The sequence below is a fragment of the Planctomycetota bacterium genome, assembly GCA_016125255.1.
In the GTDB taxonomy this organism is placed as follows: domain Bacteria; phylum Planctomycetota; class Phycisphaerae; order Phycisphaerales; family Zrk34; genus RI-421.
The window spans coordinates 1-57671 of the sequence record WGMD01000028.1 but is presented as its reverse complement, the minus strand read 5'-3'; the positions used below and the strand labels follow the sequence as shown (position 1 = coordinate 57671).

At 63.5% G+C, this 57671-nt stretch carries 42 protein-coding genes and 1 riboswitch (1 of these 43 running past the window's edge); of the genes, 26 read left to right on the top strand and 16 right to left on the bottom strand.

Annotated elements, in window-relative coordinates:
* From gltB to GC162_18030, 5 genes are all read left to right on the top strand, one after another.
* Positions 1-1459: the 3' end of a glutamate synthase large subunit gene (gene gltB, locus GC162_18050; GenBank protein ID MBI1370543.1), read on the top strand. The gene continues 3146 nt to the left of window position 1, outside the view; only the last 1459 of its 4605 coding nucleotides appear in the window; its start codon lies beyond the left edge, outside the window; it ends in the stop codon at positions 1457-1459.
* Positions 1460-1507: 48 nt separating this feature from the next.
* Positions 1508-2536, top strand: coding sequence for a sulfotransferase (locus tag GC162_18045; GenBank protein ID MBI1370542.1), 1029 nt, complete (start codon positions 1508-1510; stop codon positions 2534-2536).
* 39 nt (positions 2537-2575) lie between these two features.
* Positions 2576-4096, top strand: a complete 1521-nt coding sequence (gltD, locus tag GC162_18040) for a glutamate synthase small subunit (GenBank protein ID MBI1370541.1) — start codon at positions 2576-2578, stop codon at positions 4094-4096.
* Positions 4097-4157: 61 nt separating this feature from the next.
* Positions 4158-5669, top strand: coding sequence for an AAA family ATPase (locus GC162_18035; GenBank protein ID MBI1370540.1), 1512 nt, complete (start codon positions 4158-4160; stop codon positions 5667-5669).
* 84 nt (positions 5670-5753) lie between these two features.
* Positions 5754-6638 carry a hypothetical protein gene (locus tag GC162_18030; protein MBI1370539.1) on the top strand — a complete coding sequence of 295 codons (885 nt, stop codon included), beginning with the start codon at positions 5754-5756 and terminating at the stop codon, positions 6636-6638.
* Positions 6639-6674: 36 nt separating this feature from the next.
* On the opposite strand, the gene GC162_18025 is transcribed toward GC162_18030, so the two are convergent.
* Both GC162_18025 and GC162_18020 read right to left on the bottom strand, forming a co-directional pair.
* Positions 6675-7601 carry a hypothetical protein gene (locus GC162_18025; GenBank protein ID MBI1370538.1) on the bottom strand — a complete coding sequence of 309 codons (927 nt, stop codon included), beginning with the start codon at positions 7599-7601 and terminating at the stop codon, positions 6675-6677.
* On the bottom strand, positions 7598-8491 hold the full coding sequence (locus tag GC162_18020; GenBank protein MBI1370537.1) for a ThuA domain-containing protein: 894 nt from the start codon (positions 8489-8491) through the stop codon (positions 7598-7600). The genes GC162_18025 and GC162_18020 overlap by 4 nt, the downstream gene beginning before the upstream one ends.
* A gap of 86 nt (positions 8492-8577) precedes the next feature.
* Between GC162_18020 and lgt the strand changes: the two genes are divergently transcribed.
* Positions 8578-9588, top strand: a complete 1011-nt coding sequence (lgt, locus tag GC162_18015; protein MBI1370536.1) for a prolipoprotein diacylglyceryl transferase — start codon at positions 8578-8580, stop codon at positions 9586-9588.
* Between the two features lie 190 nt (positions 9589-9778).
* On the opposite strand, the gene GC162_18010 is transcribed toward lgt, so the two are convergent.
* Complete coding sequence (locus GC162_18010; GenBank protein MBI1370535.1) at positions 9779-10558, bottom strand: BtpA/SgcQ family protein; 780 nt, start codon at positions 10556-10558, stop codon at positions 9779-9781.
* A gap of 86 nt (positions 10559-10644) precedes the next feature.
* Between GC162_18010 and GC162_18005 the strand changes: the two genes are divergently transcribed.
* The gene (locus GC162_18005; protein ID MBI1370534.1) at positions 10645-11442 is read left to right on the top strand and encodes a methyltransferase domain-containing protein; all 798 of its coding nucleotides are present in this window, start codon (positions 10645-10647) and stop codon (positions 11440-11442) included.
* A 91-nt stretch (positions 11443-11533) separates the two neighbouring features.
* On the opposite strand, the gene GC162_18000 is transcribed toward GC162_18005, so the two are convergent.
* The gene (locus GC162_18000; protein MBI1370533.1) at positions 11534-13816 is read right to left on the bottom strand and encodes a sulfatase-like hydrolase/transferase; all 2283 of its coding nucleotides are present in this window, start codon (positions 13814-13816) and stop codon (positions 11534-11536) included.
* Between GC162_18000 and GC162_17995 the strand changes: the two genes are divergently transcribed.
* Complete coding sequence (locus GC162_17995) at positions 13749-15419, top strand: NAD+ synthase (protein ID MBI1370532.1); 1671 nt, start codon at positions 13749-13751, stop codon at positions 15417-15419. The genes GC162_18000 and GC162_17995 overlap by 68 nt on opposite strands.
* A 3-nt stretch (positions 15420-15422) precedes the next feature.
* Here GC162_17995 and GC162_17990 read toward each other — a convergent pair whose 3' ends face one another.
* Positions 15423-17465: an acetylxylan esterase gene (locus tag GC162_17990; GenBank protein ID MBI1370531.1), complete on the bottom strand. Its 2043-nt coding sequence runs from the start codon at positions 17463-17465 to the stop codon at positions 15423-15425.
* A gap of 77 nt (positions 17466-17542) precedes the next feature.
* Here GC162_17990 and GC162_17985 point away from each other — a divergent pair, with 77 nt between their 5' ends.
* The 7 genes from GC162_17985 to GC162_17955 all read left to right on the top strand — a co-directional run bounded on the left by GC162_17985 (position 17543) and on the right by GC162_17955 (position 28388).
* Positions 17543-18502 (top strand): hypothetical protein, encoded by a 960-nt coding sequence (locus tag GC162_17985; GenBank protein ID MBI1370530.1) that lies wholly within the window; start codon positions 17543-17545, stop codon positions 18500-18502.
* Positions 18503-18714: 212 nt separating this feature from the next.
* Positions 18715-19659 (top strand): hypothetical protein, encoded by a 945-nt coding sequence (locus GC162_17980; protein MBI1370529.1) that lies wholly within the window; start codon positions 18715-18717, stop codon positions 19657-19659.
* A gap of 137 nt (positions 19660-19796) precedes the next feature.
* Positions 19797-21833 (top strand): elongation factor G, encoded by a 2037-nt coding sequence (locus GC162_17975; protein MBI1370528.1) that lies wholly within the window; start codon positions 19797-19799, stop codon positions 21831-21833.
* Positions 21834-21966: 133 nt separating this feature from the next.
* The gene (locus tag GC162_17970; protein MBI1370527.1) at positions 21967-24072 is read left to right on the top strand and encodes a hypothetical protein; all 2106 of its coding nucleotides are present in this window, start codon (positions 21967-21969) and stop codon (positions 24070-24072) included.
* Positions 24073-24270: 198 nt separating this feature from the next.
* A complete protein-coding gene (locus GC162_17965; protein MBI1370526.1) occupies positions 24271-24585 on the top strand; it encodes a PEP-CTERM sorting domain-containing protein in 315 nt (104 codons plus the stop codon).
* Between the two features lie 142 nt (positions 24586-24727).
* Positions 24728-26629, top strand: coding sequence for a carbon starvation protein A (locus tag GC162_17960; GenBank protein ID MBI1370525.1), 1902 nt, complete (start codon positions 24728-24730; stop codon positions 26627-26629).
* Positions 26630-27158: 529 nt separating this feature from the next.
* Positions 27159-28388: a diphosphate--fructose-6-phosphate 1-phosphotransferase gene (locus GC162_17955; GenBank protein ID MBI1370524.1), complete on the top strand. Its 1230-nt coding sequence runs from the start codon at positions 27159-27161 to the stop codon at positions 28386-28388.
* A gap of 91 nt (positions 28389-28479) precedes the next feature.
* Here GC162_17955 and GC162_17950 read toward each other — a convergent pair whose 3' ends face one another.
* Entirely contained in the window at positions 28480-29316 is an 837-nt protein-coding gene (locus GC162_17950; GenBank protein MBI1370523.1) for an HAD-IIA family hydrolase, read from the bottom strand.
* Positions 29317-29725: 409 nt separating this feature from the next.
* Positions 29726-29843: riboswitch (TPP riboswitch) on the top strand.
* Positions 29844-30148: 305 nt separating this feature from the next.
* Between GC162_17950 and thiC the strand changes: the two genes are divergently transcribed.
* The 3 genes from thiC (at position 30149) to GC162_17935 (ending at position 33474) form a co-directional block, all read left to right on the top strand.
* Entirely contained in the window at positions 30149-31693 is a 1545-nt protein-coding gene (gene thiC / locus GC162_17945) for a phosphomethylpyrimidine synthase ThiC (protein MBI1370522.1), read from the top strand.
* Between the two features lie 87 nt (positions 31694-31780).
* Complete coding sequence (locus tag GC162_17940) at positions 31781-32494, top strand: hypothetical protein (GenBank protein MBI1370521.1); 714 nt, start codon at positions 31781-31783, stop codon at positions 32492-32494.
* A gap of 326 nt (positions 32495-32820) precedes the next feature.
* The gene (locus GC162_17935) at positions 32821-33474 is read left to right on the top strand and encodes a PEP-CTERM sorting domain-containing protein (protein ID MBI1370520.1); all 654 of its coding nucleotides are present in this window, start codon (positions 32821-32823) and stop codon (positions 33472-33474) included.
* Between the two features lie 138 nt (positions 33475-33612).
* Here the strand turns inward: GC162_17935 and dnaK are convergent, their stop codons facing one another.
* The 4 genes from dnaK to nadA form a co-directional block, all read right to left on the bottom strand.
* Positions 33613-35523, bottom strand: a complete 1911-nt coding sequence (gene dnaK, locus GC162_17930; protein ID MBI1370519.1) for a molecular chaperone DnaK — start codon at positions 35521-35523, stop codon at positions 33613-33615.
* A gap of 225 nt (positions 35524-35748) precedes the next feature.
* Positions 35749-40374 carry a hypothetical protein gene (locus GC162_17925; GenBank protein MBI1370518.1) on the bottom strand — a complete coding sequence of 1542 codons (4626 nt, stop codon included), beginning with the start codon at positions 40372-40374 and terminating at the stop codon, positions 35749-35751.
* Positions 40375-40478: 104 nt separating this feature from the next.
* The gene (locus tag GC162_17920) at positions 40479-40832 is read right to left on the bottom strand and encodes a hypothetical protein (GenBank protein MBI1370517.1); all 354 of its coding nucleotides are present in this window, start codon (positions 40830-40832) and stop codon (positions 40479-40481) included.
* A gap of 213 nt (positions 40833-41045) precedes the next feature.
* Positions 41046-42215, bottom strand: a complete 1170-nt coding sequence (nadA, locus tag GC162_17915) for a quinolinate synthase NadA (protein MBI1370516.1) — start codon at positions 42213-42215, stop codon at positions 41046-41048.
* A 113-nt stretch (positions 42216-42328) separates the two neighbouring features.
* Between nadA and GC162_17910 the strand changes: the two genes are divergently transcribed.
* From GC162_17910 to GC162_17900, 3 genes are all read left to right on the top strand, one after another.
* On the top strand, positions 42329-43267 hold the full coding sequence (locus tag GC162_17910) for an ROK family protein (GenBank protein ID MBI1370515.1): 939 nt from the start codon (positions 42329-42331) through the stop codon (positions 43265-43267).
* A 248-nt stretch (positions 43268-43515) separates the two neighbouring features.
* Positions 43516-44424 (top strand): sigma-70 family RNA polymerase sigma factor, encoded by a 909-nt coding sequence (locus GC162_17905; GenBank protein MBI1370514.1) that lies wholly within the window; start codon positions 43516-43518, stop codon positions 44422-44424.
* A 72-nt stretch (positions 44425-44496) separates the two neighbouring features.
* Positions 44497-45498 (top strand): DUF2219 family protein, encoded by a 1002-nt coding sequence (locus GC162_17900; GenBank protein MBI1370513.1) that lies wholly within the window; start codon positions 44497-44499, stop codon positions 45496-45498.
* Between the two features lie 136 nt (positions 45499-45634).
* Here the strand turns inward: GC162_17900 and GC162_17895 are convergent, their stop codons facing one another.
* Positions 45635-46033 (bottom strand): glyoxalase, encoded by a 399-nt coding sequence (locus tag GC162_17895; GenBank protein MBI1370512.1) that lies wholly within the window; start codon positions 46031-46033, stop codon positions 45635-45637.
* Positions 46034-46075: 42 nt separating this feature from the next.
* Between GC162_17895 and GC162_17890 the strand changes: the two genes are divergently transcribed.
* From GC162_17890 to GC162_17875, 4 genes are read left to right on the top strand one after another with little or no spacing between them, the layout of a single operon-like run.
* Positions 46076-47056 carry a DnaJ domain-containing protein gene (locus tag GC162_17890; GenBank protein MBI1370511.1) on the top strand — a complete coding sequence of 327 codons (981 nt, stop codon included), beginning with the start codon at positions 46076-46078 and terminating at the stop codon, positions 47054-47056.
* A gap of 60 nt (positions 47057-47116) precedes the next feature.
* Positions 47117-48379, top strand: coding sequence for an HAD-IIIA family hydrolase (locus tag GC162_17885; GenBank protein MBI1370510.1), 1263 nt, complete (start codon positions 47117-47119; stop codon positions 48377-48379).
* Positions 48380-48405: 26 nt separating this feature from the next.
* Complete coding sequence (gene waaF / locus GC162_17880; protein ID MBI1370509.1) at positions 48406-49488, top strand: lipopolysaccharide heptosyltransferase II; 1083 nt, start codon at positions 48406-48408, stop codon at positions 49486-49488.
* Positions 49469-50737 carry a glycosyltransferase gene (locus tag GC162_17875; protein ID MBI1370508.1) on the top strand — a complete coding sequence of 423 codons (1269 nt, stop codon included), beginning with the start codon at positions 49469-49471 and terminating at the stop codon, positions 50735-50737. The genes waaF and GC162_17875 overlap by 20 nt, the downstream gene beginning before the upstream one ends.
* Before the next feature lie 133 nt (positions 50738-50870).
* Here GC162_17875 and GC162_17870 read toward each other — a convergent pair whose 3' ends face one another.
* The 5 genes from GC162_17870 to GC162_17850 all read right to left on the bottom strand — a co-directional run bounded on the left by GC162_17870 (position 50871) and on the right by GC162_17850 (position 55510).
* Positions 50871-51071 carry a CDGSH iron-sulfur domain-containing protein gene (locus tag GC162_17870; protein MBI1370507.1) on the bottom strand — a complete coding sequence of 67 codons (201 nt, stop codon included), beginning with the start codon at positions 51069-51071 and terminating at the stop codon, positions 50871-50873.
* A 112-nt stretch (positions 51072-51183) separates the two neighbouring features.
* On the bottom strand, positions 51184-52362 hold the full coding sequence (locus GC162_17865; protein ID MBI1370506.1) for a transcription termination factor Rho: 1179 nt from the start codon (positions 52360-52362) through the stop codon (positions 51184-51186).
* Between the two features lie 260 nt (positions 52363-52622).
* On the bottom strand, positions 52623-53090 hold the full coding sequence (locus GC162_17860; GenBank protein ID MBI1370505.1) for a hypothetical protein: 468 nt from the start codon (positions 53088-53090) through the stop codon (positions 52623-52625).
* A gap of 113 nt (positions 53091-53203) precedes the next feature.
* Complete coding sequence (locus GC162_17855; GenBank protein MBI1370504.1) at positions 53204-54286, bottom strand: hypothetical protein; 1083 nt, start codon at positions 54284-54286, stop codon at positions 53204-53206.
* 138 nt (positions 54287-54424) lie between these two features.
* Positions 54425-55510 (bottom strand): 3-isopropylmalate dehydrogenase, encoded by a 1086-nt coding sequence (locus tag GC162_17850; GenBank protein MBI1370503.1) that lies wholly within the window; start codon positions 55508-55510, stop codon positions 54425-54427.
* A gap of 162 nt (positions 55511-55672) precedes the next feature.
* On the opposite strand from GC162_17850, the gene GC162_17845 reads away from it, so the two are divergent.
* Positions 55673-57451 carry an FHA domain-containing protein gene (locus GC162_17845; protein MBI1370502.1) on the top strand — a complete coding sequence of 593 codons (1779 nt, stop codon included), beginning with the start codon at positions 55673-55675 and terminating at the stop codon, positions 57449-57451.
* Positions 57452-57671: the final 220 nt, after the last annotated feature.

Below are 57671 nucleotides of genomic sequence, written 5' to 3'. Positions count from 1 at the left end.
CGCCAAGGCGCATGCCGATCACATTCTGATCAGCGGTCACGACGGCGGGACCGGCGCGTCGCCGATCACGAGCATCAAGCACGCGGGACTTCCCTGGGAGCTGGGCATCGCCGAGACGCATCAGACCCTGGTGATGAACGATCTGCGGAGCCGGGTGATTTTGCAGACGGACGGTCAGATCAAGACCGGGCGCGATGTGGTCATGGCCGCGCTGCTCGGGGCCGAGGAGATCGGCTTCGCGACGGCGCCGCTGGTGACGCTCGGGTGCATCATGATGCGCAAGTGTCATCTGAACACCTGCCCTGTGGGCATCGCGACGCAGGACCCGGCGCTGCGGGCGAAGTTCGCCGGCAAGCCCGAGCATGTGGTCAACTACCTGTTCATGGTGGCGGAGGAAGCGCGGTCGATCATGGCCGAGCTGGGCTTCCGCAAGTACAACGACATGGTCGGCCGCAGCGATTGTCTGGAGACCGCCGCGGCGATCCGGCACTGGAAGGCGGAGGGGCTGGACCTTCGGCCGATTCTCGAGCCGGCGAAGAAGCCGCACGAGAACGTCGGCGTGTTCAACACGCAGAAGCAGGACCATGGCCTGGAACTGGCCCTGGACAACAAGCTCATCGAACTGGCCCAGCCGGCCATCGAGAGCCGCGAGAAGGTCCGCATCGAGTTACCGATCGTCAACATCAACCGGACGGTCGGCACGATGCTCAGCCATGAGCTTTCCAAGGCGTGGATGAGCGATCCCTTGCCGGACGACACGGTGCATATCAAGCTGACCGGGTCGGCGGGACAGTCGCTGGGGGCGTGGCTGGCCAAAGGCGTCACCATCGAGCTGGAAGGCGATGCCAACGACTACGTGGGCAAGGGTCTGTCCGGCGGGCGCATCGTGATCTATCCCCCGAAGGAATCGAGCTTTGTGGCGGAGGACAACATCCTGATCGGCAACGTCGTGCTCTATGGCGCGACGGGGGGTCAGGCCTATTTCCGGGGTCGGGCGGCGGAGCGCTTCTGCGTCCGAAATTCGGGGGCGTGGACGGTCGTCGAAGGCGTCGGCGATCACGGATGCGAATATATGACCGGCGGCCGCGTTGTTATTCTTGGTGAGACCGGTCGCAACTTCGCGGCGGGGATGTCCGGCGGCGCAGCGTATGTGCTCGCCGCCGATAAAGACGCCTTCCGCGTCAATTGCAACCTTGAAATGGTCGAACTAGAAAGTGTTGAGGACCCGGAAGATGTGGCGGAGCTGCACAAGCTCATCAAGACGCATCAGAAGGTCACGGGGTCGGCGGTGGCGCAGCGCGTGCTGGACCACTGGCCGACCGTGCTTGAACAGTTCGTGAAGGTGATGCCCACGGACTACAAGCGCGTGCTGGAGGAACGTCGCGCCAAGGCGGCGCAGTCGGAAATCGAAGTCCGCGTTCACAAGACGGTCGAGCCGGTCGCTGATCCCGCCCACTGACGGATCGGCGCCGCATCGGGCGCCGCATTCATCAACAGGGTCATTGTCATGCACAACGAAATCAAATCAGCGCCTTCGCCCGCCGCTCCCGCTCCCGCCCCCGCTGCGCCCGCAGCCGACGCGGCGAGCGAGGCCGACGTCGCGCATCAGCTTGATCAGCCGATCTTCCTCTGCGGCTGCGTCCGTTCCGGCACGACCATGCTCCGCCTCATCCTTCAGCATCATCCCCGGATCGTCGGCGGGCACGAGTTCCCCTACGTGCGGCTCTGCGCCGAGGGCGAGAACTTCATCGACACCGAATCCTTCCGCCAGAAGCTCGTCGCTTTCCGCCCGCATCAGCAGTTCGGCCTGACGGTCAACCCCGACCTCGATACGCCCGGCCTGATACGCGACTTCGTGCGGCAGATGGGCGCTGAAGCCCCGCAAAATCATCTGCTCGTCGTTCTGCACCATCGCTTTGACCTGATGCTCCGCCTTTTCCCCAACGCCCGGTTCATCCACATCATTCGCGATCCGCGCGATGTGGCGCGAAGCTGCATCCCCATGGGCTGGGTCGGCAATGTCTACTATGGGGCCGACGTCTGGCTCACCGCCGAGAAGGAATGGGAAGCCATCGCTCCCAAGCTGCGGCCGGACCAGGTCATCGAAATCCGCTTCCGCGACCTGCTCGCCAACGTCAACGAATTGCTCACGCAAATCTGTAATTTCGTCGGCGTCGGTTTCGACGAGCGCATGTTCGATTACGTCAAGAACACCACTTACGACGCTCCCGATCCGAACCTCGTCGATCAGTGGCGTCGCAAGCTCAGCCCGGCGGAATTGTCATGGGTCGAAGCGCGCTGCGGCGACATGATGGTCGCCCGCGGATACAAGCTCTTCGGCACCGGCGCACCGCTGCCTCTGCCCACGCGCGCTTACCTGGCCCTGCAGAACCGACTCTACCGCGTCCTGTTCAACTACAAACGCTTCGGCCTCGGGCTCTACCTGCAATATCAGATCTCCCGAAGATTCGGGGGAAGCTGGTACACGTCGGTGCGCAATCGCATGAACGCGATCGAACGACAACATCTCAAGTGACGACGAACCATTCGCCCCCAGCTACGGACGAACTAACTCATGGGAAAGCCCACCGGATTCAAGGAATTTACACGCAAGAGCGTCCCCTATCGGGAGCCGCTCGTGCGATTGACCGACTTCGCGGAAATCTACACCGCGCCCGAGGACAAACATCTCAAGGAGCAGGGCGCCCGCTGCATGGACTGCGGCGTGCCCTTCTGCCAGTCCGACACCGGCTGCCCCATCGATAATCTGATTCCCGAGTGGAACGATCTGGTCTACCGCAATCGCTGGCGCGAAGCGCTGGATCGGCTGCACAAGACCAACAACTTCCCCGAGTTCACCGGCCGCGCCTGCCCCGCGCCGTGCGAAGGCGCGTGCGTATTGGGCATCACCGACCCGGCCGTGACGATCAAGAACATCGAGAACGCCATCGTCGACAAGGGCTGGGCCAAGAAGTGGATCAAGCCGCTGCCTCCGACAAGCGAGACGGGCAAGAAGGTCGCTGTGATCGGGTCCGGCCCCGCGGGTCTTTCCGCCGCGCAGCAGCTTCGCCGCGCCGGGCATGACGTGACGGTCTACGAGCGCGCCGACCGCATCGGCGGGCTGCTCATGTACGGCATTCCGAACATGAAGCTCGACAAGGGCGTCGTCGAGCGCCGCCTCAAGCAGATGAAAAAGGAAGGCGTCAAGTTCAAGACCAAGGCCGACGTCGGCAAAAACGTCGACCCGAAGAAGCTGGTCGAAGAACATGACGCGGTCTTGCTCGCCACCGGCGCCACCAAGCCGCGCGATCTGCCGATCCCCGGGCGCGACCTCAAGGGCGTGCATTTCGCCATGGAGTTCCTGACCGCGCATACCAAGAGCTTCCTCGACTCGAACCTCGACGACGGCAACTACATCTCGGCCAAGGACAAGCACGTCATCGTCATCGGCGGCGGCGACACCGGCACCGACTGCATCGGCACATCGCTGCGGCACGGCTGCGCGAGCATGACGAACTTCGAATTGTTGCCCAAACCCCCCGAGGGCCGCGCCGCCGACAATCCCTGGCCGCACTGGCCCAAGATTTTCCGCGTCGATTACGGGCACGCCGAGTCGGAGGCGAAGTTCGGCTCCGATCCGCGCACGTACTCGATTCTCTCCAAGCGCTTCATCGACGACGGTCACGGCAACCTCGCCGGCATCGAAACCGTGCAGGTCGAATGGGTCAAGGACAACGGCCGGTTCCAGATGCGCGAAGTGCCCGGCTCCGAAAAGACATGGAAGGCCGACCTGGTGCTGCTGGCGATGGGCTTCCTCGGCCCCGAGCACTACCTGCTCGAAGCGCTCGGTGACGATTACAAGATCGCGACCGATCCGCGCAGCAACTATCAGGCGGAGCACGGCCGATTCATCACCAGCCACCCCAAGGTCTTCACCGCCGGCGACTGCCGCCGCGGACAGAGTCTGGTCGTCTGGGCCATCAACGAAGGCCGCGGCGCCGCCCGCGCCATCGACCTGGCCCTCATGGGCAAAACCACGCTCCACGCCCCCGGCCTCAACCTCCCCCAGGAAGCCGTCCACGCCACCGCCGGCTGATTGGCGGTGTTCGATCGGTGCGCCATTGCGTTTGGGGAGCATTGTCCGTAACTTTGCTGGCATGACAGCAGACGACCGGCCGATTCTGTTTCCGACGATGAGGTTGGAGCCCGACCTCGTTCAGGATCTGCGCCGACTGAACCCATGGTGGGAAGGCAAGCCGATGCAGGTCTTGCCGCGGACGCGCCGGCATCTTGTGCAATCCATACATCAGCGGCTTGAGAAAAAATTGGCGCCGATCGTCGTTGTCCGCGGGCCTCGGCAGATCGGCAAGACAACGGCGCAACTGCACGTGATCAGCGATCTGCTTGCTCGCGGCGTATCGCCTCGACGGATTTTTCGTGTACAGTGCGACGAGTTGCCGCATCTGAGTCGTCTCAAAGAGCCGATCTTGCGTATGGTTGATTGGTTCGAGCAGGCGGTTTTACAACAGACGCTCAATGAAGCGGCGCATGCGAAGCGGCCGACATATCTTATTTTTGATGAAGTGCAGAACCTGTCGGATTGGGGGCCGCAACTCAAATCGTTGGTGGATGCTTCGACAACGCAGGTGTTGGTGACGGGAAGTTCGGCACTGAGAATCGAGATGGGACGCGACAGTCTCGCAGGCCGAATATCGACAATCGAAGCAGGTGTTCTTTCATTGACTGAAATCGCGATGTTCCATTCGTTGGATATCGGTCCGCCATTCTTGAAGGACAATGGCGTAGAACCGCTCACACGAAAGGAATTTTGGGTTACGTTGCGTCAGCACGGGATTGATCATGCCGGGAACCGTGACGCCGCATTCGGCTTTTTTTCCGAGCGCGGCGGATATCCGCTTGCTCATGAACGCGCCGATATTGCATGGCCGCATGTCGCTGACCAATTAAACGAGAATGTGATTCGCCGGGTTATCCAGCACGATTTGCGTGTAGGCGAAAAGGGCCGTAAACGGGACGCGGCGTTGCTTGAGGAGTTGTTTCGGCTCGCCTGCCGGTACGTCGGTCAAAGTCCCGGCGCGACGCTTTTGGCACGTGAGGCGCAGCGGACGCTACAGGCAAACGTCGGCATCCAACGTGTCAATTCATATTTGCGATTTCTTGATAATACTCTGCTGCTGCGTGTGATCAAACCGCTGGAGATTCGCCTCAAACGAAGCAAGGGCAATGCAAAAATTTGTTTGGCGGATCACGCACTTCGGGCCAGTTGGCTTCAGGAAATCGTGCCGCTCGATACGAAACGGCTCGCACGCGAACCCCACTTGACGGACTTGGCGGGGCGGATTGCGGAAAGCGTTGTGGGCGCCACATTGTCAACTATCAACAGTCTCGACATTGCTCACTTGCCGCAACGGTCCGACCAGGGTGAGATAGACTTTATCCTCACCGTTGGAACAACGCGTATACCGCTCGAAGTGAAGTATCAGCGTCGAATTCAGGGTATGGCGGATACGGAGGGTATCCGTACGTTCCTCGAACGTGCAGTCAATAATGCTCCATTCGGAATTCTTGTGACGCAATCGGACGATGTTTCGGTTGATGATCCACGTATCATTTGCATGCCCCTATCAACGCTGATGCTCCTCCGATAGTCGGTGATCATCCAAGGGCACAAGGGTTCTCAGTGGCCTTGGCATCGTACTGACGCCGACGATCAAACCAGATAAGATGCCCCGATGCACGTGTTCACCCTGCTTCTGGAGCGCGCGTACGTCGCGCATGCCTTCCTTGCCGCGATCGCCATCGGGCTCGTCTGCTCGCTGCTTTCGGTCATCGTCGTGCTCAAGCGCATGGCCTTCATCGGGCAGGGCATCAGCCACGCCGGCTTCGGCGGCGTCGGCACCGCGGCGCTCCTGGGCTACACCGCCAGCGCCTACCACTATCAGCATGACGCCATCGTCTTAGTCTTCTGCCTCGCCACGGCGCTGCTCATCGGCTCGCTGACGCGCGGCAAGAAAATCGAATCCGACACCGCCATCGGCATCCTGCTCACGGCGACGATGGCCTGGGGCGTCTTGGCGCAGAATCTCCGCGTCGAGTTTCAGACGTGGCCGGCGTATCGCGAGTGGGTCGGCGTCGCCGGGTACACTCCGCCTTGGGAATCGATCATGTTCGGCAATCTCATGAACGTCGGCTCCGAAGGCATGTGGATCGCCCTAATCCTCGCCGCCGCCGTGATCGTCATCTGCGCCGCGTTCTACAAGGAACTGATGTTCTACGCCTTCGACGAATCGGTCGCGCGGGTCTACGGCGTGCCCACCGCCGCGATGCACTACCTGCTCATGGTCCTCCTCTCGCTCGTCGTCGTCGTGAGCATCCGACTCGTCGGCCTGATCCTCGTCAGCGCCCTGATGATCATCCCCGGAGCCGTCGCACTCATGCTCTCGCGCCGCATGGGCAAGGTGCTCGTCCTCGCCGCCCTCATCGGCGTCGTCGGAGCCGTCGCCGGACTCTGGCTCTCTCTGGCCGTCGGAACCTTGAGCCCCGGCGCCTGCATCGTCTTCGTCCTGTGCGTCCTGTTCGGCCTGACCTACCTGGGCACGAAGCTGCAACATGCGTGATTGTGCAACCCTCCCTCGCAGGGCAGGCGTCGGCGGTCAGTGTTCGACGAAAACAACCTGTAAATGCCGGGGTTTTGCGGGGAGGTCGACGCTGGCGAGGTCGGCGTGACTGATCGAGTTGACGACCTTGATTTTCGAGCCGTCGAGGAGGAAGTCGTATTTGCCGTCGAGCGAGGCGGCGACCTGCGGGGCGGCGGCGAGCGAAGCGGGGGCGTCGCCACTGATGGGTTTCCATGTGCCGACGACGAACCCGTGCGTCTTGCCGTCGTTGGTCGTGACCCAAAGTTCCTGCTGACCCGGCGAAAGCAGGGGCATGACCTTGGCGGTCCACATCTCGTAGCCCAGATCGCTCATGTGCAGACCGTCGGAGACGAACAGTTCGGGGCGCGGCTTGCCATCGGTGCCGAGCATGCACAGGTCGGTGTCGATGAACATCTCGCGGTCGTCGGTGCGCGTCTGCGTTTCGATCATCGCATTGACCTGGCGAATCTTGTCGATGAGGCCCCATCGTTTGACGCTGGCTTTGACGCCGAAGTAGACGAGGCGTGCATTCGGGAGTTTGTCATGCACGATGGCGGCGAACTTCTTGTAATCGTCGAACACGCGCTCGGGCGTCTTGCCGTGCCCGATGTCGTTGTCGCCGGCGTAGAACACCACGATGCGCGGCTCATACGGCAGCACGATCCGGTCGGCGTAGTAGATCGAATCCTCGATCTCCGACCCGCCGAACCCGCGGTTGAGCACGTGCATGTTCGGGAACCAGCGCTCCGTGTCCCACTTGCGGATGCTCGACGACCCGATGAACAGAATCCCGCCCTTTTGCGGGGGATTCGCCTTGTCCATCGCCTCGAAATGCTCGATGTCCTTCTCCCACTGCGGCGGGGCGGCGAGAGCGGATTGAAAAGCCAGACAGACGAACAGCAGAGCGAGGGCGGGTTGTCGCATGATGTTCTCCGAGTTCATTCGACGGGGCTGAGTTTGTCGGCGGTGGGGAAGTTGTCGGGGATGGGGATGGTCACTTCACCGGTGGCGGCCCATTCCGTGCCGCGCGCGACGGTGACGAAGAAGCCGACGTCTTTCATGGAGTAGTCGGCGTGACCCATCGGCGTGTGGAACACCCGGCCCTTGCCGTAGTCGAGCACCATGATCATCGGCTCATCGCGCCCGGTGCCGCCCTCTTTGGGGTCGGAAAAAGCGGTGGCGAGGATGGTCATGTGCTCGGCGGGGCCGCGCAGGGAGTCGTACAGTTCGTCCTGTGCATGGAGCCATTGGGCGGGCATGCCGCGCGTGATGGGGTGATCGGCGACGCGAAGCTGAATGACGAAGGGGTGTTGATGGCCGTGATGCCCGCCGGGACCCGGCTTGTCATCGCGGACGATCTTGTCGTCCTTGTAGTAGACATACGGACCGGCCTTCTCATTGCGCCCGCCCCATCCGCCGAGCCCGATCATCTCGTTGTACTCGGGCCAGTTGGAGAAGGAGTTGTTGGCCGCATGCACGACGACCAAGCCCCCGCCGTTCTGGACGTAGCTCACGAACGCATCTTCGACCGGCTTGGGCCAGCGCTCGCCATTGTAGTTGCTCACCACCGCAGCGTAGTCGGAGAAGTTCGGGTGCCAGTCGGCCCACGCCTCGGGCTTCGATCCTTTGGGCGGCGTCGTGGAAACGTCGACCGTGAATCGCCCGCTCGACTCGAGCGCTTTGACGAGGATCGGCGTCGTGGTCTGCCATTTGTGATTGTTCTGCCCGTCGATGAGCAGGACGCGGAGTTTGTCGGCTGCGTGCAGCGGAGCGGCGAAGCACAGAGCCAGCAGCACGAGTAGGGCGAAACAGCGACGCGGGATGCAAAGCATGTTGAACCTCCGGTTGCGGCGGGCGGATGATTGTACCACGTGCATCGCGGCGGCGGGGTTCGTTTCAAAATGTTAAACTTGCGCGGATGATCCTCGCCGCGTATCTGCAACGGTTGGACCCCTACGCCGTGGGCCCGTACTTCGGGTTCCTGGGCGTGCGGTGGTACGGCCTGTCGTACGTGGCGGGGTTCTGCGTGGCGTGGCTGCTGATTCGCGCGATGGGCCAACGCCGCATCACGCCGCTCAAACCCCAGCGCGCCGGCGATTTCATCCTCGCCATCGCCATCGGCACCGTCGTCGGCGGACGACTCGGCTACTGCCTCTTCTACCGCCCCGACCTGTTCATCACCTTCATGGACAATCCCCCGTTCTGGGGCGTGCTCGCCATCAACGAAGGCGGCATGGCGAGTCACGGCGGGATGATCGGCATCGTGATGGGCTGCGCGTATTTCGCATGGAAGGAAAAGCTGCCGCTCCTGCATCTGATGGACCTGACCGCGCTGACGGGGACGATCGGCGTGTTCTTCGGGCGGGTCGCCAACTTCGTCAACGGCGAATTGTTCGGCCGCGCATGCGACGCGAATCTGCCGTGGGCCGTGAAGTTTCCGCAGGAGATCGTCGACTGGGCCGACCCGGCGAACTCGAAGCACCAAGTGCTCGCGTCCGATGCGTATCGGCAGATCGAGATGACGGTCGGCTCGACCGACCCGCATGCGATCATCGACGCGTCGCGCCATTCCGACACCGTCGCCCAGATGCTCCGCCCCTTGCTCACCCCGCGGCATCCCTCGCAGATTTACGAAGCGCTGATGGAGGGACTGCTCATGTTCGTGATCCTCGCCATCGTCTGGTACAAGCCGCGAAAGCCCGGCGTCGTCAGCGGATGGTTCATCGTGTCGTATGCGATCGTCCGCATCCTCGGCGAACACTTCCGCACGCCCGACGCCTTCATCGGCTTCGAAGCCCTCGGCCTGACGCGCGGACAATGGCTCAGCATGCTCATGCTCGTCATCGGCCTGACGCTTTTGGTGATCTGGTCCCGCCGAAACGCCGCACGCCTCGGCGGATGGGGCGTCGAACACCCCGCCGAATCATAAAGCCGCGCGCTTTGACTCCTCCCCCTTGAGGGGGAGGCCGGGAGGGGGTGAATCGCATCAGTTCAATGACGCGTCCGCATCGATAGGGAGCCGCACCGGACTGATACGATTCACCCTCCCCTAACCCCTCCCTTCAAGGGAGGGGGATCAGACACCCCGCCTGAAGCCGCTTGCGGCTTGGCACTCTATCTCACCCCGCCGCGTGCATCAGCGCTTTGACCTTTTGCACATCGACCACGCCGTCGGTTTTGAGCGACGTGCCGACGATCACGCCGTCGGCCACGCTCAGGTAGTCGCCGATCGTGTCGATGGTGATCCCGCTGCCGACGTAGACGGGCGCTTCGCCGGCGAGCATCTTGATGCGCGTGAGTTTATCGAGCGGCGTCGTCTTGCCGGTGCCGGCGCCGCTGGCGATCAGCGCGTCCGCCCCGCCGCGCTCAAGGGTGTCCGCCACTTCGCTTTCGAGTCCGACCGGCCCGAGCGGCGCGGAATGTTTCACATCGACGTCCGCCATGATGCGAATATGCTCCGCCCCAAGGTTCGCCCGCAGGCGCAGCAGGTCGTGCGCGATGCCTTGAATGACGCCCTGATCGGCCAGCCGGGCGCCGGTGAGAATGTTGACGCGGATGTACGCCGCCCCGACGGCCTGCGCGATGGCCACCGCCGCACAGCCGTCGTTGCGCAGCACGTTGATGCCCAGCGGCAGGTCGAAGCGCTTGGTGATCTCGGCGGCGAGCGCGGTGATGTGCGCGATCGTCGCGGCGGGGACCGCGCCGGGGTAGAACGGCGTGTCGCCGAAGTTTTCGATCATCAGCCCGTCGACCCCGCCGGCCAGTAGCGCATCGGCATCGATTAGCAGCGCCTCGCGCACCGCCGTCAAATCGCCCCCATAGCGCGGCGAGCCGGGCAGAGGATGCAGATGCAACATACCGATGACGCGCGGGAGCGGTGTGACGCGGGGATGATTCATAAGCGTCAGTTTCGCATAACCCGCCGCCGGTTTCCACGGGCGCGGCAAACCGCTATTCTGTGGCTCTACCTCGATTGGGGAACACCATGGCGCGCATGAGCGTGATGACGCATGACACGGTTTGCCGGCTCGTCAACGAGCGCGTGCCCAAGGGCGGGCGCGTGCTGGAAGTGAGCTGCGGGTCCGGCTGGAATCTCGACACGCTCCGCAAAGACGGCTACGAAGTCCGAGGCACGAATTTCTCCGTGCATGACATGCACGCGGACGATCTGCCCATCGATCTGGGCGTCGATGTCACCAAGGCCCTGCCGTATGACGACGCGTCGTTCGACGCGCTGCTGCTCTGCGATGTGATCGAGCACATCTACGACCATCCCGCGGCGCTCAAGGAAATCGCCCGCGTGCTCAAGGTCGGCGGCTGGCTCATCATGCCCACGCCCAACGTCATGCGCATCAACTCGCGCCTGCACTACCTGCTGACGGGCTTTTTGAAAATCAAGCGGTCGTTCATCGGCTTCGACGTCCCGCTCGATCAGGCCTTCGCTTTTCACAATAATCCTCCGCAGCTTCCGCAGACGATCTACTACATGCATGCCGTCGGGTTGCGGTGCGAGCTGGAGGCGATCGAGTACAAGCCCAAGTCGATTCTGTGGTGGCTGCTGCTGGCGCCGCTGATTTATCCGTGCACGTGGTACAAGCTGCACAAAGGCGAGAAGTTCCTCAAAGGCACCGACGCGGCCGAGACGATCTTCCGTTTGCAGACATCCTTCAAAGCGCTGTGCGGCGAAGCGCTGGTCATCATGGGTCAGAAATTCGACATGACACCGAGCGGCGAAATGAAGACGAAACTGCCCGAATGGCACGCGAAGATTGAGACGGAATAGTTGGCCGCCGAGACGCCGAGGACACAGAGAAGAAAACACAGGCTTATTCTCTCAGCGTTCTCGGCGTCTCTGCGGTTCAATCCTGCTTGAATCACTGCTCGCCCATACTGACAAACACGCCGTCGGGGATGGACAGCGTTTTGCCATCGGGGCCGGTCCATTCAAGATGGAGCATCGGCTTGGCGTCGCCCTTGTGGGCGTAGTAGAGGCGGAAGGGGTGCGCACCTTTTTCGAGCACGATCGAGCCGTCGGCGGATTTGCCGGCTTCGAAGGAGAAGTCGTTGTCGATGACGGCGCAGTCGTGAAGGCGCAGGAAGCTGGGGCTGTCGGTGGTGAGTGTGAACTTGTAGCGGCCGGTCGTCGGGACGGTGAGGTAGCCGCTGAACATGACGCCGGGCGTCTTGGTCAGGTCGATCGCGGACAGGTCCGGCGCGGGCGATTGGCCGGTCGCGGTCGGGGTCAAGGCCTCGAACTTCGGCAGCCAGGGCCAGTCGCCGGCGAAGGCATTCCATTTGACGCCGAGCATTGACTGCCGCAGCTCGACCGCCGGGACGGGTGTGTCATCGTAGGGGCGCCTGGCGTTGTCGCGCGGCATGCGCTGACTGACGGCGGCGGCCTTCATGCGCTTCTGAAGATCGCTCATGCCCGGCTCGCTCGCCAGGTTCGTCTTCTCCTGCGGGTCTTTGACGACGTTGTAGATTTCAAAGTCATCGTCCGCCGCCTTGATGTTGTAGCGCACGCCGAGCATGTCGTCGAAGCGGACGACCTGCATTTGTCCGCGCATGCGTCCCCGGTGCGCGGGGACGAAGTCATCGAATTTGGGCGTCTTGGCGTTGTTCTCGTATTCGATGTAGATGCTCGAAGGCGTCTGTTTGCCCCTGCCGGTGAGGGTCGGCAGAAGCGACACGCCGTCGCTGCGCGCCGGGCCGACCTGTCCCCCGGCGTCGGCGAAAGTCATGAGCCAGTCCCACGATCCGCAGGGCGTATGGTCGATGGCCCCCGCGGTGATGCGTCCGGGCCAGCGCGCCATGGTCGGCATGCGCACGCCGCCTTCCCAGCAGTCGCGCTTGATCCCGTCGAACGGGCCGTACGAATGGAAGAACTCGGGCGTGTACCCGTAGGGGTATCCGTTCTTGTCCTTGCCGCTCAGATACGACTCGATCGACGGGCCGTTGTCGGAAGTGAAGATGACCAGCGTGTTGTCATCAATGTGCAGATCGACGAGCAGCCGCATCAGGTCGCCCACGGCGTCGTCGATGCGGCGCACATCGTTGGCGTACCGGCGATACACATCGGGCCAGGGGCGCGCCGGCGTGGCGGGATCGTGATCGTCGTCCCATGTCGCGTCGGCGTAGTCGGGGTGCATGTACCCATCGACCTGACCCGCCGCCGTGTTGATCATGTGCCCCGCTTCGCCCAGCCATTGCAACCCCCCGTGCAGCCCGCCGCCTTCGGGGAATGCGCACGGCGGGTTCTGCAACTTGGCGTGCGGCGTGTCGAAGGCCAGATAGATGAAGAACGGTTGTTCCGCGTGATCATGCGTCTGATCGATGATCCACTTCTTGGCGCGGGCGGCGAACAGGTCGGTCGTGTAGCAGAGCTTCAGGTCCGCCGAGACATTCTTGTAGTTCTCCCAGACCTGCCGATCGTCTTCGTGCGGGTAGTGCCAATGGCCGTCCACATGGCGCATGTACCCGTAGTAGTAGTCGAAGCCGCGCTTGAGGGGATGGGCGGGCCAGAGATGGGCATCGTCATTGGGCTTGGCGCCGGGCGGGCCTTGCAGGCCCCATTTGCCGAACGCGGCGGTGGCGTAGCCGAGGCGCTGCATGGTGGACCCGAGCGTGTAGTTGCGGGCCAGCTCGTCATCGAACTGATTGTTGCGCACCATCGCATGCCCCTGCGTCACGCCGGTCAGCAGCGATGAGCGCGAGGGCGCACAGACCGGGGCGGCGGTGTAGTTGTCCCGAAGCTGCATGCCCTGCGCCGCGAACGAATCCAGGTGCGGGGTCATGTGCCACGGCTCGGCGGGACTGGCCTTCTCGCGGCGCAGATTCTGAAAAAACGCCCCGACGTCGCCATAGCCCAGATCGTCGACGAGGATGAAAATGATGTTCGGCCGGCGGGCGGGCTCAGCGGCGCGGACCCGCGGACTCAGGACGATGAACATTGCAAGCGACAAAAGAATCAGTTTTCGCATGACGCCTCCGGGACTCGGTGAGTCGACAGTGTAACGCGCCAAGTCAGAACGGAGCGGAGCGCCGGTCGATTGCAGCGATCGGCTCGTTGATTCGACTACAATATCGCCCATGCGGATCGCCCTTGCACAGATCAACCCGACCGTCGGAGCCGTCGCCGCCAACACGGCGAAGATCATCGACGCCGTCGCGCGCGGCCGGGAAGCCGGGGCGGAACTGGTCGTGCTGCCGGAATTGGCGGTGGCGGGCTATCCGCCGAAGGATTTACTGCTCAAGCCGGCGATGCTCGATCAGTGTCAGTCCGCCATCACGAAGATCGCCGCGGCGTGCGAAGGCGTGACCGCGATCGTCGGATACCCGGCCGTGTCGGATCGGCCGACGGGGCGGACGCTCTACAACGCCGCCGCCGTGTGCCGCGACGGGAAGCTTGTGCATCGGCATGTCAAAAGTCTGTTGCCGACGTATGACGTGTTCGACGAGACGCGCTACTTCGAGCCGGGACCGGCGGTGGACTTGACGGAGCACGACGGCGTGAAGCTGGGCATCAGCGTGTGCGAGGATCTGTGGAACTCGGCCGAGATGTTCAGCCGGCAGCTTTATCACGACAACCCCATCGACCAGCTCGCCGCGGCGGGAGCGCAGCTTTTCATCAACTGCTCCGCCTCGCCCTTCGTCACGCGCAAGCACGACTTCCGCCTCCAGCTTTTCAAGAACGTCGCGGCTCGCCATCATCTGCCGCTCGTCTACGTCAACCAGGTCGGCGGGAACGACGAGCTGGTGTTCGATGGCAATAGCTGCGTCGTTGATGCGAACGGCAACGTGATCGCCCATGCGAAGGATTTTGAGGAGGACCTGCTGGTCGTCGATCTGGTTGTGACGGGTGCTAAGCCGCAAGCGGCTTCACGCATCGAGAAGCCGCGCAGCGGGATGGCGGCGGTGTATGCGGCGTTGGTGCTGGGGCTGCGCGATTACTGCCGCAAGTGCGGGTTCAAGTCGCTGGTTGTCGGGCTCAGCGGCGGGATCGACTCGGCGGTGACGGCGGCGCTGGCGGCGGCGGCGGTTGGCGCGGCGAACGTCACGGGCGTCGCCATGCCAAGCCGCTACTCATCGAGCGGCAGTCTGAGCGACGCGGCTTCGCTGGCGGCGAACCTCCACATCCAATTCGCCACGATCCCCATCGAGCCGGCGCATCAGGCGATGGAGCAGATGCTCACGCCCGCCCTCGGCGAACTCAACGACATCACCGCGCAGAATCTCCAGGCCCGCGTGCGCGGACAGATCCTCATGGCCTTCTCCAATCAGCAGGGCTCCATGCTCGTCACCACCGGCAACAAGAGCGAAATCGCCGTCGGATACTGCACGCTCTACGGTGATATGGCCGGCGGACTGGCCGTGCTCAGCGATGTGCCCAAGACGATGGTGTACGAACTGGCCAGGCACATCAACGCGGTCGAGCTTCCCGGCGTGATCCCGATCGATTCGATCACCAAACCGCCCAGCGCCGAGCTGCGGCCGAACCAGACGGACCAGGACACGCTCCCGCCCTACGACGTGCTCGACGACATCATCGAGCGTTATGTCGAGCGACACGATTCCGTCCCGCGCATCGTCGCCGACACGAAGTATGACCTGTCGACCGTGTCCCGCGTCGCGCTGCTCATCGACCGCAATGAGTACAAGCGCAAACAGGCCGCGCCGGGTTTGAAAATCACCGGCCGGGCGTTCGGGTTCGGGCGTCGCATGCCCATCGCCCAGCGCTTCGACCCGTCCGCCGAGACATGAAGTTCACTTGCCCCGCTCGCGCGCCCCGCTGAGCCGGATCAGCGCGGGCACATCGCCGTAGCGCACCGCGCCGGGCGTCATCATCGCATCGTCGAGCTTCGTGATGGACTCGAATCGGAAGTCCATCGGGTCGACCTCCGCATCGTGAATCGCATCGCCGCTGGCGAGCTTCGCCGCCGCGCCGACCGGGCCGGCGACTTTGCCGATGGCCAGAACGTCAAGCCGGGCCGCGCCGTGAGTGTCATCGCGCATGATGTAATGCGCCGCGGTCAATACATCATGCACGCGCTGGCAGAAGAGCGGGTCGTTGTAGCCGAAGGTGTAACAGGCGGCGTGCTGCCACGGGTGATCGCCTTTGCCGTATTTGACCATGCGCTGCGTCGTCGGCGGATTGCCGTCGTCCGTGAATTCGCCCTGCATGTACAGGTCGATCCCGCACACGGCCGAACCGGCCTTGAGCGCGGCGTCAATCGCCGGGTCGCGGTCGTCCGCAAGCACCGCCGCCTTGCCGGTGTCGTTCAGTACAAGCAGCACATGATGATTCCAATTCGCCTTGGGGTGGATAAAAACCGCGGGCACCGCTTCGTGATGCGCGGCGTTCGTGAGCATCCCGAGCATCACCAGATGATCGCCGCGATCGAGTTTATGCGTCAGATCCCATGTCACCTCGCCGACCTCGTCGAATTCGCGGTTGAGAATGAGGCGCCATGCCGCGCGGCGCATGTCGTCGTCCATCGCTTCGTGCGTCGCTTTCGCCCATGCATGGGTCAATGCACGCTCGTGCGCTTCGCCGACCTGGTCGCCGCCCGGCTTCGGATGCGCTTCGTCCCAGACGGTCATCTGCTCCTTCGTCAGCGGCGTGTAGTCGCGTTCGATGACCGGCTCGGGCAGGCCCAGCCCAAAGTGCCTGTTGATGAAGTTCGACATCGCCACCCGGCTCACCGCGTTGTAATTGTGCTTGAATTCCGTGTGAATCGCGGCGGCGACGTTGTCTTTGACGCCGAGCATTTCGTAGAGCTTTTGCAGGTCGGGCAGGCCTTTTGTCGCCAGATCCTTCGTCCAGTCGTCCGCCGCGGTAAGGCCCAGCGGGCGCGGCGCCGTCAGCGCGATCAGGTCGATGTTGCCATCGCCGATGCGCAGGTAATCGGCGTTCTCGCAGGTGCACCCGCCCTGCATCGCCGTGCTGGGCATCACGGCGGCGAAAGCCAGGTCGATGCGGTCGTCGATGGCGCAGAGCATCATCGTCTGCGTGCCCCCGCCGCTGGCGCCCGTCACGGCGAGCCGATCCGTATCGACATCGTCGAAACTTGAAAGCACATCAAGAGCGCGGATCGAGTTCCATGTTTGCAGGCCGAACATGCTCACCAGTTCCAACTCGGCGCGCGGACTGAAAAATCCCCAGTCGTCCGTGCCGCTCATGTTCTCGCGCACGCCCGGCCGGTGCTCGAACTGCATGCTGTCGGCGTAACCGAGCATGTCGTAGTGCAGCACGACGCAACCCATGCGGGCAAGCTGCACGCAGCGCGCCTGAAGCGGCGATCGCCCGCCGTCTTCGAAGCGCTCCGCCCCGATGGCGATCTGATCGCGCACGCCTTTTTCGCCCGCATCGGTGAATCGCCCATCGGGCCAGTGTCCGTGCGGGCACAGCACGCCGGGCAACTTTTTGCCCGCCGGCGGATGCAGCGGGCGATACAGATTGCCGGTCACATAATGCCCGGGCATCGATTCGAAGATGACCTTCTCGACGGTGTAGTCATCGCGCTCGATGCGCCCGAAGACTTGCAGGTTGAGCGGCGTCCGCGGCGGCTCGGGCACGAGCCCGGCGGCGAGCTTCACCCGCAGCCGCAGCGCCGCCGCACGCTGGGCCCATGCTTCTTTGTCCGCAACCGGATGAAACGGAAAGTAGCCATCGAGCGTCGTCATCGGCCCGAGCCGCCCGTCGTCGGGCTTCTGCCCCGCCGGCAGCGCCCGCATGGGGTCGGCGGCGAAGAGGGCGGCGGAAAGGATGAGAAACAGCACGCCGGGAAGGAGAAGGGTGCGTTGCATGATGGAAGTGTACCGCAAAGCCGGCGTCGATTTGAGTCAGCGGGCGATTGAACCTAAACTTTTGGTCCGCCGCGTTTATGAGGAAAGGTACGCCTGTCATGATCCCCAACGACCCACCCCGCCAGTTGCCCACCGGCTTTGTGTATTTTCAGCCGTACCGGGTGCAGGGCTATTCGATCGCGGGCGAGGAGTCGTGGGTGCAGATTCCGGAACTGGACGTGTGTTTCGACATCGGCCGGGCGCCCCGGCTGGCGCTGACGAGCAACTTCGTCGCGCTGACGCACGGGCACATGGATCACGCCGCCGGGCTGGCGTATTACTTCTCGCAGCGGCACTTTCAGGGCATGGGCACCGGCACCGTGCTGTGTCATCCCTCGCTCGTCAAGCCGATTGAACGGCTGATGCAGTCGTGGATCGACATCGAGGCGCAGCGCACGCCGCATGTCGTCATCGGCATGGACCCCAACGGGCCCGGCGCCGAGTTCGAGGTCAAGCCGCACATTTACCTGCGCTGCTTCGCTACCGAGCACACCGTCCCGTCGCTGGGCTACGTCATCGTGGAAAAACGCAGCAAGCTGCGCGAGGAGTTTGCCGGCCTGCCGCAGCAGAAGCTCGTCGAACTCAAGGAGCAGGGCACGGAGATCACCTACATCCGCGAAGTCCCGCTCGTCGCCTACATGGGCGACACCGGGCCGGGCAAATTCTTCGACCGCCCCGACGTCGCCAACGCGCAGATTCTCATCACCGAATGCACGTTCATGGACGACGATCACGAATCGCGCGCCCGCATCGGCAAGCATCTGCACATCGCCGACATCGCCAACGTGCTCAAGCGCGTGAGCTGCCCGAACGTGGTGCTCACGCACCTGTCGCGGCGGACGCATCTGGGGCAGGCGCGGCAGCAGATCGATGCGATGCTCTCGGAGTCGGACCGGGCGCGTGTGCATATTCTGATGGATACCCGCGCCAACCGCGAGCGCTACCGCAAGCAGGTCGAGCAGGCCACGGAACGGCAGGGCGCGGCCGCACAGCAGTAGATCGCCCGCTGGTGGCGGGAATGACCAATGACCAAATCCCAATGACCAAGGATGGAACGGCCTGCGGCCTTTCATTATGACATTGGACCTTTGAACATTTCTTTGGTCATTGGTGCTTGGTCATTGGTCATTTCCCCGGCCGCTTCTCCACTCGCGCGATGATTTGCTATACTGCCGGGGCCTTTCCGCAACAAATCGAGTGGGGTGCGGTCATGCTCAGATTTCGATGTGCCAACTGCGATGCGCTGCTCGGGCTCGACGATCAACTGGCGGGCCACAAGGTGCGTTGCCCCAAGTGCAAGGTCGCCATCACCGTGCCGCCGCCGGGCGGTGAGCCGGCCCGACCGGCGTCGCCGACGGCGATGCAGGCGGAGGCGCGCGTGTATCGACCCGATGCGCCGCAGCAGCCGATCACCGAAGCGCCGGTGTTCGAGTTGGCGCACGAGCCGGCGATGCACAGCCCCGCGCCCGATCACGCCGCCGGTTCGCACCTTCACGCGCACGCGCATTCCAAGCTCATGCGCAAAAAGCGCAAGAACAGCGGGTCGATGATCGCGGTGATCGCGCTGCTGATGGTTGTCGCGTTCGGGTTCGGATACCTGGCCGGCCGGGGCTATGAGAAACATGCGATGATCGAGGCGGATCGGCTTTTGCCTGAAGGCGTGTCGTTCGATTCGCTGACAGGCAAGTCGACGCGCACGCCCCCCGCCGCCGCGCCGAGTTACACCGCCGCATCCTCCGCCGCGCCGGGGAGCGCGCCGCTTGCAGCACCGCCCGCCGCCGCACCGGTCGCCACGAACTTCGCCGCCGACAACGAGCGCCGTCGCAAAATCATCGGCGTGGGCTTCGGGCAGATGAGCGATGACAACGGCATGACCAGTCTCCAGTTCTGGCTCTCCAACGGCACGCAGAAGCCCGTCGCCCGCCTCACCGGCCGCGTGCGCGTGTTCGATCAACTCAAGGAGCATCTGGGCGATCTGGAACTGGCGTACAACGACACGCTCGCCGTCGACGGCAACGGCGTGGCGACGCAGACCTATCAGCTCACCGGCCCGATTCTCGAAGCGCTCACCGACAAGCCCAAGGATCTCCGCTACGAATACGAGATCGATACGATCACGTATGCCGACGGCTCGTCCGAGTCGTATTCGAAGTAGGGTTCGGGGGTCGGGGATCAGCACAAGGCGGGGGGACTTAAGTCCCCCCGCCTCTTTTGCGCGAATGGACCATCTCGTATAATCGCATTCGAGGTCACAGGTCTTTTCCAATTCATTTCATCCTGCGGAGATGTGTCATGCCGACGTATACGACCGAGGATATTCGCAACATCGCTATCGTGGGTCAGGCCGGGGCGGGCAAGACGACGCTGGTGGAGGCGCTATTGGCCAGGGCCGGGGCGATCGGCGCGGCCGGGAGCGTCGAAAAGGGCTCGACCGTCTGCGATTTTGAGGATGAGGAAAAGAAGCACAAGCATTCGCTCAACGCGGCACTCGTCAGTCTCGATCATCATCAGCATCACGTGAACCTCATCGACACGCCCGGCATGGGCGACTTCGCCGGTCACGCGCTGGCGGCTTTCCCGGCGGTGGAGACGGTCGTCGTCGTCATCGACGCGCACGCCGGGATCGACATGACGGCGCGGCGCATGATGGAGCGCGCGGCCGACCGAAACCTCTGCCGCGCGATCGTCATCAACAAGATCGATCACGACAATATCGACCTGCCGCTATTGGTGGAGCAGATTCGCGAAGCGTTCGGCCCGGAGTGCCTGCCGATCAATCTGCCGGCCGGCGGAGCGACGAGCGTCTGTGATGTGTTCGACCACGAAAGCGGCGAAGCGGACTTCTCAAACGTCGGCGAGGCGCACAAGGCCATCGTCGAACAAGTCGTCGAAGTCGATGAAGAAACCGCGATGGCGTACCTGGAAGGGAAAGACGTCTCGCATGACAAACTGCATGCGGTGTTCGAGAAGGCGCTGCGGGAAGGACATCTGGTGCCGATCTGCTTCGCCAGCGCGACGCGGGACATCGGCCTCGCTGAACTGCTTGAGGTGTTCGCCGACTTGATGCCCAACCCTCTGGAGGGCAATCCCCGACCGTTTGAACATGGGGAGGGCGAGCATGTGGAGCCGCTCAAGTACGATGCGGACCCGAAAAAGCATGTCATCGCGCACGTGTTCAAGGTGACCAGCGACCCGTTCGTCGGCAAGCTGAGCATCTTCCGCATCCACCAGGGCACAATCACCAAGGACAGCCAGCTCTACATCGGCAACGCCAAAAAGCCCTTCAAAGTCGGCCATTTATTCAAATTGCAGGGCAAGGAGCACAAGGAGATCGACCAGGGGATTCCCGGCGACATCTGCGCGGTGGCGAAGGTCGAGGAGATTCACTTCAACGATGTGCTGCACGACTCGATCGCGCACGGGCACGTGCATCTCAAGCCCTTTGAGTTCCCCAAGCCGATGGCGGGTTTCGCCATCGAAGCGATGAGCCGGGGCGACGAGCAGAAGATCGCCAAGGCGCTGCACGCGATGGAGGCGGAGGACCCGTGCTTCGCGGTGGAGCGCGGCGGCGAGACGGTGATTCGCGGATTGGGCGAGCTGCATCTGCGGATTCTTCTGGAGAAGATGAAGAACCGGTATCACGTGGAGGTCAAGACGCATCCGCCGAAGGTCGCGTACCGCGAGACGATCGGCGGGAAAGCGGAAGGGCACCATCGTCATAAGAAACAGACCGGCGGGGCGGGTCAGTTCGGCGAGGTGTACCTGCGCGTCGAGCCATTGGGCAACGGCGAGCCGTTCGAGTTCGTCAATGATGTGTTCGGCGGGGCGATCCCGCATCAGTTCATCCCGGCGATCGAGAAGGGCGTCATGCAGATGATGGGTCAGGGGTGCGTCGCGGGGTATCCGATGCAGGGCGTGCGCGTGAGCGTGTACGACGGGAAGTATCACGCGGTGGACTCGAAGGAAGTGGCGTTCGTGACGGCGGCTCGGAAGGCGTTCGCGGACGCGGTGAGCAAGGCCAAGCCGCAGGTGCTCGAGCCGATCGTGAAGCTCGACATCACGGTGCCGGAGGGGAACATGGGCGATATCGCCGGGGATTTGTCGTCGAAGCGCGGTCGGATCATGGGGACGGACAGCGTGGGCGGGGGCATGCTGTGCATCAAGGCGCAGGCGCCCTTGGCGGAATTGACGCAGTACCAGAACCAGCTCAAATCGGTGACCGGCGGGCAGGGCTCGTTCAGCATGGAGTTCAGTCACTACGAACCCGTTCCGCCGCAGGTCCAGCAGCATCTGGAGAGCCAGTTCAAGCCCGCCGCGGAGGAGGATTGAGCGGGCGGCGTCGGCGAGACTGGGTTATTGCGCGAAAAACAAGGCGATAGCACGAATTTTCTCGGAGAATTTTGAGATTTTCGGTTGGCGCGGCCGGTTGTGCGCGTCATACTGCTTATGTTGTTTGTAACGAATGAGGCGGATTGACAGACCGTATCTGGATGAGGTTGCGATGAGAAAACCGAATATCTTTGGCGGAATGGTTGTCGTTTCGTGCTGCGCCCTGGCCCAAGGCGCGATCAGCTATGAGGATGTGACGCGCGTCGATCAGGGGGCGGTCGCGTATTACAACTTCAACGAAACTTCGGGGACCTCGGCGGCCGACGCGGTCGGGTCCAACAATGCGACGCACGGCTCGGGCGTCACGGTCAACCAGTCGGCCGCCCCGCGACCGCTTGACTTCGGCGGGTTCGGATCGGGCAACGTGTCGGCGCTTTACAACGCGGGCAGTTCGACAAGCTCGACGACGATTCCGACGGCGGTGGGCATGAACACCACGGCCGGCTCGGTGTCGATGTGGATCCGCACCACGCCCGGACAGGCCGACTCCGACAACGGCGGACTGTTCTACGGTCGCGGCGGCGGATCGACCGGCGGCGACGGGTTCGGCGGCGAGAACGAACTGCACCTTCAGCTCAATACCAACGGCTCGCTGGGCTTTTTCGCCACGGGTAACTCCTCCAATTTCAACAACGGCTCCGATGCGGGCGTGCGCGACGGGCAATGGCATCTCGTCGGCGCGACGTGGGCAGCCGGGGGACAGGTCAAGCTCTATGTCGACGGCCAGCAGATCGCTTCCAATGCTGACACCGGCTCCTCGACCTACAACCTCGATAACAACATCCAACTTGGCCGGCTCGGCACGAGCGGCAACTTCAACAACCGACAGTTCGGCGGCAACATGGACGAGGTGGCGCTGTTCGACACCGAACTGAACGCCATGCAGATGCGCGATCAGTACAACGCGGCGGTGAACCACTACACCGGCGCGGACTTCGTGTATCAGCCCGACGCCAATGGCGCGATCGTCGGCGAGGCGGAAATCTTCTCCACACGCACCAACAGCGGGGCCAACGGCTGGGTCATCGTGCCGACCGAATCGAGCGGCGCCGGCCCGGCGGCGACGAATGTCCGCAACAGCGCCTACATCCAGTCCCTGCCCGACAACGGCTCGCCCGGCACGCCCAACGGCGCCCCGTCCATCCAGTACAAAATGCAAATCAACACGCCCGGCACATATCAGCTTTATCTGCGATGGGACGGTAACAACACCGACAGCGGAACGCAGGGCGCGTCCGACTCGGTCTTCGTCGGCATCGAGGAGCTGACCGGGGCCGGCACCGACTGGTATGAACTCAACCACGGCATCGACGCGGACTTCAACACGACCGCGTGGGACGGCACCGGGCAGGCGGAGGTCAACACGGCCTCTCCGGCGCACAACCCCGTGACGTTCACGGTCGGCGCCGCCGGCGTGTACACGCTGAAGATCTCGCAGCGCGAGGACGGTTCGACCGTCGACGCGTTCGTGCTCCAGCCGGTCGCATCGGCCGCGCCGACGGGCATCGGCCCGAACATGTCGACGTTCGGGCTCGAAGTTGAAGCGGAGAATTACACGCGTCGCGGCGCGAGTGTGCTCGGCGGCGTGCAATGGAAGGTCATCGACGGCGCGGCCGGTACCGGCAACGTCGGCAACGGCGAAGACCAAGGCGAGCCGAGCGGCGCGAAGTTCGCCAATGCGCAGGGCGATCTGTACATGCAGACTGTGCCGGGCAACTCCGGCGAGACCTTCTTCACGGCCCAAGGCGTCCTTGACGGGCCGTTCCTCGATTACGAGGTGACGGTGCCGGTGACGGGGGTGTATCAGTTGTTCGCACGGGCGGACGGATACGACGGCGGGAGCGATTCGCTCTATGCCCGCGTTCTAGAGATCAACGACGGCACCGGCGGGCAGGCCGACTGGTACCGCTACTCATTCCCCGCCGACTCGGATTTCGACACGACGCCCTGGCTGGGCACAGCGGGCTTCGAGAAGACCGATTCGGGCGGCGGGGATGTCAATGCGGTCTGGCGTTTGATCGGCGGGCAGACGTACACGATCCGATTCTCGCCGCGCGAAGACGGTGTGGCGCTCGATGCATTCCGCCTCACGCTGTTGGTCCCCGAGCCGGCGTCGATGGTCATGATGCTCGGGCTTTCGATGCTCGGCGTCATCAGCCGTCCGCGCCATCGGGATTGACCCCGGCGGAGGGGCCGCCGGCGTCCGACCCGCGTTTTTGGGCTGAAAATGGCCCACTCGATGCGGGCGGATCGGAAAAAATCTGACATTTGTGTTGCATTTAACGGTGGTAGGGGTCATACTGGTGGCAGGAACTGGAACGATTGAGATGGCTGGAATGAGAACCGCCAAAGAAAAAAATGAGTTGCGAGGAACGAGATGCGAATTCACCATGCGCTTGGAGGAATCGTTGTCGCATTGACCTGCTCGATGGTGCAGGCCGGAGTGCCGTCATCGGACGCGCCCGCCGCACCGCAGCAGACCGCTGCGACGCAGACCGTCGCCCCGGCTGTCGATGCGCACCTGCTGCTCGTCGACGGCAAACTGCCCGGGCTTGAGGCCCCGGCGGTGGACCCGGTCGATGCGTTGGACACGACCGCGCATTTGACTGCGGTGCCGGAGCCGGCGTCGATGGTCATGATGCTCGGGCTCTCGATGCTCGGCGTCCTGAGCCGGCCGCGCCACGGCGAATAAGCCCGCACGATTGACCGCAAACACTGCTAAGCCGCACGTAGCCGAGCCCCCGGCTGCATGCGGCTTTTTTCATGCGCGCCGCGCTCATGCGGTATAATGACTTTTCAATTTTCGCCGCAATCCTTTGGAGGCGCCCGCCAAGATGTCCACACTCCTGATCGCACTCGCCGCCGGTGTGCTCTACATCGTCGCGTACCACACCTACGGCCGATGGCTCGCACGCAAAATCTTCCGACTTGATCCCCAAGCCACCGTCCCCAGCGTCGAACTCAACGACGACGAAGACTACGTCCCCACCAATAAGTCCATCGTCTTCGGCCATCATTTCACCAGCATCGCCGGCACCGGCCCGATCGTCGGCCCGGCGCTGGCGATCATCTGGGGGTGGGTCCCCGCCGTGCTGTGGATCGTGCTCGGCTCCATCTTCATGGGCGCGGTCCATGACCTGGGCACGCTCGTCGTCTCCCTCCGCAACCGAGGGCAGACCGTCGGCGAAATCGCCGGACGCGTGCTCAACCCCCGCGTGCGTTTCCTGTTCCTGCTCATCCTGCTGTTCGCGCTATGGGTCGTCCTGGCGATCTTCGGGCTGGTCATCGCCAACGTGTTTGTGAAATTCCCCGAGTCGATCATGCCCGTGTTCTTGCAGATTCCCATCGCCGTCTGGATCGGCGTCAAGGTGCATCGCAAGGGCAAGAGCGTCACGATCCCGTCGCTGATCGCGCTGGCGCTGATGTACCTGACCGTGTGGTTCGGGGCGGGATGCCCGGGGATCGCATGGACCGGCGGCGGGTTCGGGGCGGCGATTCAGACGATCAACACGACGATGGCCGCCTGGCCCGTCTGGGTCTGGGTCGCCATTCTGCTGGCGTACTGTTATGTGGCGAGCGTCATTCCCGTCTGGATCCTCCTTCAGCCGCGCGATTACATCAACAGTCTTCAGCTCATCAGCTCGCTGGGCCTGGTCGTGATCGGCTTGTTCGCGGTCGGGTTCTTCGGCTCGCACGGGCAGCCCGTCCACATCGCCGCCCCCGCGTTCGCGCCGCATCCGCTGGAGGCGCCCTCGTTCGTGCCGTTCCTGTTCGTGACCATCGCCTGCGGGGCCATCAGCGGATTTCACTGCCTCGTGTCCTCCGGGACGTCGAGCAAGCAGATCAAGAACGAAACCGACGCCCAGTTCGTCGGCTACGGATCCATGCTCACCGAGGGCTTCCTCGCCACGCTCGTCATCTGCGCCGTCGCCGCCGGCATCGGCATCGGATGGCAGGACCAGTTCCCGAATCTGACGGGCACAGCGTTATGGAACGCGGTCTATCACGATTGGCAGTCGGCGACGACCAATGCGCTGGGCGCGTTCATCGTCGGGGCCGCCAATTTCCTCGACGCCGCCCATATCAACCATACTTTCGGCACCGCGCTGATCGGCGTGCTCGTCGCCTCGTTCGCCGGCACGACGCTCGACACCGCGACCCGCCTTCAGCGCTATGTCGTGCAGGAACTCGCCGCCACATTCGCGCCGAAGGTTTCGCCCACGGCGATGGCGGCGGAAGGATACGACACGGAATTCGAGCACGGCACGGTGGGCAAGAGCATTTCGATGAACCCGCTGGTCTGGCTCACGAACAAACACGGCGCGACGTTCTTCGCCGTTTCGACGGCATTCGTGTTGGCGCTGTTTCCCAAGCCGGGCGATCCTTGGACATGGAAGACAATCGGCAAGGGCGGCCTGATTCTCTGGCCGCTGTTCGGCGCGACGAATCAATTGCTCGCGGGGCTGGCGTTTTTGGTGGTGTGCTTCTGGCTCTGGCGTCGCAAGATGCCGGTGTGGTTCGCGGCGATCCCGATGGTGTTCATGCTGATCATGCCGGCGTGGGCGATGAGTCACGACATTCTCAGGTGGTATCACAAAGGCAGCTACGTGCTGATGGGGATCGCGGCGATCGTGTTGCTGCTGGAGATATGGATGATTGTTGAAGCGCTGTTGCTCTGGCCGCGGGCGCGCGGCGTATTGGAACAGGCGCTGCCGCCGTTGCCGCAGCGCGCTTGATGCGGCGCTTAACAACCGCGCGCCGCGCGCGCTTCACTCCGAATTCCGCGCTCCCCACTCCGCATAAAAACAAAAGCCCCCGTTGCGAGCTCCGAAGTCGCAACGGGGGGCGCCACGGCAAAAAATCGTGGAGGTATTCGGTGTGACAGGCCGTATCCTAGTCCTCTATCGGCATGTGTGTCAATCGCATCTTGAAGGGCTGGAGATATTTCCATAAATATCTGTGCTGCCTGTATTTGAATTATGTATCGGGGGTCTTGTAAAGGCCATTGGCGGGAAGATTTCTCTAACATCCAGTCAAGGGGATATTTGCGATTTGGACAAGGGGGTTTGATGGGGCATTTGGGTTGTTTTGCATGGCCCGGCGGCGCGGCCTCCGCGCCCGGTCACCTTGCCGGGCGGGCCCAAATCGGTATGATCGGCCGTCCCCGAAAGCGTGATCGGTCACGTTTTCGAACATCAAAATCGCATTCTCAGCCCCGAAAACCCGGCTCGGACCGGTCAACGGGGCCTATTTGGGAGTATCGCCATGTCGGACATCCTCAAGGGCAACGCCGTGATCGGGCAGTCGGGCGGGCCCACGGCCGTGATCAACCAGTCCATGGTCGGCTGCGTCGAAGGTCTTAAAGCAGCAGGGTTTAGCGGTAAAATCCTCGGGGCCCATCATGCCGTCCGAGGCATGCTCAACGAAGACTTCATCCCCCTGCACACCATCCCGCAGGACCGCCTCAACCGCATCGCCGACACCCCCTCCGCCGGGCTGGGATCGAGCCGCGACAAGCCCGACGCCGAGCACTGCAAGAACGTGCTCAAGGCCCTGGCCAAGCATGACATCCGTTACTTTTTCTATATCGGGGGTAACGACTCGTCCGACACCTGCCGGCTCGTCAACGAAGCCGCCAAGGCCGACGGATACGAGATGCGGGCGTTTCACATTCCCAAGACCATCGACAACGACCTGCAGTGCAACGACCACACCCCCGGCTTCGGCTCCGCCGCCAACTTCGTCGCCTCGGCCTTCATCGGCGACAACCTCGACAACCGCGCCCTGCCGGGCATCAAGATCAACATCATCATGGGTCGCCACGCCGGCTTCCTCACCGCCGCCAGCGTGCTCGCCCGGCAGAATCCCGAGGACGGGCCCCATCTGATCTACTGCCCCGAGTCGGCTTTCGACGAAGAAAAGTTCGTCGCCGACGTGGACCGCGTCTTCAAGAAGCATGGCCGCTGCCTCATCGCCGTGTCCGAAGGCATCTCCGACGCCAAGCACACGCCCATCGCCGCCAAACTCGCCGAGCAGCAGGGCGCGGCCATCGACCGCGACTCGCACGGCAACGTGCAGCTCTCCGGCTCCGGCGCGCTGGGCGACTTCCTCGCCACGCATCTCAAAAACCACCTCGGCAAAAAACTCCGCGTCCGGGCCGATACCTTCGGCTACGTCCAGCGCTGCTTCGCCGGGTCCATCAGCAAGGTGGATCAGATCGAAGCCCGCGCCGTCGGGCGCAAGGCGGCGGAAGTCGCCCTCGCCGGTCAGCTTGATGAGGGCTCGATCACGATCAACCGCACCAGCGACAACCCCTACACCGTCGAATACGGCGTGACCGCGGTGACGAACATCGCCGCCAAGACGCGCCATATGAAGGACGAATGGATCATCGACGGCAACAACGTCGCCGACGACTTCGTCCGCTACGTCCGCCCGCTCGTGGGCACGCTCCCGACCGTCGAACTCATCCGCATGCCCGGCCGCAACGACTGATCGACGCCGCACATGACGCTGCACCCAATGAAAGCTCAGGGATGGCCATCCCTGAGCTTTCTTGTTGGGCGCGACGGTCGCGACCGCCGGGTCACGCGGCCGAGTGTTCGATCGGCTGCGGAGGAGCGGAGAAGCGATCGATCGGCGTGGCGCGGAGGCGTTCGACGAGCCGATCGTGATGCACATCGGCGATGGACTCGACGATCTGATCGGGGTGATAGGCGAAGCGGGGCAGGTCGTTGCGTCGCGTGCCGCCCGAGAGCGTCAGGATGGTGTAATAGCCGAGCTGCACGCCGCCGAGGATGTCGGTTTCCATCGTGTCGCCGATCATGACGGTCTGCTCGGCGGTGAGTCCCAGGAGTTTGCGGGCGCCGCGCATCATGATGGGGCTGGGCTTGCCGACGCTGAAGGCCTTGAGGCCGGACGCGGCTTCGAGCATGGCGACGATCGCGCCGCAGCCGGGGCGTGTGCCGTTGGCGGTGGGGCAGTTGGGATCGAGATTGGTGGCGACGAGTTTCGCGCCGGCGAGGATCAGATTCAGCGCGGTTTCGACCTGCTCGGCGTTGAAGGTGCGCCCTTCGCCGATGACGACGTAGTCGGGCTCGCGATCGGTGATGGAGAATCCGTGCCGATGCAGCGCGGTCAGCAGCCCGCCTTCGCCGATGACGAACGCGGTGCCGCCGGGCTTCTGCGAAGCGAGGTAGCGCGCGGTCGCCATCGCGCACGTATACACATGCTGCTCACCGACGTGGATGCCGAGCTGTCGCAGGAGCGTGACGACATCGCGGCGCGTGCGCTGGGAATTATTGGTGAGGAACGAGAAGGGGATGTCGCGGCGGAGCAGTTCGTGGATGAACGTATCGGCGCCCTGGATGAGCTGCCGACCGCGATAGATGACGCCGTCCATATCAATGAGATAGCCAAGCATGATGCGAGACTCCAATCGGGAATGAGGTTCAATGAAGCGTGGTCACGGATGTCAGGCGGGAAACATCATTGGTCGTCGCGGACAAGGCGGGCGAATCGGCGTATGAGGATCGAACACATCGAACAGACACCATTGCGGTGCGGGGCGGGTCCGGGTGAGAAAGCAAGCGTCGTGCCAAACGCGATGTCGCATCGCCAAGCGGGTTGAACGACGCTCGCGCTGCATGCTTGCGCGGCAGCGTTCACGCGACATCGGCGCGACTGCCGCCGCACTGGGCAAATTCAAAAAAGCGCAAAATTCACCGGGATTTTCGTCAAATCCCATGCACCTTTGCCATCTGTCGAAAACCCCGCGGACAAAATCGCGCTTGACCGGATCGCGCGGCGCTCTATGCTTGCACTATCAAAATAATGTTCGCCAGGGGTGTCCGGCGCAATCGGGCGTCGGGCTGAGACAGTCCCTTGGAACCTGATCAGCCCCCGGAATCTTTCCGGGCAAGCTGCGTAGGAAGGCGAACCCCATGATCCGCCCCTCTGATCCGTTCAATCGTCCCGTCACGTTCTCCAACCCCGGCACCGGCCGCGCCACCACGCCCGGCTCCTTCGCACGCAAACCCGACGTCGGCGGACCCCTCATGTTCAGCTCCCCCGACGCCCCCGGCATGCCCGCCCCGTCGAATAAGACCGCATGGGACTTCCTGCCCGATGGTTGGACCACCGCCGCCGCCGGCACGCCTCGCTTCAGCGAGGCGTGCGAATCCGCGCGCACTGTCCAATTCACCGACGCGCGCGGCCAAACGCGCCGTGTGACTTATCCCAAAGACTTCAAACCCATCACCCAACTCGAACACGCCCGCCTCGGCATCATCACGCCCGAGATGCGCCGCGTCGCCGAGCGCGAGCCGCACCTCTCCGCCGAGCAGGTCCGCGATGAAGTCGCCGCCGGCCGCATGGTCATCCCGGCGAACATTCATCACCTGACCTACCAACTCGACCCCATGTGCATCGGCCGCGCCAGCAAAACCAAGGTCAACGCCAACATGGGCGCGTCGCCCGTGTCGAGCTCGACCGACGAGGAAGTCGAGAAGCTCAAGTGGGCTGAGCGGTGGGGGGCGGACACCGTCATGGACCTCTCCACCGGCGGCGACCTTGATGCCTGTCGCGAAGCGCTGATCCGCAACTCGACGACGCCGATCGGCACCGTGCCCATCTATTCGATGATCATCGGCCGCAAAATCGAAGACCTCGACGAAGCGGCGATCCTCGCCACCGTCGAGCATCAGGCCCGGCAGGGCGTCGACTATTTCACCATCCACGCCGGCGTGCTGATGGAACACCTGCGCTACGCCAAGGACCGCCTGATCGGCCTCGTCTCCCGCGGCGGGTCGCTGCTGGCCAAATGGATGCTCATCCACAACAAGCAGAACCCCATGTACACCGCATGGGAGAAAATCTGCGACATCATGCGCGAACATGATGTGACGTTTTCCATCGGCGACGGCTGCCGCCCCGGCGGACTCGCCGACGCCACCGATGACCTTCAGCTTCTGGAACTCAAAACCATCGGTGAACTGACCGAACGCGCCTGGCGCCGCGGCGTGCAGGTCATGGTCGAAGGCCCCGGCCACGTCCCCCTCGATCAGATCGAGTACAACATGAAATACCAGCGCACCGTCTGCCACGGCGCGCCTTTTTACGTGCTCGGCCCGCTCGTCACCGATATCTTCCCCGGTTACGACCACATCACCTCCTGCATCGGCGCGACCAACGCCGCCTACCACGGCGCCGCCATGCTCTGCTACGTCACGCCAAAGGAACACCTGGGCCTGCCCAAAAAAGACGACGTCAAGCAGGGCTGCATCGCCTACAAGATCGCCGCCCACGCCGCCGACATCGCCCTGGGTATTCCGGGCTCGCGCGATCGCGATGACGAACTGACCAAGGCCCGCGCCGCCCTCAACTGGGAAAAACACTTCGAGATCTCCTTCGACCCCGACACCGCGCGGGCGTATCACGATGAGGACCTCGACGTCGACACCGACTTCTGCGCGATGTGTGGCCACGATTGGTGCTCCGTCCGCATCTCTAAGGAAATCACCGAATGGGCCAGCGGCAAAGCCGAGGGCTTTGAGCGATCCGGGGGCGGCAAGCCGGTCAAGAGTGATGCGCTGACCGACGATCAGCGCGCCATCCTCGAAAGGCGCGGCGTCCTCTCCCCCGAACAGATTCACAAACTCGCTCACAAGGGCAAGAAAGCCGCGTGTCACAGCGATGAAGTCGCCGACGCCGACGAAGCCAAGCGCATCCAGCACGAAAAACTCGTCACCCTCGACACCCGCCCCGCGCACGGCCTGTCGAAACGTGATTCGGTGATCTGACCGTTTAGCGACGCCGCTCGCGGCGGGTTCAACTCGGAGTGACGCATGCCGACCGATTGGGATGATTACGCACCGGACAGTCGCCCGATGACCGCCGCCGACTGGTTCGCCGTCTTCGACACGAGCGCCATCTTCCAGGACGTTTGTCATTACCAGTTGAGCAGACAAAGCACGATCCACGAATATGAGGATGTCTCCGCGGACGACTTTCCCGATTGCGATCGATCGCGCGAGTCCTACCAGCGCATGTATCACGCGCGCATCCCCGCGGATGCCTGGCGGCAACTCCATCGCAAACCGCGCAAGACCACGATCGGTGAAGTCTGCGACTTTCTGGCCGCCTGCGGCGGCGTCATGCCAGAGCCGCGCCCGCTGTTCATCATGGGTCGCGGCTGCATGCCGGCGGGCGTTTTCCTCACATTGCGAAGCTTGCTGCGTGAGCACGGCGCGGATGTAAGCGACCTGCGCCCGTCGACGCCGATCAATCAATTCGCCATGGCCCAATGGAGGCCCTTCATCGAGATGCTCTGGCATTTCCGGCCCGAGTTGACCCGGCGCGTTAAAAAGATCGAAGTGCCCGGCGGATTGATTTTTGCGTGGATGTTCCTCGCGGGTCTGGCCACACTGATCATCAGCTATGTGGGCATCTGGTTCGGTCTTTCCGCTTACGGATTTGCGGTCGCGGGGGGTTTGTTGATCAGTGGCCTGATCGGCATGAGCGCCATGTCTACCCGGCCGCCGCGCGACATCCAGTTCGAGGGCGCCGCGACCTTCGCGGATCTTTGCCGCCTGATTGCGTAATGAGCGGTACGCCCATCGGACGAACCGTCTGGGGCGGATTCAATCAGTGTGCAGCCGTGCATCCCAACGAGCCGCGCGCGTCCGCAAGCGGTCGAGCCCGCTTCCAATGGCATTCCTTGACCGCTCCCTCACGGTCGCGGCTCGTTGGAGATGCTATTTGTGAAGCTGCTCCAGCAGTTTTTGCCGAAGATTCGTGCAATTTTTCTTGACCCTTCCGGGGCGGGCGGATAATTTGGTGGATTGGCGGGTCGACCATCGGGGTGGTCCCGCCGGGGACGACGGGCAGGTATTTGGCCCGATGATTTTTGAAAACGGGAGAAACACTGATGAAGCTTTTGAATATGCGAGCGGGTTTGATCGTGTTGGCGGCGTTCGTGCTGTCGATGAGTGCGGATCGTGCACGGGCGGTGAGTCCGGTGATCGGCGACATCAACGGGTCGTTCGCACCGGGCAATTTCTTTTTCGATCAGTCCATCGACAACATCGGCTGGCTGGTGATGTCGGACCACGATGTGACGATCGACGGGATCTTCAGCCGATTTCGCTCGATTTCCAGTCCGCCGGTGGTGACGCGGGATGTGACGCTCTCCCTGGTGCGCGTGACCGGGCCGGGCACGGGCGTGATCGAGCGGACCGGGATGTTCTCGGCGGGTCAGGCCGGGGGCGATCTGGGGATCACCTTCGCGCCGTATCAGGTGTTGGCGGGGCAGCAGTATTTTCTGGGGCTTGAGGGTGTGGCGGGTCTGGGGCTCAACATCGTCGACTTCGATGTGAGTCTGCCGGGCGGCGTGATGAATCCCGATGTCGAATTCGAGAACGGCTGGTTCACCGGGCCGGACTTCTCGACCTTCCACAGCGTCGACGACTCGCCGGGCTTCGCGGCTCCGATTTTCATTTTCACGGGTCCCGTGCCCGAGCCGGCCACGCTGAGCGTGTTGCTGCTGGGTAGCGTGGCGATCTTCCGCCGCCGGCGCGCCTGAGCTATCAATCTTGTCGTTGGATTTTCTACCCCCGGCTGCCGGCCGGGGATTTTTTATTGCGCGGTGCGATCCAATGGAACGAAAATAACCCACGGCGCGACGCCGCGGGCTTCGGGGGATTGGATGGGGGGAAGGTGATTATTCCTTCACTTCGAACTCGGCGTCGATGACGTCGTCGCCGCCGGATTTTTTGCCGGCGCCGGCGGGTTCGCCGCCGGGGGCGGCGCCTTCACCGGATTTGCTCGCGGCTTCGTAGGCGGCTTTGCCGAGTTCCATGGCGGCGTTGTTGAGGGTTTCGACGGCCTTGTCGAGCGCGGCCTTGTCCTCGCCCTTCATGGCTTCCTCGACGCCCGTCAGCGCCCGCTCGATGTTCGTGCGGGTTTCCTGGCTGACCTTGTCGCCGTGCTCTTCCAGACTCTTTTTCACGGAGTACACGAGCGTGTCGGCGTGGTTCTTGGCGTCGATGAAGTCGCGGCGCTTCTGGTCCTCGGCGGCGTGGGCCTCGGCGTCCTTCTTCATCCGCTCGATCTCATTTTCATCCAGGCCCGACGAACCCTTGATCTCGATGGACTGTTCCTTGCCGGTCGCGGTGTCCTTGGCCTTGACCGCCAGGATGCCGTTGGCGTCGATGTTGAACTCGACTTCGATCTGCGGCTGGCCGCGGGGTGCGGGGGGGATGCCGGTGAGGTTGAACATGCCCAGCGTGCGGTTGTCCTTGGCCATCGGACGTTCGCCCTGAAGCACATGGACCGTCACTTCGGTCTGGGAGTCGGTCGCGGTGGAGAAGACTTCCTTCTTGGAGGTCGGGATGGTGGTGTTGCGTGGGATGAGCGCGGTCATGACCCCGCCGAGCGTCTCGATGCCCAGCGACAGCGGCGTCACGTCCAGCAAGAGCACATCCGACGACCCGCCCTTTTCCAGTTCGTTGGCGAGAATCGCCGCACCGACGCTGACGACTTCGTCGGGGTTGATGGAGCGATTAGGCTCCTTGTTGAAGAGTTCCTTGACGAGCGCCCCGACGGCGGGGATGCGCGTCGACCCGCCGACGAGGACGACTTCGTGAATGTCCGACGGCTTGAGCTTGGCGTCCTGCAGGGCGGCGAGACAGGGTTTGCGGAGGCGCTCGAGCAGGTCCTTGATGAGCGCTTCGAGTTTCGCGCGGGTCAGGTTCATCTGCAGGTGCTTCGGGCCGGACTGGTCAGCGGTGATGAACGGCAGGTTGATGGTGGTCTCAAGCTGCTTGGACAGTTCGCACTTGGCCTTTTCCGCCGCTTCCTTCAAGCGCTGCAGCGCCATCGGATCGTTGCGCAGGTCGATGCCCTGTTCCTTGCGGAACTGCTCAGCGATGTGGTCGATCAGGCGCTGATCGATGTCGTCGCCGCCGAGGTGGGTGTCGCCGTTGGTGGAGCGGACCTGGAAGGTTCCGACTTCGGGGTCGATTTCGAGAATGGAGATGTCGAAGGTTCCGCCGCCGAAGTCGAACACGGCGACGGTTTCCTCTTTCTTCTTGTCGAGGCCGTATGCCAGCGCGGCGGCGGTCGGCTCGTTGATGATGCGCATCACGTCGAGCCCGGCGATCTCGCCCGCTTCCTTGGTCGCCTGGCGCTGCGAGTCATTGAAGTACGCGGGGACGGTGACGACGGCCTTGGTGACCTTCTCGCCGAGGTAATCCTCCGCGGTCTTCTTGAGGTCCATCAGCACCTTCGCGCTGATTTCCTGCGGCGTGTACTGCTTGCCGTCGACTTCGACCTTGACGAGCTCCTTCTGCCCGCCGGTCACTTTGTAGGGGACGATCTTCTCTTCGGATTCGACTTCGCTGTGCCGCCGGCCCATGAAGCGCTTGATGGAGTAAACGGTGCGCTTGGGGTTGGTGACCTGCTGATGCTTGGCGGACTGACCGACGAGGACTTCGCCCTTGTCGGTGAACGCCACGACGGACGGCGTGAGCCGATTGCCGGAGGAGTTGACGAGCACTTTGGGGGAGCCGCCTTCGACGACGGAGACGACGGAGTTGGTGGTTCCCAAGTCGATGCCGATGGGTTTGGACATGATCCGTACCTCTGATGTTGACGCGGCCCGGAGCCGCCGTGAGTAATGCTGCCTGTACCATAAAGCCGGGGCACACGGGCTGCAACGGCTTTCCCATGCCTGAAAGTGCAAGAGCGATGCCACCCGATCGGCGTCATAACCCCTTGTCAATGCTTATCCCGCGCCGCAAGCTGATCTGCCATCCGACTCTTCCGGGGCGGCGGCGTCTGCCATTGTGACAGCGGCTCACTTCTTCTTTTTCTTGAAAAGCTCCTGCAAGCCCTGCTCCAAAAGCTCCTCGGATGCGCTCTTTTTGGGCTGCGCGGCGGGCTGCTGCGTCGCCGGCTTGGGCTGCGTCTGCGTGGCCGGCTGCTGCTGCTGCTGCGTCTGCTGCGTCGCGGGGGTTACTTTCTCGGCGGGCCAGGGGAAGGGCTTTTTCGCCGGGGGGGCGGGTTCGACTTCCTTCTTGGAGAACGTCTGGGCCGCGGCGCCGACGCCCTGAATGACCTGACCGACGATGCCGCCGACCGTTTCGCCGCCGACCTGGCTGGCGATCCCGCCGGAGGTCAAAAGCAGAATGCGGGCGGACAGTTCCTTCTTGTCCGGTCCGAGCTGATCGATCGGGCCTTCCATGATGAACTGATCCACGTAATCGGGATTGTCGGAGAAGACGGTGATGCCGTAGATCTTTCGCATGGCGCGTTCGGCGATGCCCAGCACCATGCGCCCGTGATTGCGCGCCATGTCCAGCTTGCCCCATGTGGCGAGCTGGTAGTCCTCGCCGATGAGCATGTCCATGCGGCCCAGCGTCAGCACGCCGTTGACGAGACTGAAATCCATCGGCGTGAACCACGCGGGCACTTCGTCCTTCTGAAGCTGACTGATGACGCTGCCGAAGTCGCGCTTCGCAAGCTTGCCGACGGTGGCGGGCAGCGTGGTGATCGTCTCGATCACGCCCGCGTTACGCATGATCAATTTGCCCGGATCAAGCATCGCCACGGGCATGTTGATCTTCTCGATCGAATAGTCGCGGATCGGGAAGCGGAAGTCCTGATGTCCGATGACCAGCTTCGCCGGCGTCTCGGACTTGACCGCCTCCTTGAGGATCGGATCGTTGAGGAAGGTGTGGCTGAAGTCCTCGGTGATCATCAACGTCGCCACGGCGTCCTGATCGAGCGTCAGGTAGCCATCGGTGATGCGGCCGCGCGTATCGACTTTCACATTCGTCGAGTCGAGCTTGAGCGTGACCGGGCCCTGCATGTGTTTGAGGTCCGTCGTGGCGACGAGGTCGGCCCGCTCGCCCACCAGCGCGGCCAGCTTGCCGTCGCCCTTGCCGAAAAGCGATTCGATCATCTCGCCCGGCATCGCGGCGATCTGCGCGTTGAGCTTGGCGGAGAGCTGATCGGTGACGACCTTGCCCGCCGCATCGAACACGTCGCCGACGGTTCCATCGACGAGCATGCGGCCGGTGAGCTGCGGGTTGGCCTCGTCGAGTACGGCGGCTTCGACATGCAGCGTCGTCGGCTGCGCGAGCGTCGGGGCGGCGGCGGTGATCTTCAATCCGTCGAGCGAAAGCGTCTTGCCGCTGGCGGTTTCCTTGAAGGTCATGCGCGAAGCGCTGATCGCCGCGCTGAGGGCGACCTTCGACGGGTCGAACGAACCGGTCGCCTCGCCGTTCGCCGCAGCCGGCGCGGGCGGAGCCGCCATCGGGTTCGGATAGCTGAGTTTGTCGATGGCGACAGCGAGCGTGACGGGATTGACGAGCGTGTGCTGGTCCTTCATGGCTGGTCGCAACGCCGCATACGCCGCGGGCGTGATGATCCATTTGACCGTCGCCGGGCGCGAAAGCGTCAGCAGATCGGCGAGCTTGAGCCCCGCATCGACGGCCAGGTCCTCGCTGGCGAGATTCACATCGACCGTCCCCGTCGGCTTGGCGCCCCCGGGGCCCCCGCTGACTTTCGCGGCGGCGGTCAGCGTCACCTTGTCGCCGATCAGCGGGGACCATTCGCCGCTCTTTCCGGCGAAGGCCTCGACGACGCTGGTGGGCAGTTCCTTGAGCGTGACGCTCGCATCGACATCCGCCGCGGCGACCTGCATCGCCCCCGCTGCGTCGAACAGCTTGCCGACTTTCGCATCGACCGTCAGCGGACCGGGCGTCGTCTGACCTTTGACGCTGGCCGCGCCATTGAGCGCGACGCTCGCCGTCCCCGCCGGACCGTCGAAGGCGAGCCCCGCCTGCGTGTCGCTGAGCGTCGTGCCGTCGAGTTTCTCGTTCCCCGTCAGCACGAGCTTGGTGATCGCGACCTCCGCACCGGCCTGCACCTTGTTGAGCGCGAAGCCGGCGGTGGGGGCGGTGAGCTTGCTGAGTTTCAAGGTGATCGTCGCCGGTTCGCCGAGCGTGGGCTGACCTTCCTTGACCGCGCCGATCTGGCGAAGCTGATCGGGCGAGAGGGTCATGCTCAGCGACATCGGCTCCGAGAGCGTGAACACCTGCTGCACATCGATCACGCCCACCAGAGCCGTGTTGACCTTCGCCGCCTCGACGCTCGCGCGCACGTTCGTCCCGTTGATCGCCGGAGCGATCGCCGCGCCCAGAGCGACATGCTCACCCAACAGCACCGCGATCGGATCCTTGGGTCCCGCCGCATCGAGCGTCATCTTCATCGTCAGCGCGACCTTGCTCACCGCCAAGTCCTTGAGCGGCAGGGCCAGGTCGTCGATGGACAGCGCGACGGGCGTCGGGCCGGTGATGGCGTACGCATCGGGGATCGAGATGTTGAGCCGCTTGAGCAGGGCGGGCGTGAGCACCATGTTCGCCTTGGCCGGCTCGATGAGCGCGACGCGGCTCAGATCGCCCGGCGCCATCGCGGTCAGCTTCGCATTGAGCTTGGCGGACGCCAGCGCGAGCGTCGCATCAATCGGCTTGAGCTTCGAATCCTTGTCCAGCCCCGTCGATGCCTCCGCGCTGACCGAGAGCTGCGCGCCGCCGGTGAGCATCGCGATCAGGTCGGCCGTCGGCTGCGAAGCGAGCGCGCTGAGGTGCACCTTCAAAGCCGCCAGCGATTCGCCGTCGATCGAGAGGTTGAGTTTGTCGAGGAGCACTTCGCCCGCCGTCGGCACGCCGGCGACGTCGATCGTGTCCGTGGTCAGCGCGGCTTTGAGTTTCGTCGCGGCGGGGTTGAACGCCGGCTTGCCCGCTTCGGGGCGCGGGGCGGTCAGCTCGTGGATCATCACCACGGCGGTCAGCGGCTTCTGAAGCGTCATCGCCGGGTTCCCGCCCATGAGGCGCGTCGCCAGCGCCGGCGAGATTTTGGCCGTGACTTTCGCATCGCGCAGCGCGATCGTCTCCGCCCATATCAGCGACAGGTTCTCCGCCTGCACGTTGTCGGTATGGATCGACAGCGTCGCCTGCGCGGTGTCGGACCCGGTGCTCGTCGCGGTCGCGTCGAGGTTCACGATCGGGCCCAGCGCTTCGACGATCAGCCCGTTCTGTTTGGCGATCTGGTCGATCAGGGCCGTGGGCACGCCCTGCACCTGCGCCTTGGCGTTGACCTTGAGCTTGTCGAGCTGAAGCTGTTTGTCCGCGTTGTACAGGCCGCTCACGTCGGCGTTGACGGCGATTTTGCCCGGCTGATTCTTCTGCGTCGTGTCGGCATTGAGCGCGACGGCGAGCGCCTCGGCGAGATTCTTCGTCTCGACCGTCGCCGCCAGATTGCGGATCGTCACATCGCCGATCGTCTCGTCGCCGACGAGCGCGATGTCCGAGTCGGCGGAGAACTTGACCGCCAGTTCGACCTTCGACGGATCGAACCCGCCGGCCGGGGCGCGCAGCGTCGGGATCGACAGCGTCAGCGGCGCCGGGGCCTTGAGCTTCATCGCGCTCTGACCGGCGGCGAGCTTCTCGACGAGCGCCGGGGTGAGCGTCATATCGACGCTCGCCGGCTCCGTCAGCGCGAACACGCCGTCCGCCACGCGCCCGATGAGCTTCACATGCGCATTGGGACTCGTCAGATTCACCGCAAGATTCTGCGACGTCGCCGTCACCTCCGCCGCCACGCTCGCGTCGAGCTTGCTGCCCAGCGCGGCGGTGAGCTTGCCGCCCAGCCCGGCGATCTGATCGACGCCGTCGACCGGCAGATTGTTCGCCTTCACGTGCGCTTCGATATGCGACTTGTCGCCCGTGACCAGTCCGTCGGCCGCGAACAGGTCGGTCAGCTTGGCGTCCACCGCCAGGTCGCCGGACAGCTCGCCCTGTTTGCTCCTGGCGGTGAGGTTCACGGTCATGGCGTCCCGGATCGACGGCAGCGAGGCGGAGGCATTGATGTTGTCCACCACGACCGGCTCGACGTGCGGCGTCGCCAGCGACACCTTCGCGTTCGTGATCTGCGCCTGCAGCGCCAGCGTCGGCGGCACCTTCGCCGGCTCATCGCTCGGCGGCGACGGATGAATCAGCTCGACCGCCCGCCGCAGATTGCTCACGCCGTTTTCGTCCACATAGAAAGACGCGTCCAGCCCGTCGACGACCGTCTTGCCCAGATCGAGATTCCCCCGCACCGCCGACAGGAGCGACAGGTCGGTCGACGCCTTGGCGAGTTTGATGACGGGTTTGCCTTCCGGGTCCAAAAGTTCGACGCCCGAAAGCGACTGCCCGCCGAGCCAGCTCAGATTCAGGCCGTCGATCTTGACCGACCCCTTGATCATCCCGTTGACGGTCGAGACGACGAAGCCCTTGCCGACCGTGCTGATGAGCATCGGGGCGAGGAGGACGAGAAGGATGAGGAGCAGAACGATGCCGCCGAGGATTTTGGGCCAGCGTTTCTTCCTGCGGGCCGGTGCGTTCGGAGGCGTGTGGGTCGAATGGGCGTCGGTCATGATCGATCCCCTGTCATGCAAAAGAAAGTCATCTCACTCGGGACCAGTGATATTGTAGTGGATAGTCGGTTGGAGGGCCCATCCCGCCATGGCGCGGCACGGATTTATTGAAGGCCCCAGAAGACGCGCGTGACGATCCAGTCGTTGTCGGTCATGGTCAATAGTCGGTACAAGACGAACCACCAACCAAGGACGGCAATCATGATCGCAGCGGCGCCGAGAACCCGATCAGGCGTCTTGACCATGATGATGCTGCGGATACTGAGCCAGGTTCCAAGGACCATCGTCATGATGCCAATCGCACCGGTGATTCGATCTTCACACATCGCGACTTGAAACCAAGCCCCAAAACTGATCAAAGAAAGAGTCAGCGCAACCAGTGGCATCCTGTCATATTGCCGGCACGCAGCATAAATAATGACGATCGCCAGCCCGAGGCAAGCAAGCAGCAGGGGCACGATCGCCAGCGCAATGAACGACGCAACCAGCAGAGCGGCGAGCGCAACCGTCGCCCATGATGCGAGGTACCATCGACGACGGGGTGGTGAAACTTCGACGGGCCCGGAAAGGGGATCAGGCGTTGTCACGTCAGTGATACGCGACCCGGAAAATGCGGTTCGGTTTGGGCGAGGCCCCGCCCCGCTGAAGCGGGGCGGGCCGGCTTCCGGGGGTCAGACGGCGGCGGGTTGGGTGATGTCGAGCATGCGCTGGAGGGCGATGAGACTCCAGGCACGCGTGTTGGCGTCGACCTTGACCTGATTGACGACCTTACCCTCGGCGAGGTTGTCGAGGGCCCAGAGCAGATGCGGCGGGTCGATGCGGTACATGGTGGTGCAAAGGCATTGGCAATCGGACAGGATGCGCACGCTCACGCCGCGCTTCGCCGCTTCGTTGGCGAGCCGGTTGACCATATGCACTTCCGTCCCGACGGCCCATTTACTTCCGGGCTTGGCGTTGCGGATCGCCTTCATGATCGCTTCCGTCGAGCCGCTCATGTCGGCTTTCTGCACGACTTCGTAGATGCATTCGGGGTGGACGATGACGGTCGTGTCGGGATCGTGGGCCTTGATCTGGTCGACGTGCTCGGGGCGGAAGAGCTTGTGCACGGAGCAGTGGCCCTTCCAGAGTATGACGCTCGAGCGCACGATCGCCTCGGCGTTCGTCCCGCCCATGCCCATCGGCGAGCGCGGGTCCCAGAGCGTCATATCCTCGCGAATGTCGTAGCCCATCGCTGCGGCGGTGTTCCGCCCGAGATGCTGATCGGGGAAGAACATGACCTTGATCTGCTCATCGTCGCTGCGCGGCACCGTTCCGCCGGCGAAGGCCCATTCGAGAATCGCCCGCGCGTTGCTGGAGGTGCACACCGCCCCGCCATGCTCGCCGACGAAGGACTTGATCGACGCGGCGGAGTTCATGTACGTAATCGGAATCACGCGCGCGTTCTGCCCGGCCGCGTTGATCGATTCGTGTATCTGCTCCCATGCATCAAACACATCGTCGTACGCCGCCATGTCGGCCATGGAGCACCCCGCCGACATGTCCGGCAGAATCACGGCCACGTCCTCGGGCGTGAGGATGTCCGCCGACTCGGCCATGAAATGCACGCCGCAGAAAATGACGTACTTCGCGCCGACTTCTTCGACTTTCTGAGCGGCGAGCTGGCTGAGCTTGAACGAGTCGCCGAGGAAATCGGCGTGGGCGACGACGTCGTCGGCCTGATAGTGGTGGCCGAGGATGACAAGCTGATGACCGAGCTGGGCCTTGCGGGCGCGGATCGCGGCGGCTAGGTCAGCGTCGCTCATCGAGCGGTATTTTTCAGGCAGGGATCCTTGCCAGAGCATGTTGCGATGTCTCCACCATGCGGGTTTTTTCCGGGTGTACCGCCCGTCGCCCGCACAAGGTAGTATAGGAGCATCCACGATCTTCGCGAAGATCATGCACTGGAGCAAAGACCTTGAAGTACTACATCGGACTGGACCTGGGTGGGACGAACATCAAAGGCGGCCTGCTCGACGAGAAGGCCAACGTCGTCGCCCAGCACAGCATCCCCACCGAAGCCAAACAGGGCCCGGAGCATGTCTTTGATCGCCTTGCGTTCATGGCGGGCAAGCTGATGGCGGACGCCAAGGTCGAGGCATCGCAGATCAAGGGCATCGGCGTCGGCACGCCCGGGCCGGTCGATCGCAACGGCGTGGTGCTCTCGGCGCCGAATCTGGCGGGTTGGAAAAATGTCCCGCTCGCGTCGGAATTGAACAAGCGCATGCCGATGCCCATCAAGATCGTCAACGACGCCGACGCCGCGGGGTATGGGGAATATTGGGCCGGGGCGGGTCGCGATGAGTCGATCAAGTACCTGATCCTGCTGACGCTCGGGACGGGCGTCGGCGGCGGGATTGTCCTTGACGGTAAGCTCTACGCCGGTTCGTACGGGGCGGGTGCGGAACTGGGTCACACGATCATTCAGCTCGACGGCGAGCCGTGCGGCTGCGGTCAGCGCGGCTGTCTGGAACAGTACACCAGCGCGACGGCGATCGCGCGTTCCGCCGCCCGCGCCATGGCCGCCGGCGAGAAGACCAGCTTGCCGGCCAATCCGACGACGCGCCAGGTTTTCGAAGCCCTCGAAGCGGGGGACGCGCTGGCGGAGAAGGTCGTCAACCGGGCGTGCGAATACCTGGGCATCGCGTGCGTGAATTTCGTGCGGACGTTCGATCCGCAGATGATCGTGCTCGGCGGCGGCGTGGCGGCGGCGGGCGAAGCGCTGTCCAAACGCGTCCGCGCCAGCTTCATGAAACACACCTGGCGCATCGTCGAACCCAAAGTCATCATCACCACCGCCACCCTCGGCAACGATGCCGGCTTCATCGGCGCCGCGGGCATGACCCGATCGGCGTGATGCGCGGCTTCTGTCTTTGATTAACCAATAGCAAATGCCTAATAGCAATTGACCAATGCATTGGCTATTAGGCATTGGGCATTTGCTATTGGTTAATGAAGGCAGAAGGCCGAACCTGCCGCCGTACAACGCCCGAATAACCCACCACATCGGTTAAGCCGCCCCGTGGAACAGCCGAATACATCATTATCCCCACCGCTGCGCGCCGAATTTCCGGCAGGCGACGGCTTGGGGTATGAGGGTGGAAAATGGCTCGATCGTCGGACGTGCAATCTTCGCTTCAGCTTTACCTGAAGCAGATCAACCAGACGCCGCTGCTCACCGCCGAGCAGGAGAAGGAACTGGCCTGGCGCATCATCAACGACGGATGCATGGCCTCGCGCGAGCACATGATCAGCGCCAACCTCCGACTCGTCGTCTCCATCGCCAAAAAGTACGCCAACCGCGGCCTCCCCCTGCCGGACCTCATCGAAGAGGGCAACGTCGGGCTCGTCAAGGCGGTCGAATCCTTCGACCCCACGCAGGGCGCGCGCTTCTCGACCTACGGGTCCTGGTGGATCAAGCAGGCCATCAAACGCGCGCTCATCAATGCCGTGCAGCCCATTCACATCCCCGCCTACATGGTCGAACTGATCACCAAGTGGAAGCGCGCCAAGCGGCAGCTCGAGGAGCAGCTCGGCCGAACGCCCACCCTCGAAGAACTCGCCGAGACGCTTCAGCTTCCCGCCAAGAAAGTGCGGCACATCCGCAACGCCGTCCGCGTCTTTCAGCGGCCCAGCCAGTCCACCGCTTCCAACAGCGACGGCGAATCCGTCTCGCTGCACGACATGCTCGCCGACGAAAACACCCCCGCGCCCGAGCATGACATGCTCCAGCGCGATCAGTTCAAGCATGTCCACAAGCTGCTGGACGTCATCGACCAGCGCGAAGCGACCATCCTCCGCTTGCGCTACGGGCTCGACGGCTCCGAGCCGCTGACCCTCAAGGAAATCGGCGAGAAAATCGGCCTGACGCGCGAGCGCGTGCGGCAGCTCGAAATCGAAGCGCTCAAGAAGCTCAACATGCGCATGAGCGGCGAGCGCAAGAAGCGCAAGCCCGCCGCTTCGCCCACACCCGCCAAACCCCGCCTTCGCCGAAGCGCCTCCACCTGGCGCTGACGCCGCTTGCCGCTCAGCAGCCGCGGCCCATACGTGGTATCGTGTCGCCTCATTCGTTGAAAGGTTGATGCGATGCGCATGTTCGTCTGTTTTTTCCTCGCGTGTCTGATGATGGGGCCCGTCGCATTCGCGCAGGACGATCCGTTCAACGTCAGCGTCTACATCGAGAACGACGGCTCGTTCCTCAAGCCCAATCATTCGACCGATCGGCACTACACCAATGGGTTCCGCCTCACCGCGGCGCATCATCCGGATTGGGCCAACGATCTGGCGGACGCCATGGAACCGGTGTTCTCGCTCGGGCCCGTCGCCGATCGCAAGACGGCGTTCGGGTATTCGTTCGGGCAGAACATGTACACGCCCGACGAGATCACGATTGCGACGCTCATCCCCGGCGATCGGCCGTACGCCTGCTGGCTCTACGTCGGCGGGTATCTTCAGCGGCAGGTGGACAACGTGTTCGATCATCTGGAGTTGAACCTCGGCGTTCTCGGGCCGGCGGCTCAGGGCGAGGGGACGCAGAAGTTCGTGCATCGGCTCGTCGGCGCGGACGAGCCCAAGGGATGGGACAACCAGATCGGCAACGAGTTCGCGTTCGATCTGGTGTACCGGCGGAAATGGAAAGTGGCGCTGTCGCCGGCGGAGCAGGTGTTCCGCGCGGAATTGATTCCGACGGTCGGCGGGGCGGCGGGACTGCTGCGCGTGCAGGCGGAGGGCGGGGCGACGTTCCGCGTCGGATGGCAATTGCCCGACGACTTCGGGCCCGGCCGACTCGACGATCCGGCCTCGGCGACGCGGATCGCATACAACCACGACAAGCCCGGATTCTACGGCTTCGTCCGACTCGGCGGTCGGCTCGTCGCGCATGACGCCACGTTCGAAGGCGGCAACTTCGGGCACGACCACGGCGTCGACCTTCAGCATGCCGTCGGCGAAGCGCAGTTCGGACTGGTCTTCCTCTACAGATGGTTCGAAATGAGCTACGCGCAGACCTACCTGACCGAACAGTTCAAAGGCCAGCACGGCGGTGACTCTTACGGTGCGCTGGTGTTCACGTTCAAGTGCGATTTCTGATTGAAGCGGTCAGGCATCGGGGATCAGGGGTCGGGGATCAGGGATCAGCAAGACAATTGTTCGCCAGTGCCTTTCAATGACCATTGACAAATGCCTAATGCCTAATGACAAATGCATGGGTCATATCGATCGATCGTCACGGAAACTTCGTCCGTTTCGCGGCGTCGGCGGTTGTGTTGTCGCAGAGTTCGACGATGTGGCCGTCGGGATCGGTGACGAACAGTTGCCACGCGCCGTCGGGCCGGCGCTGGCGCGGCTTGTGCGGCGCGCCGCTGGATTGAATGTGCGCCTCCGCCTCGTCGAAGTCGGCGACGTGGAGGGCGAAGTGGGTGCCGCGGTTGTGCGAATGAGCCGGCAGGACCCGCCCGGCGATCAGGTGAAGCTGACGCCCGTCGCCCAACTCGAACCACGCCCCGTCGAAGTCGAACTCGGGGCGGGGCAACTGACGTAACATCATCACATCCCGGTAAAACGCGATGCTCCTGTCGACGTCCGCGATGTGTATCGCCACATGGTTAAGCTCGATGATGCGGATCATGGGGCGATTATATGACGAGGCCTTGCGAAGTGGGATAAAATGGGTGCTATGCCACGCGATTATTACGAAATTCTGGGCGTCAAGCGCGATGCCGACGATGCGGCGATCAAGAAGGCGTATCGCAAGCTCGCCAAGAAGTTTCACCCCGATGTGAACAAGGACGCCGGTGCGCAGCAGCGCTTCGCCGAGGTGCAGGAAGCGTACGATGTGCTCTCGGACAAAACCAAGCGCGGCAACTACGACCAGTTCGGCCACGCCGGCGTCAACCTCGGCTCCGGCGCCGGTCCCGGCAGCTCGGGGGCTGGTCCGCGCGGACAGCGCACCACCTATGGCGGACCCGGCGGGTTCAACGTTCGTTTCGATCAGCAGGGCGGCGGCGTCCGGCTCGACGATGTGTTCGAGCAACTGTTCGGCGGACACAGCCGCGGCGACAGCGGGTTCGGCGTCGGCGGGGACTTTCATCAGCAGCGCGGCCCGACGCCGGGCAAGGACCTGGAAACCTCCGTCACCGTCCCGTTCCTGCAAGCAGCGCAGGGCGGCACCGTCACGCTCAAGCTCTCCGGCTCCGGCGGGCCGCAGAGCATCGAGATGAAAATCCCCAAGGGCGTCGACGACGGCGCGAAGCTGCGCCTGCGCGGCAAGGGCCAGCCCTCGCCCAATGGCGGGCCGGCGGGCGATCTGATTCTGAGCGTGCATGTCACGCCGCACCCCTGGTTCAAGCGCGACGGGCTGGACCTGTCTCTGGACGTGCCGGTGTCGATCGACGAGGCGGTGTTCGGCGCGACGATCCAGGTGCCGACGCTTGGCGGCAAGGCGAACCTGAAGATTCCCCCGCATACCTCCAGCGGGGCGAAACTGCGCATCCGCGGCGCGGGCATCGAATCCGCCAAAGGCCAGAAGGGCGACTTCTACGCGCGCATTCAGATCAAGGTGCCCGACCAGCTCGACGCGGAGGCGACGGCGGCGCTGGAAAAATTACGCGGAAAACTGCCGGATGCCCGACATGATCTGGGCTGGTAAAATCGAAACCGTTCGAGGCACGTAGCGGCAATACTGAAAAGAGAAGACTGCGGGAACGTCATGGATGGACAGGCAGCTCACGACGCCGGGAGGCGCGCGATGAATCAGGCGGTGTTTCTGGATCGTGACAACACGATCATTCACAATGACGGCGACCTGGGCGACCCCGAGCAGGTCAAGCTCATTCAGGGAGCCGCCAGCGCGATCGCCTCGCTTCGCGGCCTCGGTTACAAGATCGTCGTCGTCACCAATCAGGGCGGCGTCGCACGCGGCAAGTACACCGAACAGGACGTGCAGGCGGTCAATGAGCGCATCGCGCGGACCGTGCATCAGATGTCCGGCGCGACGATCGACCGCTTCTACTATTGCCCGTTCCACCCGCAGGGCTCCGTCGAAAAGTACAAGCGCGAGCATCCGTGGCGCAAGCCCCAGCCGGGCATGATCACGCAGGCGATCGCGGACATGAAGCTCGACCCCAGCGCGTGCTGGATGGTGGGCGATCAGATGCGCGATGTCGAAGCGGGACACGCGGCGGGCGTCCGCACCGTGCTGCTGCGCGACGACGCCGTCGAGAAACCTTCGGGCGACGTCGAACCCGATGCGGTGGCGCGGAATCTGGTGGAGGCGGTGCGCGTGATCGCGCAGCATCGCCGTTCGGATCACCCGGCCGGTTCGGCTGCTGCGGCCGCGGAGACGGCTGCGGCGGCGAAGCCGACGCACCCGGCGGTCGAGCCGCTGACGGCCTCGAGCACCGTCGCCAAGCCGCCGCGCAAGCCCGTGCGTCCGTTCAAGCCCTGGACGATTCAGCCGGTCATCGTCGACGTGCCGGAGGAAAAGTCCGACGCATCGTCGACGCCGGTCGAGGCCAGGCAGGCCAGTCCGCCGCCGAAGGTGTCGCCCCCGACGCCGCCGGAGCCGGTGCATGCGGAGAAGGTCGTCGAGGAGTTCAGCGAGCAGGTGGAGCAGGCGGTGGCGGCGGCGGTCGATGCGGCTGATGCGGCCGAGGAACCGGCCGAGGAAGCGCCCGCGTCGGCGCACCCGGCGACGGTGGACCTGGCCCCGGAGGAAGTGCCTTTGAGCGGGACGCGGACCGAGATGCTGCTCGAGCAGATTCTGCGGTCGATGAAGCATCGCACGGCGGATCACGACGACTTTTCGATGCACAAGATGCTCGCCGCGGTGTTTCAGATGCTCGCCGTGGCGTGCGCGGGGTTCGGCCTGTTCATGGTCGGCGACCCGGTGACTTATTTTCAGTGGATCACCGGCGCGGTGCTGGCCCAGCTTGCGGTCATCACGCTGCTGATGCTTCATGGGCAAAAATAGCGCGTGACCCCGTTACAATACTCGCCGTGACTCCGACTGCGCCGACACAGGTTGAACGCATGCTGGTCGTCCTGCCCTCATGGGTGGGCGATGTGGCGATGGCCACCCCGACGCTCCGCGCCCTGCGCGGGCTTTACCCGGCGGCGCACATCTCGCTGCTCGTCAAGTCGTACGTCGCGCCGGTGATCGAAACCGCCCCGTGGCACGATCGCATCTTCCACATCCGCACCACCCGCCGAACCGCCGGCTCCGCGTCCAACCGCCGGCGGACCACCGGCGCGCTCGCCGCCCGGCTGCGCCATGGCAACTTCGATCTGGCCGTCCTTTTGCCCAACAGCTTCCGCTCCGCCGTCATCTGCAAGATGGCCGGCATCGAGCGCCGCCTCGGCTACGACCGCGACGGGCGCGGGCTCCTGCTGACCGATCGGCTTTTGCCGATGAAGACCAGGGGGCAGTACACGCCGGTCTCCGCCGTCGACTACTACCTCGGCCTCGCGCGCTATCTCGGTGCGGCCGGCTCCGATCCGCGCATGGAGCTTTTCACGCGCCCCGAAGACGACGCCCGCGCGACAGCGATGCTCGATGCCGCCGGCGTCGACCGCACGAAGCCCATCGTCATGATCAACCCCGGCGCCGCCAATCATGGAGACGCCAAGCTCTGGCCCGCCGCACGCTTCGCCGCCGCCGCCGATCGGATCATCAGCGCCGCCGGCGCGACCGTCCTCGTCAATGGCTCCCCCAAGGAGCGCGCGATTCTCGACGAGGTGCACGCCGCCGCGTCGCACCCGCTCGTCGATCTGCCCAGACTCGGGTCGAACCTGACGCTCCTTAAAAGTCTCGTTCGACAATGCAATCTGATGATCACCAATGACACCGGCGCCCGACACATCGCCGCGGCGTTCGACGTGCCGCTCATTTCCCTCTTCGGTCCGACCGACCCGCGATGGACCGCCCTCGAGGCCCATGCCGAAAACATCATCCGTTTCGACGTCGATTGCCCCGCCTGCCGGGCCGGCGGGCGCGGCGAGCACATTTGCATGACCGCCATCGGCGTCGAAGCCGTCGTCCAGGCCGCCCTGCGACAACTCAATGTGGCGACGGACCGCTGATCGCATGAATATCGCCATTCTCATCGAGAAATTCGACCCCGCCGCCGGCGGTGCGGAGCGCTCCACCGAGCAGATCGCCCGACGACTTGTTGAGCGCGGGCATTCGGTGACGATCCTCACCGGTCGGGCCGCGCCCGATGCGATGAGCGGCGTGACGATCCGCGCCTGCCCCGGCCTGCCGCCCAAGTTCGCCGCCGGGCTGATCCATTACGCCCACTGGTCCACGCGCGAACTGGCGCGCGGCAAGTTCGATGTCAGCTTGTCGATGACCACCGCCGCGCCCGCCGCCGTCGTCGAACCGCGCGGCGGCACGGTGCGAGAAACCCTCGCCCGCAACGTCGCCATGCGCTCCACGGAACTGAAGCGCCTCCTCAAACAGATCAGCATCGCGCTGACGCCCAAACAGCTCGCGCTCCTCGCCGCCGAGCGCCGCACGCTCAACAGCCCGCTGGTGAAAAAGATCGTCGCGATCAGTCCGTATGTCGCCGATCAGCTCTTTCACCATTACACGATCAGTTCCCGCCGCATCGCCTTGATTCCCAACGCGGCGGAGATTCGGCCGATGAGCCAGGCGGAGCGCGCGGCGCTGCGTGACAAGACGCGGGACGTGCTCGGGCTTGAGCCGTATCACGTCGTGTTCTTCTTCGCCGCGATGAACCCGGGGCTCAAAGGGCTCAGCTACCTGCTCGATGCCTTCGCCAAACTCAAGCCGGTGCAGCCCCGCGCCCGGCTCATCGTCGCCGGCACGCTCGCCCACCGCCCGCAGGAACAGGTGCATGCGCTGGGCCTGTCGCACGAAGTCAAATGGGTCGGCCCGACGCGCCAGATGGACGCGCTCTACACCGCCGCCGACGTCACCGTCCTGCCCACCTGGTACGACCCCTCCAGCAAGGTTATTCTCGAATCGCTCCTGCACGGCGTCCCCGCCGTCAGCACGCGCTACAACGGCGCCTCCCAATGGATCGCCGCCCCGCAGGGCGAGCCCGTCGCGCTCTCGCCGTTTGATGAAAACATCGAGATGCCCGCCGGCGAAGGTCAGGCCGGGCGCGTGATCGCTTCGCCGACAGATGTCGCGGCGCTGGAGCGCGCGATGGCGGAACTTTGCGATGACGATCTCCGCGCCCGCTGCGCCGCCGCGACGACCGGCCTCGCCGCCCGCATCAGCATGGACGTCCACGTCGACGCGCTCGAACAGGTCCTCATCGAAGCCGCATCGACCCCCTCTCCCTCCGGGAGAGGGCTGGGGTGAGGGTGCGCCGCAGTCGCGCACGCTTCGATGCACACGACATTTCAACACATGGCGTCTTCAAAAGGGTCGTCGCTCATATTTGAGAGCACCCTCACCCTGACCCTCTCCCGGAGGGAGAGGGAACCGGATCGCCTCACTTCTCTTCAATCTCAATCGCCGTCTCGCCTTCGTAGCGATACAGCTTGCCGGGCTGTTCCTGTTTGCGGCAGAGTTTGTGATGCCCGTCGCAGAGCGGGTAATTCTGCGACAGGCCGCACATGCAGATCCATGTGCTTTCGCTCGACGCTTTAATCTCATGCGGGCCGGTCGCTTCGTGACGGATGAGTCGGGCCATGGGGCGCTCCTTTTGTTGTGACGCACACTTTAACACGCGGACGGTCACACAATGAAAAAGGCCCCACTCGCTTCAGCGAGTCGGGCCCATGATGCGATCGAATGCGAAGTGATCAGCGGGCGGAGGCCGGCTGGTTTTTACCGACGAGTTCGTCGTTGGTTTTGTAGTGCTCCAGCGCCTTAAGAAGCTGCTCGACCTGCTGGAGGGGCGGCATCGTCAGGAGCCGGCGGCGCAGGGCGGTGGTCGTGTCGAGCGTGGGCTGATCGATGAGCAGATGCTCCTTGCGCGTGCCCGAGGCGGCGAGGTTGATCGCCGGGAAGACACGGTGATTGGCGATGTCGCGGTCGAGGATCATCTCCATGTTGCCCGTGCCCTTGAACTCTTCGAAGATGAGTTGGTCGCCGCGCGAGCCGGTGTCGACGAGGCAGGTCGCGAGGATCGTCAGCGAACCGGCTTCCTCCGTATTGCGCGCGGCGCCGAAAAGCTGCTTGGGGATCGACAGCGCGGAGGCATCGATACCGCCGGACAAGGTGCGCCCGGTCTGAGCGATGCCGGGGGCGGTGTTGAACGCACGCCCGACGCGTGTCAGCGAATCGAGCAGAATGACGACATGCTTGCCTTCCTCGGCGAGCCGCTTGGCCCGCTCGATGCCCATGATCGCCAGCCCCACGTGACGCTCCGGCGGATGATCATTGCTCGACGCGAGCACATCGCAGGGCACATTGCGGCGGAAGTCCGTCACTTCCTCCGGCCGCTCATCGATGAGCAGCGCGTACACGATCACGTTCGGATGATTCTTCTGAATCGCGAAGGCGATCTGCTGAAGCAGCGTCGTCTTGCCGGCCTTGGGAGGCGAGACGATCAAACCGCGCTGGCCGTACCCGATCGGGCAGAACAGATCGATGAGCCGACACGCCGGCGGGCAGCCGGGGTATTCGAGCGTCAGCCGGGGCTGCGGATCGATGCTCGTGCGCGTTTCGAGGGCGGGGAAGCCCTTGTACTGATCGACGGGAATGTGATCGATTTCGAGAATCTGCTCGACGCGCGGCGCCGCCCCGAGTTCCTTCGCGAGCCGCGACTTTTTCTTTTTCTTCTTCTTGCCGTTGGGTTCGGGTCCGCGCTTGGCGCCGACGATGCAACTGACCGTCAGCCCGGTGCGGAGCCCGTACTGATCGATCAGGCGCGTCGGGATCAACGGATCCTCCGCCCGCTCGACGAGGGTCTTGTCCAACAGGCGCAGACGACCATCGGTGGTCTGCGACAGATCAATCACGCCAGTGCGTTGACTCATTTTCGGTTGTGCTCGTGGGATGATTCGGTAAAGACAGGCCGGCCCTTGGGGCTGCGCCGCATCGCTGACCGAACATCCGCGTGTTTACCGATTGCCCGGCGGCGAGAAAATGGCTCTGACACCCGCCGAACGCTCGAATCGTCTCGGTTCCCCGCCCGCCTCTTTGTTGGGCGAAGCTCCCCCGACTGATAAAGACATTATCGCCCATCCGATCCGGTTTGTCCAGTCCCATTTTCAACCCCCCTTCAATCAACGTCGATTCAGAGCCTTTTGCCGCACTTGGCGCAGAAATTCGCCTCCGCCGCGTGCCCCGCCCCGCAGGTGGTGCAGTAGCCCGTCGGCGCCTCCTGCGTGAATCCTTCGCGCAGCCCGCTGGCCATCGCCCGAGCGCTCGTCCGCACCCCTTCCTGCGTCCCCTCCGCCAGATCGTTGACCGCATCGCTCGCCACCGGCGCCATCTCATTGGCCTGATAGCGCATCATCGCGCCCAGATATCCGTTGAGCGTCATCACCGCGCCGACGAAGATCAAGAGCATCCCCGCGAACGGCGAAAAGTGAAACGCCATGTTCCCGTGCACAAAAATATCGTAAATGCCCCACGCCACCATGCTCAGCCCCGCGATGAGCACCGACGGTCCGATCAGCTGCAGACTCGAACGCATGCGCGCGTGATGCCCCGAACGATCGAGTCGTCGGCACGTCATCGGCTTGTCCATGTCGTGTGTCATACCCCTATCGTAGCACGCCCCCGTTTTCATCCGCGGCAAAACCCCGACGGCGCGCTCCATCTTCGCCAATCCAAAGCTCAGCGATCGCCACCTTTGGGCGTTCGCACCTCCCGTCATGGCGCTTCCTCTTTGTACACCTCGGACCAGACCCACGCCCCTTGCGGCGTGATGTAGCCCCATCGATCGCCGATCTTGGCCATGGCCCGGTTATTATGGAACTCGGCGATTTCGTCGAACTTCGCTTCAATCACCAACTTCCCATTCAAATCGATGACGCCGTATTTGCCATTGATCTTGACGGGAGCGAGGTTCATATAAAACTTCCCGACGGACAAATATTGCGGCTTGACCACAAAATTCCCGGCATCATTGATGAATCCGAACCGCCATCGCCCCGGTGGGCCGACCGCCACAGGTGCGCGGCCATCGCAGAACCCTTCCGCAAATGAGAAGATCGGCGGAATCACCATCCGGCCCTGACGGTCAATGAAACCATACCTGTCTTCCGGCACGCGTGTCTTGACAGCCGCCAGACCTTCCGAAAAATCCTCTGCCATCAGATACTTCGGTTCGATCACGATCTTGCCCGACTTGTCGATGAATCCGCAGTCCCCGCCCGGCGCCCGCACCTTCGCCAATCCCCCCGAGAAACGGCTTGCTTCCTCGAACTGCGGCGCGATCACCATCTTCCCCGTACGATCGATGTATCCCCAATGTCCCTCCGCCGTCTTTACCGCCGCCAGATCCTCTGAGAACGAACAGGCTGACGGATACTTCAGTTCAATGACGACCTTGCCGTTGACGTCGATGAAGCCCCACTTCCCCGGATCAACGACTTCGGTGACCCCGGCTTCGCCTACGCGTTCCTTGTACCCCATGTTGACCGCCGCCAGCCCGTGTTCAACGGAAACCATGACATCGTATCGGGGCGGCACAACGACTTTGCCGGTTCCGTCGATCATGCCGTGCTTCGCCCCCTCAATGACGACAGCCCGACCTTCTTGAAACTCGTCGGCTGCCTCGAACGGCGTCGTGAAAACCACCTTCCCGTCCGCATCGATGTAACAAACCTTGTCGCCCTGATAAGCGACGAACAGCGGCGGATCATATTTCTCCGTTTGCGCTAAGCCGACAGGCGCCATCACGCTCATGATCGCAAACGCTCTCCACCACGCCCCAAATGTCCCCGGCGCCATGATATGCTCCTTAAAGAAAACCCCGTTGCGTCAATATCAGCCAATGATCGCCGCGCCCCGCACAAGTGTCAATATTCCCCGGCAGGACGCCTCGAAAGTTCAGCGACGGCCATCCCGTGCTTTGCCCTTTCGCCAATCTCAAAGCGCGTCAATGATCATCTTTCCGATCTCATCGCACTTGTACCCGCTGCGGTCGAGCTTTTTGCCGGTGAATTTGGGCGTGATCTTCACCACCGCCGCGCCGATCTTCCGGCCTGCCGTCACGGCGGCGCTCTCATTCTTGATGCGGCCGACTTCGCGGAGGAGCAGGCCCATCGAATCAATCGCGGCGATCGGGTTGGCGATGTTCTGACCGGCGATGTCCGGGGCGCTGCCGTGCACGGGTTCGAACATGCTCGGCGCCACGCCGTCGGGATTGAGGTTGCCCGACGCCGCGATGCCCATGCCCCCGGCGATCGCCGCGCCAAGGTCCGTGATGATGTCCCCGAACATGTTCGGCACGACGATCACATCGTAAACCTCGGGGCTCGCCACCATGTACATGCAGCACGCATCGACATGGTGATACCCCGTCTGCACATCGGCGTACTCCGCCGCGACTTCCTTGAACGTCCGCAGCCAGGTGTCGCCGGCGAAGTTGAGCACATTCGTCTTATGCACCAGCGTCAAATGCTTCCGGGTCCGCGTGCGCGCCAGCTCGAACGCATAGCGCACGCACCGCTCCACGCCGTAGCGCGTCGCCACCATCGTCTGATTCGCAACCTCCTGCGCCGTCCCCTTCCGCATGATCCCGCCCAGCCCGCAGTACAAATCCTCCGTGTTCTCCCGGACGCAGACGAAGTCGATGTCCTTCTCCGTCTTATTCTTGAGCGGCGTGTCGATGCCCGGATACAGCTTGACCGGACGCAGATTGATGTACTGGTCCAGATCAAATCGCAACTTGAGCAGGATGCCCTTTTCGATGACGCCCCCGGCAAGGCGCGGGTCGTTGGGCTTGCCGCCGACCGCTCCGAGCACGATGGCGTCGAACTTGCGAAGCTCGGCGATGTCGGCGTCGGTGAGTACGTGACCGGTCTGGATGAAATGCTCCGCCGAGAAGGGGAAGTCCTTCGTCGTATAGCCGAGCTTGACGCTCGGCGCGATCGCCTCGAGCACGCGCAGCGCCTGCCGCGTGACTTCCGGCCCGATCCCGTCGCCGCCGATCACCGCAAGATTCAGTGACATTTCGCGTTCCTTCCTGCCCCCTCTCCCCTCGGGAGAGGGCTGGGGTGAGGGTGCATTCGCATGAGGTCTGTTCCCGCTTCGCGCAGGGTCGCTAGTGATAGCACCATCATCGCATCCGATCAACTGGACGACCCGACCCCCTTGCCCTAATCTACGATTCTGATGGGGCTGGAACTTCACATCCGAAGCGCGACGAGCCACCAGACCGTAACCATCGGCTCCACCCCCATCACCATCGGACGCCACCCCGGCAACGTCGTCCGACTCGTCGACGACCGTACCAGCCGCTACCACGCCGTCATCGAATACAACGGCAACGAAGTCAAAGTCCTCGACCTCGGCTCGCGCAACGGCACGCGCCTCAACGGCGACCGCATCACCAGCGCGACCTTCAAGCCAGGCGACGTCGTCAAAATCGGCGGCGTCGAAATCGCCCTCATCCAAACCACCGCCGCGCCTCCCATGCCGCGGACCGAGCAAAGCGAAGTCCCGGATCTCGGCGAACCCGTCGATGAAGTTCAGCTCGTCCCTGAAGACGAAGCCCCCGCCTCCGTCAAAGCGCCGAAATCGCCCAAGCGTCCCGCCGCCAGGCCGCCTAAAAAGGCGCCCGCCAAATCGACCGTCACACTCGATGACGATGACGATGAGCTTTCGCCCGACATCGTCGATGAAAATCACAAATCACTGCACAACGTCATCGCGTCCCTGCCCGCCGGTGCGATCACCGCGTCGGACGTGCGGCTCATCAACGCGCGCGACGAAGTGGTCCAGTCGGCGCACGACCAAAGCCCCGCCACGTCGATGCTCAAACAGATTCTCGTCCTCTGCGCCCGAAGCGCCGCCTCCGATGTGCACATCGACCCCAAGCGCGACGAGGTGCATGTCCGCATCCGTGTCGACGGCATGATGGTCGACGCGGTGACGCTACATAAAACCGTGGCGACCAAACTCGCCGGCGTCATCCGCATCCTCTGCGACATGGACATCGCCGCCCGGCAGACGATTCAGGAAGGCCGCTTCTCCGCCATGCTCCCCGGCCGGCGAGTGGACTACCGCGTGTCGATCACGCCGTCGATGCACGGGCACAAGATCGCCCTGCGCGTGCTGGATCAGGCGGTCGGCCCGCAGCGCCTCGCCGACCTGGGCCTGCCCGACTGGATGCACAACCAACTGCGCGGCCTGCTCAAACAGGACGCCGGCATGCTCGTCGTCTGCGGGCCCACCGGGTCGGGCAAAACCACGACGCTCTACGCCGCCCTGCGCGACATCGATGCCCATCAGCGCAACATCATCACCATCGAAGACCCCCCCGAATACCAGATCGAGGGCGTCACGCAGATACCCATCAACGAAGCGCAGGGCAACACGTTCTCGACGCTCCTGCGGTCGCTCCTGCGTCAGGACCCCGATGTCATCATGCTCGGTGAAATCCGCGACCCCGAGACGGCCCGCGTGGCGCTCCAGGCCTCGATGACCGGCCGATTGGTGTTTTCGACCGTGCATGCCAGGGACGGGATCGGGACGATTTTTCGGTTGCTCGATCTGGGCGTCGAGCCGTATCTGATCGCGTCGGCGCTAAACATGGTGCTGGCGCAGCGGCTGGTGCGGCGGCTGTGCGATCACTGCAAGCAGGGCGCGCCGCTCAAGCCGCAGCAGATGATGAAGATGGGCCGATTCGCCGAGGGATGCAGCCAGATTTTTTATCCCGCCGGCTGCCCCAAATGCCTCAACACCGGTTTCCACGGCCGGGCGGCGATCTACGAACTATTGACGACCAATCAGGACATGCGCGACATCATCCTCGACAAACCCACCCACGCGGACCTCCGCCGCGCGATGAACATGGAAGTCTTCAACAGTCTCAAAGACTCCGGCTACCGCATGGTCGCCGAAGGCGTCACCCCGCTGGATGAGATCGAGCGGGTGCTGGGGACGGAATAATCCGGCCCCCCGCCCTTGAGGGCGGGGCTGGGGGCGGGTGAGGCGCATCAGTTTGCGCGGGTTTCGTTTCGATGCGGACGTGGCTTGGGGCTGACACGATTCACCCCCACCCAACCCTCCCCCTCGAAGGGGGAGGGCTTCTGCCCCCCCGCCCTTGAGGGCGGGGCTGGGGGCGGGTGAGGCGCATCAGTTTGCGCGGGTTTCGTTTCGATGCGGACGT

Bases quoted from the DNA above. Each gene is read 5' to 3' on its own strand.
- GC162_18045 (MBI1370542.1), top strand. From the start codon at position 1,508: ATGCACAACGAAATCAAATCAGCGCCTTCGCCCGCCGCTCCCGCTCCC.
- gltD (MBI1370541.1), top strand. From the start codon at position 2,576: ATGGGAAAGCCCACCGGATTCAAGGAATTTACACGCAAGAGCGTCCCC.
- GC162_18035 (MBI1370540.1), top strand. From the start codon at position 4,158: ATGACAGCAGACGACCGGCCGATTCTGTTTCCGACGATGAGGTTGGAG.
- GC162_18030 (MBI1370539.1), top strand. From the start codon at position 5,754: ATGCACGTGTTCACCCTGCTTCTGGAGCGCGCGTACGTCGCGCATGCC.
- GC162_18025 (MBI1370538.1), bottom strand. From the start codon at position 7,601: ATGAACTCGGAGAACATCATGCGACAACCCGCCCTCGCTCTGCTGTTC.
- GC162_18020 (MBI1370537.1), bottom strand. From the start codon at position 8,491: ATGCTTTGCATCCCGCGTCGCTGTTTCGCCCTACTCGTGCTGCTGGCT.
- lgt (MBI1370536.1), top strand. From the start codon at position 8,578: ATGATCCTCGCCGCGTATCTGCAACGGTTGGACCCCTACGCCGTGGGC.
- GC162_18010 (MBI1370535.1), bottom strand. From the start codon at position 10,558: ATGAATCATCCCCGCGTCACACCGCTCCCGCGCGTCATCGGTATGTTG.
- GC162_18005 (MBI1370534.1), top strand. From the start codon at position 10,645: ATGGCGCGCATGAGCGTGATGACGCATGACACGGTTTGCCGGCTCGTC.
- GC162_17995 (MBI1370532.1), top strand. From the start codon at position 13,749: ATGCGGATCGCCCTTGCACAGATCAACCCGACCGTCGGAGCCGTCGCC.
- GC162_18000 (MBI1370533.1), bottom strand. From the start codon at position 13,816: ATGATCTTCGCCGTGTTGGCGGCGACGGCTCCGACGGTCGGGTTGATC.
- GC162_17990 (MBI1370531.1), bottom strand. From the start codon at position 17,465: ATGCAACGCACCCTTCTCCTTCCCGGCGTGCTGTTTCTCATCCTTTCC.
- GC162_17985 (MBI1370530.1), top strand. From the start codon at position 17,543: ATGAGGAAAGGTACGCCTGTCATGATCCCCAACGACCCACCCCGCCAG.
- GC162_17980 (MBI1370529.1), top strand. From the start codon at position 18,715: ATGCTCAGATTTCGATGTGCCAACTGCGATGCGCTGCTCGGGCTCGAC.
- GC162_17975 (MBI1370528.1), top strand. From the start codon at position 19,797: ATGCCGACGTATACGACCGAGGATATTCGCAACATCGCTATCGTGGGT.
- GC162_17970 (MBI1370527.1), top strand. From the start codon at position 21,967: ATGAGGCGGATTGACAGACCGTATCTGGATGAGGTTGCGATGAGAAAA.
- GC162_17965 (MBI1370526.1), top strand. From the start codon at position 24,271: ATGCGAATTCACCATGCGCTTGGAGGAATCGTTGTCGCATTGACCTGC.
- GC162_17960 (MBI1370525.1), top strand. From the start codon at position 24,728: ATGTCCACACTCCTGATCGCACTCGCCGCCGGTGTGCTCTACATCGTC.
- GC162_17955 (MBI1370524.1), top strand. From the start codon at position 27,159: ATGTCGGACATCCTCAAGGGCAACGCCGTGATCGGGCAGTCGGGCGGG.
- GC162_17950 (MBI1370523.1), bottom strand. From the start codon at position 29,316: ATGCTTGGCTATCTCATTGATATGGACGGCGTCATCTATCGCGGTCGG.
- GC162_17940 (MBI1370521.1), top strand. From the start codon at position 31,781: ATGACCGCCGCCGACTGGTTCGCCGTCTTCGACACGAGCGCCATCTTC.
- GC162_17935 (MBI1370520.1), top strand. From the start codon at position 32,821: ATGAAGCTTTTGAATATGCGAGCGGGTTTGATCGTGTTGGCGGCGTTC.
- dnaK (MBI1370519.1), bottom strand. From the start codon at position 35,523: ATGTCCAAACCCATCGGCATCGACTTGGGAACCACCAACTCCGTCGTC.
- GC162_17925 (MBI1370518.1), bottom strand. From the start codon at position 40,374: ATGACCGACGCCCATTCGACCCACACGCCTCCGAACGCACCGGCCCGC.
- nadA (MBI1370516.1), bottom strand. From the start codon at position 42,215: ATGCTCTGGCAAGGATCCCTGCCTGAAAAATACCGCTCGATGAGCGAC.
- GC162_17905 (MBI1370514.1), top strand. From the start codon at position 43,516: ATGGCTCGATCGTCGGACGTGCAATCTTCGCTTCAGCTTTACCTGAAG.
- GC162_17900 (MBI1370513.1), top strand. From the start codon at position 44,497: ATGCGCATGTTCGTCTGTTTTTTCCTCGCGTGTCTGATGATGGGGCCC.
- GC162_17890 (MBI1370511.1), top strand. From the start codon at position 46,076: ATGGGTGCTATGCCACGCGATTATTACGAAATTCTGGGCGTCAAGCGC.
- GC162_17885 (MBI1370510.1), top strand. From the start codon at position 47,117: ATGGATGGACAGGCAGCTCACGACGCCGGGAGGCGCGCGATGAATCAG.
- GC162_17875 (MBI1370508.1), top strand. From the start codon at position 49,469: ATGTGGCGACGGACCGCTGATCGCATGAATATCGCCATTCTCATCGAG.
- GC162_17870 (MBI1370507.1), bottom strand. From the start codon at position 51,071: ATGGCCCGACTCATCCGTCACGAAGCGACCGGCCCGCATGAGATTAAA.
- GC162_17865 (MBI1370506.1), bottom strand. From the start codon at position 52,362: ATGAGTCAACGCACTGGCGTGATTGATCTGTCGCAGACCACCGATGGT.
- GC162_17860 (MBI1370505.1), bottom strand. From the start codon at position 53,090: ATGACACACGACATGGACAAGCCGATGACGTGCCGACGACTCGATCGT.
- GC162_17855 (MBI1370504.1), bottom strand. From the start codon at position 54,286: ATGGCGCCGGGGACATTTGGGGCGTGGTGGAGAGCGTTTGCGATCATG.
- GC162_17850 (MBI1370503.1), bottom strand. From the start codon at position 55,510: ATGTCACTGAATCTTGCGGTGATCGGCGGCGACGGGATCGGGCCGGAA.
- GC162_17845 (MBI1370502.1), top strand. From the start codon at position 55,673: ATGGGGCTGGAACTTCACATCCGAAGCGCGACGAGCCACCAGACCGTA.